Source organism: Fibrobacter sp. UWH9 (genome assembly GCF_900129715.1).
Classification (GTDB): Bacteria; Fibrobacterota; Fibrobacteria; order Fibrobacterales; family Fibrobacteraceae; genus Fibrobacter.
Window position 1 is genome coordinate 1 of record NZ_FQWP01000009.1, and the last position, 57671, is coordinate 57671.

The 57671-nt window shown below is 49.7% G+C and carries 49 protein-coding genes, 1 tRNA gene and 2 pseudogenes (1 of these 52 running past the window's edge); 20 read left to right on the forward strand and 32 right to left on the reverse strand.

The annotated features are described in order from the left end of the window. The 7 genes and pseudogenes from BUB94_RS16770 to BUB94_RS08975 form a co-directional block, all read left to right on the forward strand. Nucleotides 1–504, forward strand: a pseudogene (locus BUB94_RS16770) (hypothetical protein); the annotation flags it as partial. A gap of 294 nt (nt 505–798) precedes the next feature. After that, complete coding sequence (locus BUB94_RS08950; RefSeq protein ID WP_073161328.1) at nt 799–2262, forward strand: amidophosphoribosyltransferase; 1464 nt, start codon at nt 799–801, stop codon at nt 2260–2262. 111 nt (nt 2263–2373) lie between these two features. After that, a complete protein-coding gene (locus BUB94_RS08955; protein WP_139260177.1) occupies nt 2374–2778 on the forward strand; it encodes a hypothetical protein in 405 nt (134 codons plus the stop codon). Nucleotides 2779–2800: 22 nt separating this feature from the next. Then, entirely contained in the window at nt 2801–3457 is a 657-nt protein-coding gene (locus BUB94_RS08960) for a hypothetical protein (protein ID WP_073236150.1), read from the forward strand. A gap of 52 nt (nt 3458–3509) precedes the next feature. Next, a complete protein-coding gene (locus tag BUB94_RS08965; RefSeq protein WP_073236153.1) occupies nt 3510–5198 on the forward strand; it encodes a M3 family oligoendopeptidase in 1689 nt (562 codons plus the stop codon). Nucleotides 5199–5344: 146 nt separating this feature from the next. Beyond that, nucleotides 5345–5429, forward strand: a tRNA-Ser gene (locus tag BUB94_RS08970). An 84-nt stretch (nt 5430–5513) separates the two neighbouring features. Then, nucleotides 5514–5828 carry a hypothetical protein gene (locus BUB94_RS08975; RefSeq protein ID WP_073161324.1) on the forward strand — a complete coding sequence of 105 codons (315 nt, stop codon included), beginning with the start codon at nt 5514–5516 and terminating at the stop codon, nt 5826–5828. 240 nt (nt 5829–6068) lie between these two features. Here the strand turns inward: BUB94_RS08975 and BUB94_RS08980 are convergent, their stop codons facing one another. The 6 genes from BUB94_RS08980 to BUB94_RS09010 all read right to left on the reverse strand — a co-directional run bounded on the left by BUB94_RS08980 (nt 6069) and on the right by BUB94_RS09010 (nt 13100). Continuing rightward, entirely contained in the window at nt 6069–6572 is a 504-nt protein-coding gene (locus tag BUB94_RS08980) for a PAS domain-containing protein (RefSeq protein WP_073161323.1), read from the reverse strand. Further along, complete coding sequence (locus BUB94_RS08985; RefSeq protein WP_073236157.1) at nt 6569–7942, reverse strand: LamG-like jellyroll fold domain-containing protein; 1374 nt, start codon at nt 7940–7942, stop codon at nt 6569–6571. The genes BUB94_RS08980 and BUB94_RS08985 overlap by 4 nt, the downstream gene beginning before the upstream one ends. Nucleotides 7943–7961: 19 nt before the next feature. Continuing rightward, nucleotides 7962–8783 (reverse strand): TIGR02147 family protein, encoded by an 822-nt coding sequence (locus BUB94_RS08990; protein WP_073161321.1) that lies wholly within the window; start codon nt 8781–8783, stop codon nt 7962–7964. Nucleotides 8784–9141: 358 nt separating this feature from the next. Next, the gene (locus BUB94_RS09000; protein ID WP_073161319.1) at nt 9142–10767 is read right to left on the reverse strand and encodes a cellulase family glycosylhydrolase; all 1626 of its coding nucleotides are present in this window, start codon (nt 10765–10767) and stop codon (nt 9142–9144) included. Nucleotides 10768–10877: 110 nt separating this feature from the next. Then, on the reverse strand, nt 10878–11720 hold the full coding sequence (locus BUB94_RS09005) for a TIGR03915 family putative DNA repair protein (protein ID WP_073161318.1): 843 nt from the start codon (nt 11718–11720) through the stop codon (nt 10878–10880). 108 nt (nt 11721–11828) lie between these two features. Further along, on the reverse strand, nt 11829–13100 hold the full coding sequence (locus BUB94_RS09010; RefSeq protein WP_073161317.1) for a putative DNA modification/repair radical SAM protein: 1272 nt from the start codon (nt 13098–13100) through the stop codon (nt 11829–11831). Between the two features lie 258 nt (nt 13101–13358). On the opposite strand from BUB94_RS09010, the gene BUB94_RS09015 reads away from it, so the two are divergent. The 4 genes from BUB94_RS09015 to BUB94_RS09030 all read left to right on the forward strand — a co-directional run bounded on the left by BUB94_RS09015 (nt 13359) and on the right by BUB94_RS09030 (nt 19234). Further along, nucleotides 13359–14918 carry a LamG-like jellyroll fold domain-containing protein gene (locus BUB94_RS09015; protein ID WP_073236163.1) on the forward strand — a complete coding sequence of 520 codons (1560 nt, stop codon included), beginning with the start codon at nt 13359–13361 and terminating at the stop codon, nt 14916–14918. 157 nt (nt 14919–15075) lie between these two features. Continuing rightward, nucleotides 15076–16413, forward strand: coding sequence for a LuxR C-terminal-related transcriptional regulator (locus tag BUB94_RS09020; RefSeq protein WP_073236166.1), 1338 nt, complete (start codon nt 15076–15078; stop codon nt 16411–16413). A 314-nt stretch (nt 16414–16727) separates the two neighbouring features. Further along, on the forward strand, nt 16728–17771 hold the full coding sequence (locus BUB94_RS09025) for a family 16 glycosylhydrolase (RefSeq protein ID WP_073236169.1): 1044 nt from the start codon (nt 16728–16730) through the stop codon (nt 17769–17771). A gap of 74 nt (nt 17772–17845) precedes the next feature. Next, complete coding sequence (locus tag BUB94_RS09030) at nt 17846–19234, forward strand: GntR family transcriptional regulator (protein ID WP_073161313.1); 1389 nt, start codon at nt 17846–17848, stop codon at nt 19232–19234. A gap of 180 nt (nt 19235–19414) precedes the next feature. Here the strand turns inward: BUB94_RS09030 and BUB94_RS09035 are convergent, their stop codons facing one another. From BUB94_RS09035 to BUB94_RS09060, 6 genes are all read right to left on the reverse strand, one after another. Then, the gene (locus BUB94_RS09035) at nt 19415–20149 is read right to left on the reverse strand and encodes an IMP cyclohydrolase (RefSeq protein WP_073236172.1); all 735 of its coding nucleotides are present in this window, start codon (nt 20147–20149) and stop codon (nt 19415–19417) included. A 156-nt stretch (nt 20150–20305) separates the two neighbouring features. Further along, the gene (locus BUB94_RS09040) at nt 20306–20638 is read right to left on the reverse strand and encodes a hypothetical protein (protein ID WP_254793713.1); all 333 of its coding nucleotides are present in this window, start codon (nt 20636–20638) and stop codon (nt 20306–20308) included. Between the two features lie 57 nt (nt 20639–20695). Next, entirely contained in the window at nt 20696–22150 is a 1455-nt protein-coding gene (gatB, locus tag BUB94_RS09045) for an Asp-tRNA(Asn)/Glu-tRNA(Gln) amidotransferase subunit GatB (protein ID WP_073161310.1), read from the reverse strand. 72 nt (nt 22151–22222) lie between these two features. Further along, entirely contained in the window at nt 22223–22780 is a 558-nt protein-coding gene (locus BUB94_RS09050) for a hypothetical protein (RefSeq protein WP_073236176.1), read from the reverse strand. A 33-nt stretch (nt 22781–22813) separates the two neighbouring features. Then, nucleotides 22814–23266 carry a type II toxin-antitoxin system VapC family toxin gene (locus BUB94_RS09055; protein WP_073236179.1) on the reverse strand — a complete coding sequence of 151 codons (453 nt, stop codon included), beginning with the start codon at nt 23264–23266 and terminating at the stop codon, nt 22814–22816. 27 nt (nt 23267–23293) lie between these two features. Further along, nucleotides 23294–24370 (reverse strand): hypothetical protein, encoded by a 1077-nt coding sequence (locus BUB94_RS09060; RefSeq protein ID WP_073161307.1) that lies wholly within the window; start codon nt 24368–24370, stop codon nt 23294–23296. 141 nt (nt 24371–24511) lie between these two features. Between BUB94_RS09060 and BUB94_RS16775 the strand changes: the two genes are divergently transcribed. Next, nucleotides 24512–26080: a hypothetical protein gene (locus BUB94_RS16775; protein ID WP_175549703.1), complete on the forward strand. Its 1569-nt coding sequence runs from the start codon at nt 24512–24514 to the stop codon at nt 26078–26080. 55 nt (nt 26081–26135) lie between these two features. Here BUB94_RS16775 and BUB94_RS09070 read toward each other — a convergent pair whose 3' ends face one another. Then, nucleotides 26136–27212 carry a hypothetical protein gene (locus BUB94_RS09070; protein ID WP_139260178.1) on the reverse strand — a complete coding sequence of 359 codons (1077 nt, stop codon included), beginning with the start codon at nt 27210–27212 and terminating at the stop codon, nt 26136–26138. A gap of 26 nt (nt 27213–27238) precedes the next feature. After that, a complete protein-coding gene (locus tag BUB94_RS09075) occupies nt 27239–27436 on the reverse strand; it encodes a hypothetical protein (protein WP_073236190.1) in 198 nt (65 codons plus the stop codon). A gap of 137 nt (nt 27437–27573) precedes the next feature. On the opposite strand from BUB94_RS09075, the gene BUB94_RS09080 reads away from it, so the two are divergent. Beyond that, on the forward strand, nt 27574–28395 hold the full coding sequence (locus BUB94_RS09080) for a TatD family hydrolase (RefSeq protein ID WP_073236193.1): 822 nt from the start codon (nt 27574–27576) through the stop codon (nt 28393–28395). 233 nt (nt 28396–28628) lie between these two features. Here BUB94_RS09080 and mfd read toward each other — a convergent pair whose 3' ends face one another. Next, the gene (gene mfd, locus BUB94_RS09085; RefSeq protein WP_083538202.1) at nt 28629–31976 is read right to left on the reverse strand and encodes a transcription-repair coupling factor; all 3348 of its coding nucleotides are present in this window, start codon (nt 31974–31976) and stop codon (nt 28629–28631) included. A 29-nt stretch (nt 31977–32005) separates the two neighbouring features. Beyond that, nucleotides 32006–33340, reverse strand: a complete 1335-nt coding sequence (locus BUB94_RS09090) for an MATE family efflux transporter (protein WP_073236196.1) — start codon at nt 33338–33340, stop codon at nt 32006–32008. Nucleotides 33341–33506: 166 nt separating this feature from the next. On the opposite strand from BUB94_RS09090, the gene lexA reads away from it, so the two are divergent. After that, nucleotides 33507–34181, forward strand: coding sequence for a transcriptional repressor LexA (gene lexA, locus BUB94_RS09095; protein ID WP_199173986.1), 675 nt, complete (start codon nt 33507–33509; stop codon nt 34179–34181). A 126-nt stretch (nt 34182–34307) separates the two neighbouring features. Here the strand turns inward: lexA and BUB94_RS16780 are convergent, their stop codons facing one another. After that, nucleotides 34308–35324 (reverse strand): hypothetical protein, encoded by a 1017-nt coding sequence (locus BUB94_RS16780; RefSeq protein WP_073236199.1) that lies wholly within the window; start codon nt 35322–35324, stop codon nt 34308–34310. Between the two features lie 3 nt (nt 35325–35327). Further along, on the reverse strand, nt 35328–35816 hold the full coding sequence (locus BUB94_RS09105; RefSeq protein ID WP_263859330.1) for a peptidylprolyl isomerase: 489 nt from the start codon (nt 35814–35816) through the stop codon (nt 35328–35330). 231 nt (nt 35817–36047) lie between these two features. Here BUB94_RS09105 and lepA point away from each other — a divergent pair, with 231 nt between their 5' ends. Further along, nucleotides 36048–37871: a translation elongation factor 4 gene (gene lepA / locus BUB94_RS09110; RefSeq protein ID WP_073161302.1), complete on the forward strand. Its 1824-nt coding sequence runs from the start codon at nt 36048–36050 to the stop codon at nt 37869–37871. Between the two features lie 48 nt (nt 37872–37919). Further along, nucleotides 37920–39143 (forward strand): signal peptidase I, encoded by a 1224-nt coding sequence (gene lepB, locus BUB94_RS09115; RefSeq protein WP_175549704.1) that lies wholly within the window; start codon nt 37920–37922, stop codon nt 39141–39143. A 143-nt stretch (nt 39144–39286) separates the two neighbouring features. Here the strand turns inward: lepB and BUB94_RS09120 are convergent, their stop codons facing one another. Continuing rightward, nucleotides 39287–41140, reverse strand: a complete 1854-nt coding sequence (locus BUB94_RS09120; RefSeq protein WP_073236205.1) for a DUF1015 family protein — start codon at nt 41138–41140, stop codon at nt 39287–39289. A gap of 39 nt (nt 41141–41179) precedes the next feature. On the opposite strand from BUB94_RS09120, the gene greA reads away from it, so the two are divergent. Together greA and BUB94_RS09130 are read left to right on the forward strand one after the other, a co-directional pair. Continuing rightward, nucleotides 41180–41647 carry a transcription elongation factor GreA gene (gene greA, locus BUB94_RS09125; protein ID WP_073161331.1) on the forward strand — a complete coding sequence of 156 codons (468 nt, stop codon included), beginning with the start codon at nt 41180–41182 and terminating at the stop codon, nt 41645–41647. A 121-nt stretch (nt 41648–41768) separates the two neighbouring features. Next, nucleotides 41769–42659, forward strand: a complete 891-nt coding sequence (locus tag BUB94_RS09130) for a TatD family hydrolase (protein WP_073161299.1) — start codon at nt 41769–41771, stop codon at nt 42657–42659. Between the two features lie 9 nt (nt 42660–42668). Here the strand turns inward: BUB94_RS09130 and BUB94_RS09135 are convergent, their stop codons facing one another. After that, nucleotides 42669–44636 carry a putative bifunctional diguanylate cyclase/phosphodiesterase gene (locus tag BUB94_RS09135; RefSeq protein WP_073236208.1) on the reverse strand — a complete coding sequence of 656 codons (1968 nt, stop codon included), beginning with the start codon at nt 44634–44636 and terminating at the stop codon, nt 42669–42671. 361 nt (nt 44637–44997) lie between these two features. Between BUB94_RS09135 and BUB94_RS17500 the strand changes: the two are divergent. Together BUB94_RS17500 and BUB94_RS09140 are read left to right on the forward strand one after the other, a co-directional pair. Further along, nucleotides 44998–45228: pseudogene (locus tag BUB94_RS17500) on the forward strand (Arm DNA-binding domain-containing protein); the annotation flags it as partial. A 63-nt stretch (nt 45229–45291) separates the two neighbouring features. After that, nucleotides 45292–46074 carry a tyrosine-type recombinase/integrase gene (locus tag BUB94_RS09140; RefSeq protein ID WP_254793714.1) on the forward strand — a complete coding sequence of 261 codons (783 nt, stop codon included), beginning with the start codon at nt 45292–45294 and terminating at the stop codon, nt 46072–46074. Between the two features lie 133 nt (nt 46075–46207). Here BUB94_RS09140 and BUB94_RS09145 read toward each other — a convergent pair whose 3' ends face one another. From BUB94_RS09145 to BUB94_RS09200, 12 genes are all read right to left on the reverse strand, one after another. Next, nucleotides 46208–46630 (reverse strand): D-Ala-D-Ala carboxypeptidase family metallohydrolase, encoded by a 423-nt coding sequence (locus BUB94_RS09145; protein WP_073236212.1) that lies wholly within the window; start codon nt 46628–46630, stop codon nt 46208–46210. After that, nucleotides 46627–47115 (reverse strand): hypothetical protein, encoded by a 489-nt coding sequence (locus BUB94_RS09150; protein WP_088658822.1) that lies wholly within the window; start codon nt 47113–47115, stop codon nt 46627–46629. The genes BUB94_RS09145 and BUB94_RS09150 overlap by 4 nt, the downstream gene beginning before the upstream one ends. A gap of 78 nt (nt 47116–47193) precedes the next feature. Next, nucleotides 47194–47478 carry a hypothetical protein gene (locus BUB94_RS09155; protein ID WP_073236218.1) on the reverse strand — a complete coding sequence of 95 codons (285 nt, stop codon included), beginning with the start codon at nt 47476–47478 and terminating at the stop codon, nt 47194–47196. A gap of 32 nt (nt 47479–47510) precedes the next feature. Beyond that, nucleotides 47511–48317: a hypothetical protein gene (locus tag BUB94_RS09160; RefSeq protein WP_073236221.1), complete on the reverse strand. Its 807-nt coding sequence runs from the start codon at nt 48315–48317 to the stop codon at nt 47511–47513. Between the two features lie 9 nt (nt 48318–48326). After that, a complete protein-coding gene (locus BUB94_RS17380) occupies nt 48327–52013 on the reverse strand; it encodes a collagen-like triple helix repeat-containing protein (RefSeq protein ID WP_175549705.1) in 3687 nt (1228 codons plus the stop codon). Beyond that, a complete protein-coding gene (locus tag BUB94_RS09170) occupies nt 52013–52966 on the reverse strand; it encodes a hypothetical protein (RefSeq protein WP_073236224.1) in 954 nt (317 codons plus the stop codon). Before BUB94_RS09170 ends, BUB94_RS17380 begins: the two co-directional genes overlap by 1 nt. A 3-nt stretch (nt 52967–52969) precedes the next feature. Then, entirely contained in the window at nt 52970–53851 is an 882-nt protein-coding gene (locus BUB94_RS09175; protein ID WP_073236227.1) for a putative phage tail protein, read from the reverse strand. Further along, nucleotides 53838–54986 carry a baseplate J/gp47 family protein gene (locus tag BUB94_RS09180; RefSeq protein ID WP_073236230.1) on the reverse strand — a complete coding sequence of 383 codons (1149 nt, stop codon included), beginning with the start codon at nt 54984–54986 and terminating at the stop codon, nt 53838–53840. Before BUB94_RS09180 ends, BUB94_RS09175 begins: the two co-directional genes overlap by 14 nt. Continuing rightward, nucleotides 54986–55417, reverse strand: a complete 432-nt coding sequence (locus BUB94_RS09185; protein ID WP_073236233.1) for a phage GP46 family protein — start codon at nt 55415–55417, stop codon at nt 54986–54988. Before BUB94_RS09185 ends, BUB94_RS09180 begins: the two co-directional genes overlap by 1 nt. Nucleotides 55418–55472: 55 nt before the next feature. Then, the gene (locus BUB94_RS09190) at nt 55473–55964 is read right to left on the reverse strand and encodes a phage baseplate assembly protein domain-containing protein (RefSeq protein WP_175549706.1); all 492 of its coding nucleotides are present in this window, start codon (nt 55962–55964) and stop codon (nt 55473–55475) included. 41 nt (nt 55965–56005) lie between these two features. Next, complete coding sequence (locus tag BUB94_RS09195) at nt 56006–57064, reverse strand: phage baseplate assembly protein (protein ID WP_139260179.1); 1059 nt, start codon at nt 57062–57064, stop codon at nt 56006–56008. Beyond that, nucleotides 57057–57671: the 3' portion of a DNA circularization N-terminal domain-containing protein gene (locus tag BUB94_RS09200; RefSeq protein WP_073236241.1), read on the reverse strand. It continues 579 nt past the right edge of the window; only the last 615 of its 1194 coding nucleotides appear in the window; its start codon lies beyond the right edge, outside the window — the gene reads right to left on this strand; it ends in the stop codon at nt 57057–57059. Before BUB94_RS09200 ends, BUB94_RS09195 begins: the two co-directional genes overlap by 8 nt.

Genomic DNA, 57671 nt, shown 5'->3' on the forward strand with positions numbered 1-57671 from the left:
TGCATTTTCCCGCATACCTCCTGGCTCCTGAATTTGGATATTTCCGCACAGGAAAATCGCATGTTCAAATTCGACACCATGCACTGGTGCATTATCCAGCTAAATTACCTGGAGCAGGCAATCCGCGAGGATGCGGGGCACGGTAACAAGTACTTGCAAAACCTTCTGGAATTGTGTAAATTTATCGCGGAACCCACCCGGGTTGAACCTTTTGAAGACGTGTACGAGGATCTTATGGCATTCAGCGCAGAGCAAATCGAAGCCTACCGCAAGGAAATGGAAGAACGTCGTAGACTGGACGCGATTTCTACCCGCAAGTACACCGAAGAGCTGATCAAACAGCAGGAAGAGGAAATCGCAGAGCAAAAGCAGGCCATCGAAGCCAACAGGCAAGAACTTGCTGCGAACAAACAGGAGCTTGCAGCAAATAAGCAAGAGCTAGAAGCCGAAAAAGCCCGCGCCGACAAATATGCCGCAATCCTTAGACAACACGGCCTGCTGTAAAAGTCAATAAAGCACCCCGCTCATCACTTGAACGGGGTTTTTCTTTTCGTAACGAAAAACACGAAAGCAAATTTTTTTTGAACGGCTTTCATCGTCTTGTAGATACTGCTTAAAATTTCTGGCGAGCATTTTCCCCAATTGTGAAAATTGCTTGATTTTTTGGGGAAGCGGTCTTGATTATTCATTTTTTGTAAAGGCCCAAACATATTTTTTCATATTCTTGCAGTACAAATAATGAAAAGTTTTATAAGATTTCTATCTTTTCGGCGTAAAATCCCCGACTAAGGAGTCTTTATGGGCGGCTTTTGTGGCGTTATTTCCAAGAACGATTGCGTAACCGATCTGTTCTTTGGTACAGACTATCACTCACATCTCGGTACTCATCGCGGCGGTCTGGCTGTTCTGAAGGCCGATGGTAATTTCCATCGTTCCATTCACAACATCCAGAACACTCCGTTCCGCAGCAAGTTCGAAAACGACTTGGCCAAGTTCGCCGGCAACGTGGGCCTGGGCGTTATTTCCGATACCGACCCCCAGCCCCTGGTCATGACCTGCAAGCATGGCACTTTCGCCCTGGTCACTGTAGGTCTCATTTCCAACATCGAAGATCTTAAGAACGAGCTGTTCCAGAACAACTGCATGCAGCTCCAGTATTCTACCACCAGCGGTATGGTTGGCCCTACCGAAGTGGTTTCCGCATTGATCGCCACCCAGGATTCCATTGTTGCAGGTCTCAACTACGTACAGCAGAAGATCAAGGGTAGCTGCTCCGTTCTCGTCATGGACAGCAACGGCAAGTTCTACGCCTCCCGCGACAAGTGGGGCCGTACTCCCATCATCGTGGGCAAGAAGGATGGTTCCGTCATCGCCGTGCAGGAAAGCTGCGCCCTGCCCAACTTGGGCTACGACCACCTCCGCGACCTGGGTCCGGGCGAAATCGCCGAACTCACCCCCGATGGAATCAATACCCTGGTTGAACCGGGCAAGAAGATGGCCATCTGCTCCTTCCTGTGGGTTTACTACGGCTATCCGGCATCCGCCTACGAAGGCCGCAATGTGGAAATGACCCGCTACCGTTGCGGTTCCGCACTTGCAAAGCGCACCCCCACCGAAGCCGACGCCGCCTGCGGTATTCCCGACTCCGGCACTTCCCACGCCCTGGGTTACGCTCACGAGGCTGGCATCAAGTTCGCCCGCCCGTTTGTAAAGTACACCCCGACCTGGGCACGTTCCTTCATGCCCCAGGACCAGCGCCAGCGCGAACATGTGGCTTCCATGAAGCTGATTCCTATTCCGGGCCTTATCGACAACAAGCGCCTGGTGTTCTGCGACGACTCCATCGTCCGCGGTACCCAGCTGGGCAAGCAGGCCGAAAAGCTTTACTCCATGGGCTGTAAGGAAACCCACATGCGTATTGCATGCCCTCCCCTGGTTTACCCCTGTAAGTTCATCAACTTCTCCCGTTCCAAGAGCGTGTACGACCTGATTACCCGCCGCTACATCCGCGAAAAGGAAGGCGAGAACGCCGATCTGGACAAGTACACCAACCCGGATTCCCCGGAATACAAGGAAATGGTGGACTACATCCGTCGCAACTTGAACCTGACCACCTTGGCCTTCCAGCGCATCGACGATCTGATCCAGGCTATCGGCCTGCCGGAAGATCAGCTCTGCACCTTCTGCTGGACCGGCAAGGACTACGCAGAAACGGGCGACTGCTACCACTGCCCCTGCCACGCTGAAGAAGAAAAGAAGTAATTCAGAATCCTTCGGCGAGCTTAGGCTGCCTAAAGAAATTGTCCGGACCTTTTTGCGGTTCGGACTTTTTTATATTGACAACAAGTTCATTTGATACGATATAGGGATGGTATGGTTTCACGTTTTATTAAAAAATATGCGGTACCCGTTACGATAACCCTTATGGGCCTCTCCTTTTTGTGGGGTTGCTCCGGCAATGGTTCCACCGATTCGGGCGAACAGGCGGAATATCCCTTCACCATCACCCTTGAAAATCAGACCAAGGGTACGGCCTTTATTGTCTACATGGTAGATGAGGATTCCGATACCACGTATACTTATTCCAACCCGGCCAAGGATGGCAAGGTGGATTACAACATCCAGAAAAACACTTTCGAAAAGGATGTGAAGCTGGTGGTGTTCACATCGGGCATCCAGTTCACGGTGTACGCCAAATACGACAAACTGATCAACCACTCCACCACCCTGATTATCCAGAACGACGACGGCGATGGATACGTTGTCACCAAGAAGTAGGGTTTTGTATATTTGGGGCCGTATGAAATTCAGATTTTCCTTAACCATTTCGTTGGCCGCCCTGGTGGTTCTGTCATTGTTCGGCTGCGCCGTGACCCGCAAGATCAGCGCCGCCGACATTCTTTCCAAGACCAAGCTGGAATTTAACGCCCTGACCCTGGATTCCGTAAGCATCAACAAGGATCTGTTCCCCAAGCAGGGGCTGTTTAACGGCTTTTTGCCCAACCCCCAGGTGGTGGCGCTCGTTCAGGATTTCGCCAAGGGCAAGCTGGAAAAGGAACTGGGAACTCTGGGACTTTCCGCCGAAGTGATTGCCAAGAATCAAGGTACCGATACTTTGTGGATTCGGGATTTACAAGCTACCCTGAAACTGGATACGCTAATGGAACTGCCTATTTCGCTGAAGGATTCCATCAAGATGGTTCCCGGCAGCAATAATTTGACGGTGACCACCACCATGCCCATCGACCGACGGATTTTCTGGCTGAAGGATGTTTCCCTGATCAACATGAAGGGCGTTCTGACAGTGGCCCTGGATGTAGACGGGGAATCGGTCCCCCTGGAATTTGATATTGACCGCCCGGTCTCCCAGGAAGAAAAGACCGCCCTTATGGATAACGTCAGGAACACCATATTGAACAACGTGGTGAACAACTGGATGGGGGCCATCCAGAAATGATCGCACACAACGAGATGCTAATTTTTATAGAAAATAAGGATTGATGTAGAATATGAAACGCGAATTTGTACCCGAGAATTTTAATGTAGACAACTCCAAGGAAGTGGAAGCTTTGTTCCAGCAGCTGCTGGACGAGAACATCGCCAGCTCCGCCGATGCCCTGCGCGCCTGGATCATGAAGTGGAGCGAGCTGGGTTCCGTCCTTCAGGAAGTGAGCTGCCGCCGCTATGTGGCCATGACCGTAAACACCAAGGACGAAGAGGCCGCCAAGGCTTACGAAAGCTTCGTAGAGAACGTGGACCCCATCGCCAACGAGTTTGACGACAAGCTGAACAAGAAGCTGATGGCCCATCCGGCCAAGGACCAGCTGAAGGGCGAATTCGGCGTTTGGTTCAAGAGCGTGCAGCTTTCCCTGGATTTGTTCAGCCCCGAGAATATTCCCCTGGAAACGGAAGAAGTCAAGGCCGTGCAGGCATACCAGAAGATTACCGGCGGTATGAGCGTGGAATTCGATGGCAAGGTCCAGACCATGCAGCAGTTGGGAACCTATCTGGAACGTACCGACCGCGATATCCGCGAAAAGGCCTGGCGCACCACCTGGGAACGCCGCATGCAGGACAAGGAGGCCCTGGACAAGTCCTTCGACGAACTGTTCTCCATCCGCAACAAGATTGCGAAGAACGCCCACTGCAAGGACTACATTGACTTTATCTACATGGCCAAGCGCCGCGATTACACCCCCAAGCATTGCAAGGACTTCCACGAAAGCGTAGAGAAGCTGGTGCTCCCCCTGCTGAAGGAAATCTACAAGAAGCGCGCCGCCAAGATGGGCCTGGCAAGGCTCCGCCCCTGGGACCTGGCCGTAGACCCGCTGAATCGCGAACCTCTGAAGCCTTATAAGACCGGCGATGAGCTGATCGAGAAGGTTGACCAGATTTTTGAAAGCATCCACCCCCAGGCCGGCAAGTGGGCCCGCCAAATGCAGGCTCAGAAGCTGATCGACCCGGATTCCCGTCTGGGCAAGGCTCCGGGCGGCTACCAGATCGGTTTTGACGAATCCCGTCTGCCCTTCATTTTCATGAATTCCGCAGGTACGGACCGCGACATCTATACGCTGCTCCATGAATCGGGCCATTCCTTCCACCAGTTTGGCCTGGCAGGCCAGCCTATCCTCGCCTACCGCGACGTTCCTTCGGAATTTGCGGAAGTGGCCAGCATGAGCATGGAGCTGATCGGCATGTCCAACCTGAAGCCCTTCTATGGCGACGACACCGAATCCATGGCACGCAGTATCGAGGGCGAATTGGAAGACGTTATCTGGCTGTTCCCCTGGGTGGCCAGCATCGATAGCTTCCAGCATGAACTGTACAGCAGGCCCAATCATACGGCCGCCGACCGCGAGGAAATCTGGTCCAAGATCATGGACCGCTACGACGCCGGCGTCGACTATACCGGCCTGGAAAAGTTCCGCAACAACATGTGGCAGAAGCAGCTGCACCTGTTCGAATGCCCCTTCTACTACATCGAATATGGTATCGCCCAGCTGGGCGCCCTGCAGGTGTGGGCCAACTTCAAGAAGGACCCGCAAAAGGCCATCGACGACCTGTTCAAGGCGGAAAGCCTGGGCTACAGCGTAACCGTGCCCGAAATGTTCAAGGCTGCAAACATCAATTTCGACTTTACAGCCAAGACAATCGAGCCTTTGATGAAGGTGGTCTGGGACGAACTGAGCAAGTTCTAGACGGGATTAGAACGATTTTTTGTCGAAAAAGTGTGATTTGGAGAGTTTATCTAAAAAAAATTCAACTTTTTTCAAAAAAATCAAAAAAAATGCGACAACACCCTTGACAAGTGTCAAAAATAAATGTATAATTGGCGCACATCCTTGGAGGGATGGCCGAGTGGTTGAAGGCGCACGCTTGGAAAGCGTGTTTACCTCGCGGTAACGAGGGTTCGAATCCCTCTCCCTCTTCTAAAAACAAAACTTCTCAAATGTTTTGGAAAAAGCATTTGAGAATTTTTTGTAGGAACACAAACCTTAACTTGAGGTACTAAGATGGCTGACGATCAGAGAGTTTATCTTGACGATATTTACGCAAGTGAAGAATGTCAGGGTTCTGTCTTCCGCGCTGTTGTGATGATGGCTCAGGAAGCACGCTTCATCAACAAGCAGGCTGGCCAGGGTTACATTCAGTTGACCAAGAAGCCGACCACCATCGCCATGTACAAGTTCAAGGAAGGCAAGCTCACCATTTCTGAAAAGAAGGCTGCACAGGCCGAAGCTGAAGTGGAAGCCGCAGAAGAAATCGAAATGACCGCAGAAAACACCGCACAGGTGAGCGCTGCAGCAGACGACGCCTTCGGCGAATAATTTGAGCCAACAGCTTAAGTTCCTAGAAAAATTAAAAAGAACGATTCGAAAGGATCGTTCTTTTTTTTGCTCTTTTTATTGCCCCTTATCCGTTTAACGGACCCGCCCGACGAACCCCCATAAAAAGTTCACAAAAAAAGCGACCGATCGGACACCCCCAAATGGATCCGACCGGTCACCCCTACGCAAAACCTCCTATCCCCTTTCCTTCCTAACCAGTCCTCCTAACCGGTCCTCCTATCACACCTGGGCACAGCGGATTGCGTAAGCTTCTGGATATTCGCGAGCAGCGCACTGGTCGCATACTCGACGGAAACGAACCTCGTTAGCAGACTCCACGCGGATCTGACTACCGCAGTGAGCACATCTAGCAAGGAACACACGACTTTCAACAAAGGCGGCAGGGGCAGCAACCACGGGCGAAGTCGCAGAAACACGATGGACAGAAACATCGTATCGCAGTTCGCCGTCACCATCCTGGCGCAGATGAGTAAAGAGTTTGCAGCAGAAGCTGCGCCCCTTACGGTTTTTCATGCGCAAGACAGTGCTGGGCTGCATCTGGGAATTGACATAGTTTTCCCAGTCTTTGGCATTGCGGCACAGATCCGTTACGTAATGCCATTCGATTTCGCCCTCTTCAAAGCCAAACATGCGGCAAAAGCGCTTGTTGGCCTTGATGAGCCTGCCATGACGATTGGCCTCGAAATAGGCCTGCTCCACCGAACCTTTTCTTTCGTCAATCATAATTGTCCTCCTAACCTTTTATAATACCTGTAAAGTACTTCTGCAGATGATATTTCCTTAAACCCAAAACGTACATCATCCATTTCGAAGTCCAGCCCGTCACCGCCAATATAGAGCGGCTTGGAAATGTTTTCCATCCAACGGAGGCCCGTGTCAATACGACCCGTCAACACCCCATTCTGATAAATCTTCGCAATGCCTCGCCTCCAGGTGAGCACCACATAAATCCATTCGCCAGCCGGCACAGCACGCTGAGAGACCGCCATGTACCCGCAGGTGGGATTATTGACATTCACCGAGTAGAACGCCAGCCTAGGCTCAACTGCACCGCATTTTCCGCTAATTAGGGAAACACCGATCATTTCTTCAATGTAATCGTCGCCCCGCTTGCTCAAGACATTCTTCTGGAACTCACCTACCGCAAAAGCCTCAGGATTGTTGAACTTGAAGAAGCCTTCAATAGACAGTTCCGTCAGGGAATCCACATCCAGGAAACCGCTGGTATCTACAGCAGCATAATCAGAAGCCACGAAGCGGATTGCCTTGCCATCGACACCTTCGGTAAATTCAGGCTCATACAGGAAGACCGTCTCGGTCTCGTGCCCCATATCATCCAGAAGGTAGTAGCCGGTTCCGGAATCAGAAGGCAACGCAAGCACAGAATCCATAGTCCACACATACTGAATCTTATAGTCCACATCGATCATGGGGAGCGTAATTTCAGAAACGCCATTATAAGACACGCCTTTAGAATTTACGGACACATCAACCGGCTCGGAGTGAACGATACCCCTGGGGAGCGGACCGTTCAGCCAGTAGGAATCAGCTTCCAGCACAAGGGTGTATTCCGCATCATCAAAGCGTTCACGATCCGGCGAAGAAACGGTCAAATTATAGGTTCCCAACGGCAGATTGCTCAAGACAAAGTACCCGGTAGGCTTCACAGAAGAAACCCAATCCGTGCCCGGAATTCCGACCTTGGCGTCCTCCGGACTGGAAACACCATCCAAAACCAGATTGCCCTGAATCGTCTTGACCGTGGTCATCTTGGAACTCATTTTCAGATCCGAACCGGTGTACACAAAAGTCTCGTATATAGCCTGTCCAGCCTTATGAGAAGACAGGACGTACTCTCCATATTCCTTGATGCTAAAGCCAAAAGCGCCATTTTCATCAGTCGTATCAACAAACAGCTGGTCAGACTTAGCACTGTGACGGGCGTGAATAACGACATTTCTTGCAAAATTTCCATCAGCGGCGACGAGGACTCCAGAAACGGAATTGGTTTCTTCACTGACACCGCCGGCTGTTTCAACCGGGCTGCATCCGCAAAGGAGCATCACAAGCGAAAATAAGAAAATCAAAAACATCTTCACAAAGCTACCCCTCCTATTTAGCAGGCTTCGTAAGCGGAAACAACTGCAAGTTAAGGCGGTAGATTCGATCATCATCGTCATCTTCCATGACAATGGCGGCGATGCGTCTACGGAAATCGGCAATTTCATTCTTGATACGGAAAAAGCCTTCCTTGGATATACCGATTGTCATGCCAGACACATCTCGTTCGTCCATCGAAACCTGATCCAGGGACTTTACAGCAAGATCGCCCATTTGACGATGCATTTCTCGGATCGCCATGCTTTCCCCGTCACGGATTCCCGTGGTAACGGACTTCGACGACTTCTGATACTCACCTTTTTCATCTTTCTGGAGCAAACCGGTCTTCACAAGAAGATCCAGGGACTGCTTCACACTCTGGGCATCCGCAGGAAACACGCACTGTCCCGCCATCTTGGTGGGGGAAGCGCCGTGCATCCTGGGAGCCATCTCACGAAGGACCGGATTCAGCCAGTCTTCGTAGTAAACGTAAGCCTCCTCCCCCATAACTTCCATGGAGTTGTCCTTTGCGAGGGCACGCATGGAGTTATAAAGACTACGTTTGATCAGAGAATCCTTGGTCTGGTCAAAATTGACCATCAGACGGAAGTACTGCAGTTCGACACCGGCAAGGCCGATAGCGGCAGCAACTCGTTCCGTCCCCACATCACTAAGGTTAGCTTTACCGTCGCACACCAACTTAAGGAACACGGGCGACGAATATCCGGCAGCCTTAGCAAAGTCACGCCAGGTAAAACCAGAACGCGCCTTGCGTTCCTGGTAATAATCGCGCAGATAATCGCGATAGCTGACGTATTCCAAGACCTGTTTCATGTTATGATGAATATAGTTTTGTATCAAAAGGATTCAAATATTTATGATACAAAATTAGCTTATTTTTTTCGTATTACAAGAACCAATCTAAGGTTTTCATACATTTCAAGTATTTTTATGATACAAATGTTGCAAAAATACGTGATACACAACACAATGTTAAAACTTCAGAACCAATTAGGCAAAATCGCGATAGAAAAACCTATGATACAAAAGCGAAGATACAATGCTAACGGTACAATGCAAACCATACAATGCAGACAATACAACGCAAACAATACAACGCTAACGCAACAAGAAATCCCGCCAGCACACGCCGACGGGATCCGCATTCAAAATTTCCTAGTATCAGGAATCGCTATCCGAGCTTAACTTCCTTGACCACAAGGATGCCACCTCGTTCGGTCTTAGGATACTGACGCATACCTTCGCCACCCTTGCCACGGTCCAGAACTTCAAGAAGTTCACCCTTGGTAGAGTACAGGTGCAGTTCCCAAGGAACGTTGGGAGAATTGAAATAGCCGGAATTTTTCTGCACATTGCGCTGGAATGATCGATTTAGACGATCCGCCACGCTACGAGCCTGAACTAGGCTGATATCAGCAAGGCTCCAGGAAGTGGGAACGCCACCCATATCGAAAATCAGCAGTGCTTCGGGGTCAGACTCTTCCTTCATGGTAAACTTCCAGCTAAAGTTCTGCCAGCTGGTACTCAAGTCCAGGATACGTCCATTTGCATAGGGCGTATATTCGTCAGAGTCCTTCTTGATATTCACATGGAGAGTACGGGGCTTGTCGGCCTTGGCTCGCATGCTAAAAACATAGGTAACGCCATGACGCATAGACAGGCGCTGCTTGAACTGCAGATTCCAGGATTCCTTGCCAGCCTTCTTGATTACGAAGTTTGCGGCACCATCCTTTACAGAAACCTCGGCCTTACCGCCCCAGAAGTCCGTCACCCAGCCAGACAAAGCCTCTTCAGAAGAAAACTCACCATTCTGGATCAAGTTCGTCCCCACAGAAAGGGAGCCAGTCACATAATCCTTGTTCTGGATAAAATTGGGAATAATGCTGGTATTCTGGATACCGTTGGGGCTATCCAGACAGATTTCCTTACCCCAGCCAACCAGGGTATTTACAGAACCATGGATCGTCATATCCATTTCGGGGCTATCGAAGTTACCGGGGCCCCAGCTCCATGCCAACCAGCCAATGTCCAGGCGTTCCGCTTCCGACATAATCAGCTTATAGGGAATCTCCTTGGCGCCACCTACGGCAACAGGAGCAAATTCACCCACAACCAAGGGCAACTTCTTGTCGACAGAAGCCTTAAGGACTCCACGGACGCGGTCTTCGACGGTTGCATACCCTGTAGTTTCTGGATTATGAAGTTCCGAAGGCCACCACATATGGATCGAGAAAAGCAAATTATGTTCAGGATCAGCCTGTAAAAGCCTCGGCCCCACTTCCAGCAAGTTCTTTTCGCTCTGGCCCCACATATCAGCATCAATCATGATGGGAATGCGGATACCGGCAGCACGCATCTTGGTAACGATGGTGTTGTACGCCAGGAAGAAGTCTTCGGCAGGCACAACCTCATCACCAGGTTCATTACCGACATTGATAATCAGGTACTGCTGGTGGTTGGCGATCACCTGCATCATTTCTTCGCTGAGCCAGTAATCCAAAGCTTCGGGGAGTTTTTCCCAGTTACCGGTGGTATCATGAATTTCGGGAATGGGAATCATACCGTTGGCAATGCAGAGACCAATGATATTATCCAAATCACTCACTCGGCCACGGGTGTTCCAGACAATGCGCACACAATTGGCACCGGTCTTCGCGATTTCAGGAATGGTCTTTCCTTCGCGATCAGTCCAGATGAACATGTGGTTTACGCCACGTAAGATAGTCTTTTCGTTGTCTTTGCTGTAAAGGTAGCGATCCTGTACAAAAAATCCCGGTTTTGCAGACGCCATAGTCATTACGCATTTTCTCCATTAATTCTTATCCAAAAGAAAGATACAATTATTTGACTGAAATAGGCTTCTGTGTTAAAAATTATACCATTATCCGGCGAGATTCGCTCAACAAATCAAAAACTAGCCAGACGCGCCAGGGAATTCGCCTTGGCCACGTTCGACGGCAACGAAACCTGCGGTGGAGAATGAGCCGAAAGTTGATTGGCAAAATCCCTTTCGGGCATATGCTTCCAATAATGCACCGGTAGGCACCGCCGCAACAACCGCGGATTCTCGCGTTCCTTGATAGATATGGCGTTATAATAGTCCTTCCACAATTGGGTTATGGCATCAGGCGGCAAGCCCGCCTTCAGGGCCTTCAAATTGGGAATGGTAACCTCCTGAGGAGAACGCCCATCGTAATAGACACCATAATTTCGCCTTGAATCGTAAATTGCCCAGCGCTCGTTCACAAAACGCCGCAGAAAATGGTCCGTCAACAACGTCACGATATCGTACTTCGGCTCAATTTCCGCAAAGTAACAGCCGTCGTCCGTTTTAGAAAAACGGACCATGCCGCGCATGTCGCCGATTTCTCGGCGGACGGCCTGGGCAATCTTGTACAGCGGGAGCATTTCAGCCGACGCAATATTCTTACCATAATTCGGATCAAGGCCCGCAAACAGCTTACGCAGGTAGGAGAGCATCTGCATTTCAACGCCCTCCACCTCGGAACGGAACACCACATCCAACATCCACAGCACATCTTCGCTGGCGGCATTCACAATGGCCCGTTTCAGACGTCGGGCAGAATCTTCGGACGTTTCCACCCAGAAAGGCTGCATAAACAAGTCCGCATCCTCCCCCGCCCTACGGTCAGGCGTAATGTTCCCCACCACCAGGCGCTGGCGGTAGATTTCGAACACAACACTAAGGAATCCATCAAAAGTCGAATCGTAAGAAATATTAAGAGACATTATATCTAGCCACTAAAAGTTAAAGGTTCATAAAACAGATTTTCCAAGACAGTCCCATTGAAACTTGCTTACTGGGGCAGGCTTACAGAGACAAACTCAGAGATAAGCTTACGCATGAGCTGGCAGCATCGCTGGCCTAGAGTCCAGGGCGTCGAACATATTCAATTGCAGAGGCTGCGACGGCCCCACCAACAACGGGCGCACCATCTCAGGGTAAAGCCGGCGTAAACTGGCAGGCGTATCCGGATGGTAGATGAAGTACTTGGCCCGCTTCATGACCACCCCCATCTTCTTCAGCTGTTCCAGACGGATTTTACAGAACCTCCGGCCATTGGCAATAAGGTTTGCGGATTTAACTCCGATACCCGGCACCCGCAAAAGCATTTCGTAGTCCGCAGTCTGAATGTCGATAGGGAACATTTCCGGATGTCGCAAGGCCCAGGCCACCTTCGGATCAAGGTCCAGATCAAGATTGGGATGGGCCTCATCGAGAATCTCGTTATACTGAAACTTGTAGAAACGCATAAGCCAGTCAGCCTGGTACAGACGATGTTCACGGACCAGAGGCGGCTTGGTGGTTATAACGGGCAACCTCTTATCGGCATTGATAGGAACGTAGCCCGAAAAATAAACGCGTTTCATCTGCTGTTGCATATAGAAACCGTTAGACAAAGTCAGTATCTGAAAATCCGTTTCGCCAGACGCCCCCACAATCATCTGGGTCGTCTGCCCCGCAGGCAGGAACTTCGGGCTATAACGGGACACGCCCTTCCCTGGATTGTATTCCAGTTTGCGCTCTGCCAGATAGTTCATGGGGCGATACACCGACGCATGATTCTTTTCGGGCGCCAGGTACTGCAGGGCCTTATCCGACGGAATCTCAATATTCACGCTACTTCGGTCAGCATAGAGTCCCGCTTCGTGCAGTAACGCTTCGGAAGCCCCCGGGATGGATTTTAGATGGATGTAACCGCCAAAACGATGGACAGTCCTCAGTTCCTTTGCCACCTTGATGAGCATTTCCATGGTAGCGTCAGGACTCCCCACCACGGCGGAACTGAGGAACAAGCCCTCGATATAGTTACGTTTGTAGAATTCCAGCGTCAGGTCGATCAATTCCTTAGGCGTAAAAGTCGCCCTGGGAATATCATTGGAACGACGGTTGACGCAATAGGCGCAATCATACTTGCAGGCATTACTCATTAACACCTTCAAAAGGGAAATGCAACGGCCGTCCGCCGCCCATGTATGGCAAATACCCGCCTGGCAGGCATTCCCCATCCCGCCCTTGGGAGTGTTCCTATTGGAACCGCTAGACGAACACGAAACATCGTATTTCGCCGCATCCGCCAAAATGTTCAACTTTTCCCTTACGTCCATTATAATTGCCCGCAAAAAACAAATGCACTTTTGTGCACCATTTAATATAATAACTAGTGCTCAAAAAAGCAAGTCATAGTTTTCAATTCAATTCATAAAAAATCAAATATTTCCGTGATTAATGTCATCATATTTCAGCACGTAGCCCTTTTAACACTTTCCACCCTTTTTTTAGAGTGTAAGTTTTATGTATATTTTACGGCGGATGACATGAATTTCCCAACAGGACAACAGAATTCATTTAGATTGGAGTAAAGAATGAAGAAGTTCCTAGTACCGGTCGCCGCAGCATTGAGCCTTATGGCCTGCTCCGACGTAAACGATTCTATCGCCAACAATAGTCACCCCAGCCAAACATCCGTCGCAACCCCCAGCGCCCTCTGGAAGCAGTTGGAAACGGATGGTGTCAGCGAATATTTCGAAAGCAATGGTGTACTCCATACCGGTGAAACATCCATCCAGACTAATTTAAATTGCAAGAACAGCCTCCACATCGACGAATACACTCTGCTTCTCGATGAAATGGAAGGCATTTATAGAGAAGGAACCCTTGTAGACGGCGTCTGCGGCAAGGGCGTCGCCCTCGCATCCGGTGAAGTCGCTCCCCTCACCATTAACATGGTCGACGAAATGTCCAAGGGCACCATCGAATTCTGGTTCAAGCCAGCAGAAGATTTCTTCAACCTGGACAGAACCCTCCTGGGTAACGACGAAGCACGCATCCACTTCTTCGTCATGAACAACCTGCTCGTATTCCAGAAAAATCACGCCGACAAGCATTATTACGTCATGGGTCCCGCCAAATTCAAGAAAGGCTGGAACAAGATCGCCGGCCAGTGGGGTGACGGCTACCTGAGCGTCTGGATGAACGACGAGCTGGTGGCAAAGATTGCCCATACAGAAGGCTACAAGCCCTCTAACCGCGGTAAGCCTTTCGGCAACTTGCTAGTCGCCGGTTACAAGAGTTCCTGCTGCATGGAAGGACCCGGTATGTATAGCCCCCTGACAACCAGTGGCGCATACGACCAGATTCGCATTTCCATCATCCCCCGCTACAAGAACGAAGGTTCCATAGAAGACAAGGATGAAGAAATTTCCTCCAGCAGCGAAGAAGTGATTATCGAAGAATCTTCCAGCAGCGAAGAAGTGATCGTCGAGGATTCCTCTAGCAGTGAAGAAGTGATCATCGAGGAATCCTCCAGCAGTGAAGATGTAATCGTCGAAGAATCCTCCAGCAGCGAAAATTCCGATGACGACATCATCTTCTTTGAAGACTTCGACAGCGGAAAGAACTACGGAGTCACACTCATTGAAGGCGAAAGCGGTATGGCAGCAAGCCTGGAATACGGGCAAAAAATCGTATTGGCGGCCTTAGACGAAAAAATTCCCCGGGGTACTTTTGAATTTTCATTCAAGCCCGGCGAACAGTTCGAATCCATGTACAAGGCAGCCCTGGTCGGAACCGACGAAAGCCGAATGACCATCCTGAAAGTCAACGATCAGTTGGTATTCTACAAGAATTTGCCTGACAGCTATATCAAGGTTAGCGGTAAGTACACCTTCAAGGAAGGCTGGAACAAGATAGCCGCCCAGTGGGACGGCACCTCCATTTCCCTGTATGTCAATGGGGAACTGATTGGCGAAACCGCCACCACCACGGTCTACACACCCTCTACAAGAGGAACATACTATGCCGCCTATGGCAATTCAATCCTGGTGGGCTATAAGAGTTACTGCTGTACTTCTGACGGAGAAGGCAGTGCCTACACTTCTGGAAGTTTCGACAACATCCTCGTAACCTCCAAGTTGCTCTACTAACCGCACAAAAAAAATTTTAACGCCTGCGCAATATTCAACGCAGGCGTTTTTCGTTTTTAGGGAGCATCCCTCCCAAATTTCAAAATATTTATGTTTTTTTTGTAACATTCCCGAAAAAATTCAATTTTTATGTCAACGATAGACTAAATTTGGCACGATGTCCGAGAGGTGTAAAGTACAGGGATTGACTAACCGGCAGCTCGAAGTTCTCGACCTGCTGCGCAAGGGGTTGACAAACGCCGAGATTTGTCGTGCCTTGAATATTTCAGAAAACACCGTCAAAATCCACCTGGCCAACATCTACAAGACGCTAGAAGTTTCAAACCGTACGGAAGCAGTAGCCGCAGTCGCAGAAACGGCCAAAAACTGGGTTAATTCCGATGAAGTCCGCATTCGCGTCATCCACGACAGCGACATAAAGGACCATCCCCTTGTCTATGAACTGTTCCACGGCATCGTAGAAAACTTCCAGGAATACCGCCTGTTCCTAATCAATACCGGATTGTCAGACGAAATTGTACAGGATTCAACCTATCAAATTAAAATTTCGGCTTCCCAAGACGGCAACCAGGCATTTATTTCACTGCTCCAGGGCAACAACAAGGCTATTATCTGGTCACAGAACCTTAAACTGGATGACACAAGCGCAATTGATCTTTACGCAGACCAGTATTCAATCGTGCTGTTCCGCAACATGATCATTTCTGCAGCCAAGGTTCTCGAACAAAACTCCAAAGCCTCCCCCGCCTGGTGGTACGCCACGTCATACTCCATCATAAAGAGTGAAAACCGCAGCAGGGACTGTTTCGAAAAGTGCATGTCGATGCTTCAGTCCCTCACGGTGGAAGGAGACATCAGAAACTACGTCCTGTGCAGTCAGGCATCAATCTACTACCTGGGAATTTCCGAAAACTGGGTAAACGGAGAGGAATACGTCAAGAAAATTGGGGAACTGGCTTGCGATACCATGCGCAACAACCCCTCATCGGCCTATTCCATGTTCACCATGGCCCTTTACAATATCCTGTTGGGCAAGAAGAACGAAGCTATCGTCTACTTCGAGGGCATCCTGCTGTCCAACCCGCTGAACGTCATGTGCCGCCGCCTGCTGGTCCAGCTGTATATGCTCATGGGCCGCGAAGAAGACGCCTTAAAGCAGCTTGATGAAATTGCCCGCCTTGTCCCCAACGGTATGGACCAGCCATTCCAATTCGTAGCCAAGGCCATGATCTATTTCCTCCAGGGGAATTACGATTTCTGCGAAAAAGTTTCTAGGCAAGTACTGATGTTCCACCCCGAAATCCCCTTTGCAAGGCTTTTTGTAATTGCCTGCAACAACAAGAATGGGAATTTGGACGAAGTAAAGAAACAGGTGAAGATATTCTACGAATACCATCCAAACTTTACAAGAAATGACTTGGAGCGTTTTATCGGAGGAGTATCTCCCAACCTCAAGCAGATTCTCCTAGAGTCGATCCAAAACATTTTTGACTAAAATCACGAAAAAACGGCAGTTTACCCTGCCTTTTTTCATTTATATAGCCCATATGGGCTATGGCTTTAATCATACCAACTTATTATTTTATGAATACCTGAGAAGGAGAAACGCTCTCTGTCCGACACCTCTTATAGGAGAGCATTATCACTTGGGGGACAAAGAGAGGTAGCCTTCCAATTGGGAGAAGGCTACCTTTTTTTGTTGCCAGACAACCCATCAATCGATACAGTGCTGAGAAATTAACACTCGTTAAACTTGTTATAAAGTTAGACAGTTTATATGTTTGATTCCGGTGTAGAAAAGGAGTCAAAATGAACCTGAAAAAATCTCTCTCTCTCTTGGCAATGGCTGCAGCAGCAGTTTCCGCACAAACCAACGACAGGGACTACTCTGGCGCCGAACTTTACACTAGGGACACCTACGAATACGGTCGTTTCGAAGCCCGTATGCAGATGGCAGCCGGTTCCGGCACCGTCAGTTCCATGTTCCTCTACCACAACGATTCTTACATTGGCTGCGACGAACCCTGGGTCGAAGTGGATATCGAAATTCTGGGCAAGAACCCCAATGAATTCCAGTCCAACATCATTACCGGTTACGGTCCTGCCGATGGCTGCGCCGACAGAAAGCAGTACAGCGAAAAGCTTCATCCCATGAGCCCCGCCGTGAACACCGCCTTCCATACCTACGTCATGGAATGGACTCCGGACTACGTGGCCTGGATTATTGATGGTGTTGAAGTCCGCAGAACCAAGGCTGGCGAACTGAACAGCAAGGGTGCAGATCAGGTCGTAGACCTGAAGAAGAAGCCCCAGGGTCTCCGTTTCAACCTCTGGTCCCATACCGATGCAGGTTGGGTTGGCCCGTGGGACGATTCCATCCTCCCCGTTTACCAGTTCATCAACTGGGTCAAGGTTTACAAGTACACTCCGGGTCAGGGCGAAAACGGTTCCGACTTCACTCTGGACTGGGTTGATAACTTCGATTCTTTCGACTCTTCCCGCTGGCTCAAGGGTAACTGGACCTTTGACGGCAACCGAGTCTACATCAGCTCCAAGAACATTTACGCACAGGACGGCATGATGATCCTCGCCCTCACCAAGAAGGGTCAGGAAAGCTTCAACGGCGTGGTTCCCCAGGATACAGAACCCAGCCCCGTTACAAGCTCTGCAAGCCAGGATCCTTCCTCTAGCGCTTCCGCCGATCCGGCTTCTAGCGCTTCTGAAGATCCGGCTTCCATCAAGAAGCTCACTCCTGCAGCAAAGCTCCAGAATTCTCGCGGCACCTTCAACGCCAAGGGCGAAATGGTGAACAAGGCTAACGCAGCCCGCTACCGCGTAGACTTCAAGCTCTAAAAAAGACTCCAACCCCAAACAACAAAGCCTGTACAGTAGCAATATTGTACAGGCTTTTTTTTATTTTGTAGTCCGTGAAGAACCGGATTAAGCAAATTTTATTGGATACTCCCCATAAAGATGGAGACCGCCTCCCTTCTATCAGAGATGTGATGAAGCATTATAACACGTCTTCGGGTACGGTACAGTCCGCCCTGAAAGAACTGACGGAAGAAGGAAAAATCTGCAAAATTCAAGGAAAGGGGTGCTTCTGGGGAAAGGAACTGATCAGCCAGAATATACCCATGGTTCACGAAACTGTGGCCGAACGTCTGGCAAAAGCTTTTGACCGCGATTTCGAGCGCGGACTCCTCAAGCCGTCTAAGTCCCTCCCCCAGTCCAAGGAACTGGCCCTGCGTTACAACGTAGCCCAGAACACCTTGCGCAAATTCCTGGATGGAAAGGTTTCCCAGGGAGTCCTGAACAAGTCCGGCAGACAATATTTCTTTGCCCAAAACAGGGTTGTAAACGAAACTTCCCCCCTCAGCGAAGTGATTTTTGTAACTCGATGCAACAGTTGGGGCGGTTTTACGCCAGAAAGTGAACGCGAACTGGATTTTTTGCGTCTAGTATATAGAAAGGCCGGCGCAGAACGGTACAAGCTATCTTTATTAGGCATTAATGATGAAACAGGCAAGATCGTAGACCGTAGCGGAAAGGAACGCAGACTTTCAGACTATCCCAACGCTGTGGGAGCCGTCCTGTCCACTCTGCTGGTGCAGCGATTCCAGCCCCTGTTAAACTTTTTTGCCGACGCCAAGTATCCCGTGGCCGTCTGGTGGGAGCATCCCGAAGAAGCAGTCCCCAAAACATTCTTGCGAAAGTTGAACTGGACCTTCTTCAACTCCACCTTCGGAGAAAATCCCGGTCAGGAAACAGGCCGCTACCTGATGAGCCAGGGCGTCAAGGAAATCAACTACTTTTCGCCCTACCATAATAGTTCCTGGTCCAAGGATCGCCTTATGGGGCTGTTGACTTCGGGCCTGCAGGTACACCCCTACGCAGACGATGAATTTGCAAGTCCCTGGGACTATAAGGAAATTGCCAGAAAGAATGTGGAAAAGCATTCTGTCGAAACATACGCCCGCAACCTGGAAAAGGATAAACTGAAGTCTATGGCCCAGCGCGCAATCGCTGACCGCCAAGGCAAGCCGAACATTCCCTGGGTTTGCGTCAACGACGAAGTGGCCGGCATCTTTATCGAAATGAATGACGATGGCGACATCAAATTGGAACAGCCGGAATACGGTCCCGTTTTGGTGGGGTTCGACAATTCCATCGAAAGCTACCTATTGCGACTCCCCTCTTATGACTTCAATACCGAAGCGTTGGTAGAGCAGATTTTCTACAGCATCAGCAATCCGTCGGAATATTACGACAAAAAGAAAATCCACCACATTTTAGGAAATGTTGTTGAAAAATAGCGAAACAATTCCACAAAAACAAAGGCCCCCAAAAGGGGCCTTCATTTTTCAACAACATTTCCAATTACGAATTATTAAGTACGAATTACGAGAATAATAGTCGCGGAGAAGCCGCCTAACTAAGTCTCATAATTCATACATCGTAATTCATAATTGACTTTGATCTAGACAAAAACAAGTTTACTTGTTTTTGTTGACGATCAAAGTCTTAGCCTTGAAGGTCTTGCGGTCGATGACCTTGACCATCAGGGAAACCTTGTTGTCCTTGTCCAGGGCGTTCCAGTACTTCTTCAGGTTTTCTTCGGCGGTGTCGAAGATGGGCATCAGCTTCGGGGAACCTTCGAAGGAAGGAATGGGCTTGCCGTCGGTGACGTAGGTGCTGATGAAGTGGCCGAGACCCGGGAGAGCCTTTTCGAATTCGAAAGTAGCGCGTTCGCAGCCAGCGTCTTCGCTGTTGTTGCGAGACTTCAGGATGGAAAGCTTGTAGAGAGCCGGCTGGGCATTCTTGTAATGAATACCGGAGATACGCGGAGTGAAGTTGGGAGCGTCGTCTTCGTACTGACGGGTAGCCAGAGCGCTTTCGAAAGTGCCGCCCAGCTTGATGGCATCATAGATAGTATCAGTCTGGTCACCGTTGGTAATGATCTGCACGTCGGCAGTGTGGCGAGCCGGATAGTAGATGATGAGGTGCGGGTCGGTGAGCTTGGATTCGTCGAAGGCCTTGGTCTTCATGAAGCCAGTCTTTGCTTCCATTTCGAACACGCGGTTGCGGCTGTTGACGCTGCGGCCCATGATCCAGTAGACCTGCACGAAGGACTTGCCATCGGGGCTGGTGCCGAGAACGATGCCACGGCCAGGATACGGGTTCTTGGCGAGAGCCTTGAAGTTTTCTTTTGCTTCATCTGTATAAGACATATTGTACCTCTTGTTAAAAAGTTTTCAGGTCGCTTCGCTTTGAGGTCGGTCACTACCGTTCCCTTTCAGGTATGAGACAATTACACAACATAACTACGCTCATAAATAACCAGACCTCACACCTCAAAGCACCGCAAGGTGCGACCTCATACCTCACTACCTTTTCGGATTATAATTGTTCATCAGCACCATGGCTATAGCTACGCACAACATAACGACACTACCAACTATGACCTGCTGTTTATGGTCGTACTCGCGTTTGACATAGCTAGGGTTCTCTTCGTTCAGTTCCTGCAAGGTCGGACCTTCCGCCAGCTTTGTACTATCAATACCATAGAGTTCGGCAATTTCAGCATCCGTCATATTTAGGGTATTGACATAGGCGGAATCATACTGGTCCAGCTTGTCGGCGGCAGACGAAACCGCCGGCGTCAGTGCGACGCAGGCGATTGCAAATGCGAATATTGCAAACACACGATTCAATGCCATAGCAACTTGCGAAGCAGAGCCTGCCCTGAGCATAGCGAAGGGTGGCGATTAGGCCGATTATTCCTGAGCCAACTTGTCGAGAATTTCGTTCACCATGCCCGGGTTGGCCTTACCGCCAGACTTGCGCATGGTCATACCCACGAGGAAGCCCTTCAGTGCAACCTTACCGGCCTTGAATTCGGCGAACTGGGCGGCGTTGGCGGCACAGACTTCGCGAACGATAGCTTCGATTGCGCCAGTGTCAGCCACCTGGACCAAGCCCTTTTCCTTAACGATGTCTGCAGGATCCTTGCCGGTTTCGAACATGTCGGCGAATACTGTCTTTGCAATCTTACCGTTGATGGTCTTGTCTTCGATCAGGTTCACCAGGGCGCAGAGCTGTTCCGGCTTGATCTTCAGGTCAGCGAGGCCACCTTCCAGATCCTTCATCTTGGCCAGGAGTTCGGTAATGACCCAGTTAGCGAGAACCTTGCCGTTCTTGCAGTTCTTGGAAGCGGTATCGAACCAGTCGCTGATGTCGCGGTCGTCGGTCAGAACCTGTGCATCGTATTCAGACACGCCAAGGTCATTCATGAAGCGGGCGCGACGTGCATCCGGCAGTTCCGGAAGGGTGCGACGGATTTCTTCCACGAAGGCAGGATCGGTAACGAGGCGTACCATGTCCGGTTCCGGGAAGTACTTATAGTCATGAGCGTCTTCCTTGGAGCGGATGACGATAGTCTTGTCAGCATTGGGGTCGTAACGCTTGGTGCACTGTTCCACTTCCTTGCCGGCGTCGAGCGTTGCGGACTGCAAGTAGTATTCGGCGTTCAGAGCCTTTTCAAGGTTGGTGAAGCTGTTCAGGTTCTTGATTTCTGCACGGGTGCCGAAAGGAGCGTCTTCGGAAGCGCGGAGGGAGATGTTACCATCGCAGCGCATGTTGCCGTTTTCCATGTTAGCATTGGAAACGCGGGTGTATTCCAAAGTCTGCTTGATCTTCTTGAGGACCAGCACAGCTTCTTCCGGGCTACGGATGTCAGGTTCAGTCACGATTTCGCAAAGCGGAGTACCGCAGCGGTTTGCATCAAAATGAGAGTCGGTGGGGCTCATGTCGTGGATCAGCTTACCGGCGTCTTCTTCCATGTGGATACGGGTAATGCCCACGCGCTTCTTGGTGCCGTCAGCCTTGATGATTTCCAGCCAGCCGTTCTTGCAGATGGGATGGTCGTACACCGGAAGACCGCCAGTCTGGGTAATCTGATAGCCCTTAGGAAGGTCCGGATAGAAGTAGTTCTTACGAGTCCACATAGCGTTCAGGTCGATTTCGCAGTTGAGAGCGAGACCCAGGCGGATAGCGTATTCCACAGCCTGCTTGTTGGGAACCGGCATGGCACCGGGCATACCCAGGCAAACCGGGCAAACGTGCTTATTAGGAGTAGTGTTCACTTCAATTTCGCAACCGCAGAACATCTTCGTCTTGGTAGCGAGCTGGCAATGGATTTCGAGACCGATAACGGTAGAGTAGTTAGGCATATTAACTCCAGTAAATTTACAAGAGAAAATGTAGAAAAAAGCCACACTAACAAAGTGCGGCTCAATTCAAAATTACTCAATGGTGAAGTATGTATCGTAGTAGATAAAGGGGCGCTTCTTCTTTTTCTTGAACTTGCCCTTTCCACCGCCTTCCAATTCAGAGACCAGATCCTGGAGGCCGCCCATTTCAACCTTGTTGGGATCTTCTTCTTCTTCGGCTTCCTTGACCTTGAAGTAAGGGATTACCAGGTCGAAGTCATCCTTGTCTGCATCCTTTTCGAAGTTGAAGGAATATTCCGTTTCGGTGTTGCCATCCTTAACGCGCTTGGTAGAGATGTTGATGCTCATCAGGCGGGCATTGAGAGTCACTGCATCAAACTGAACAGTCATGTCCAGGGCGTATTCTTCCAGAGGCAAGGTGGTCTTAGAAAAGCAGAAGTCACCAACGCTGTTGAATGCACCATCAATTTCGACACCGTACTTGATCAGGTCGCGGAGCATGCCGTGGGTTGCGCCGTATTCCATAGCCTTGAGGGTGAACTTGGACTTCACCATGAGCTGCTGCAGCTTCAGGGAATACTTGTCCAGACGAGACGTCAGGTTCATTTGCATCTTATATTCATTTGCCATATCGAGTCCTTCTTTTGTCGGGCGCAAATATAATTATAAAACTTCTTCCAGCGTTACCACGGGTATATCCGTAGAGTTCGCAAAGTTCACATTCTCGGTAAGGATGCAATCCGCTCCGTTCACGAATGCCGTGGCCAGTCGCAGGGAATCTTCTTCGGAAAGCTTGTGGTTTGTACGATTGGCAGATGCAAAAAGTTCTGCAGCCTTCACCGCGATTTCGCCATTCACGTCACAGAGTTTAACGTTCTGGGAATGTTCAAAGAACTCACGGTACTGGCGGGCAAGAACGCCCTCCCCTGCCACACAGGCCTTGCGGGAAAGTTCGAACAGGGTGACGCTAGAAGTCAGAATCGTGACGTTCTTTTCGTAAGCATAGTCCAGCACCGACGAAACGACAGGATAGAAGTCCGGATGCATCTGGAGCAGGCGGACAACTGCGCTTGTATCCAGAAATAGAATGCGGGACTGTTCTATAACCTTGTTCATAAAGTTAGAGTGTCTGACCTGCTGTAATTACTCGTAGATTTCCATCTGGGCGATGTCTTCACGCATGCCGGCACGAACCATCCTGAATCGTTCAGCCTTGGGGTAGAAGTACCAGATCCACCATTCACCGCTAATATCGGTGCGCTTGGTCTTGATGGCCACGGGCTTTTCACCCTTGAAGTAGTCGCGCTTGTGGGGAATCACGTGTTCGAAGGGACGATAGGTATGGACTTCTTCGCCAGCCTTACGTTCGATAAAGCCGTTGCCGCCCTTACTCCAGGTGATGGTCACCTTTCCGTTTTCATCCTTTTCTTCCTTGCAGGAATCAAAGCCGCTGTCGCACCACTTGAAATACTTGTAGGTGAAAGCCTGTTCGGGCATGTTGAAGGTTTCGACCACGCGACGGATGCCCCTGAAGTCGTTGTATTCGCCTTCGAGAGTGTAGTTGCCCACGTTGTATTCGGAGCAGCCACGCTGAGCCACCTTCACTCGACGGTTGGCGATTGCCAGGTCAACGGTGCAGCCTTCTTCGCTATAGGTCATGCGACCCTGGCCGCCGGCTTCGCGCATTTCCACATTGCTGGCTTCCAGTTCGGCACGACCAGATTCGGGGCCATTCTGGATGATAAAGGTAAACTGTCTGGGGTTCGTAGGAGACTTCTTGAGGACAACGCGACCGGTTGCGGAGGCGTACTCGCCACTCAGGTCCTGGGCTGCCTGCTGGAAACGGGCCAGGTCGGCGCGCTTGACCCAGAGGGCACCATACTTACAATCGATGGGAACGAAACGGGGCGGTTCAGAGGGAGTTACCTTTTCATAATAGACCACCTTCTTCTTGACGGTCTTCATCTTGGGGCGTCCCTTCTTGTCTTTCTTGACATTGCCCTTCTTGTCCTTGACTTCCACCTTTTCCTTGACAATCTTGGTCTTTTTTACGGAATCCTGGGGAATGGGCAGTTCCTTGATCCAGTCATTAAGCTGGAGGGTTGCTGCGGGGGTACTTTCGTCTACGGTACCGCCAACCTTTTTATAAACGGACAGAGTTTCTTGTGAAAAACCGAATGCAACGGCAAAAAACAATGCAAAAATGATAGATCTCTTCAAAATTCACCTCTTTTGAAGCGTAAAGTTAGCCATTTTAAATGATAAATGAAAGTAAAAACCCCTAAGGAAAGTTTTTTTTACCATACTGCCAAAATTTTTTACTAAAATTTGAACGTGGAATTAGTGAAAGGAGTTCCCTCTATGAAGAAAATGTTTTTAGCCTCTTGCATCATGGCTGCAGCTGTTTTTGCTGCACCTGAAGCATCTGCACCCGCTGCAGCACCTGCTGCCGCTCCCGCCGCCGCAGCTCCCGCTGCCCAGCCTGCTGCCCCCGCTGCCGAAAAGGCCGCTCCTGCTGCTACCGAAGCAGCCGCTCCTGCCGCTGCTCCCGCTGCAGCTGAAGTAGCAGCCCCGGCCGCCGCTCCCGCTGCTCCCGCCGCCGAAAAGGCAGCACCTGCAGCCGAAGTCGCCGCCCCTGCCGAAGCAGCTCCTGCTGAAGCCGCTGCTGCCCCCGCTGAAGAAGTGAAGGCTGCCGAAGCTCCCGCCGAAGCCGCTGCCGAACAGGCACCCGCCGCCGAAGCCGCTGCCGCTGAAGCACCCGCAGCAGAAGCTGTTGCCGCAGAAGAAGCCAAGGCCGAAGAAGTAAAGGCCGCCGAAGCTCCTGCCGCAGAACCTGCCGTCGAAGCAGCACCTGCAGCCGAAGTTGCAGCCGCTCCCGCTGCTGAACAGGCTCAGCCCAAGAAGAAGAAGCGCAAAAAGAAAAAGATGATCGAAAACGCAGTGATGTCTGTTAACCAGATCAACTTCGACATCAACGCTGACTTCGAATTGGAAGCAGGCAAGGTATTCTGGTCTTCCGAAAACGACAAGTATAGCGACAACCTGGAAACCTGGAACGGAGAAGCTAACTTTGCAGTCCTCGCTGAAACCGAAGACTTCAAGGGCAAGATCGGCCTCGCATTCTACCCCGGCGACCTGAAGTCCTCCGACGACAACATCGACAAGAAGGTCAAGAAGGAACAGATCCGTAACAGCTCCGCAGAAACTGCAGCAGCCGACTACTTCTCCCTGGACGAAGCATGGGCAATGCAGGGCACCGACTACTTCACCTTCAAGGTGGGTCGTTGGGACAACACTGACAAGAGCGGTGACTACTTCGGTGGCTACATCGATGGTTACGTAAACGGCTTCCTCTCCACTCAGGCTTCCGAAAACCAGTTGCAGTTCGGCTTCACCCCGAGCGACAACATGGACCTGTACCTGTCTCTCATCAGCAAGTCTGAAAATCTGGACAGAGGCGACATCCGTGCTGCATTCAACTTCCACGGCCTCGAAGGTCTTGAAAAGCTGAAGGTTCAGCTGGCTTACCGCAGCAACCTCTTCGACGCCATCTACGACGCCGATGCAGACATCAAGCACAACGTTTCCGCCAAGTTCAACCTGCCGGTTGTCTCCAACACCATGGACATCTTCGCTGAAGGCGCCCTCATGGACGTTTCCGACGACCTGGTTATCCCGGTTACCGGCGGTGTTACCTTCTACACCAAGGTTGTAGACCGCATCATCGTCGAAGCCGAATACGTTGCTGACCGTAACGAACACAAGGAATTCGGTGTTAGCGACAAGCAGAAGCATGTGAAGGACGTTCTCGGTGCAATCTACCTGGAAAAGGCATTCACCGACCGCTTCAGCCTCTCTGCTGGTTTCCACAGCTACGGTTCTACCAAGGACTACATGCTGTCTGGCAACCTGGTCGGCAGAATTAACTAATTCGAGAGTCGAGCGACTCTACTAAAAAAGCTTCCGGTTTATCCGGAGGCTTTTTTTATTCACTCAATTTTGATTCCAGCCATTCACGCATCATTTGCTCTAAGCGAGAAATATTCGTGCTGTCGTTCAAGTTGGAAAAGATCAGACGTTTCATTGATGAATCACTAAAGAATATTGTCCGAAGCCTTTTATCGTAACTTGACTCAAACATTTCCGTTGAGTATTCATCCAACAACCGTTTAAATTTCTTGAAATTCGAAGTGTCTCCATCGGTCATTTGCTTTTTGAAAAACTCACCCGATGAATTTTTCAAATTGAAATTATACAGAACCGAATCACCACGCATTTCAAGTTGACAATACCTTACAGAATCTGCCACAAACCCCTCCCCCACAACGATACCGTCCCAAGGAAAGAAAATGGAATTTTTCTTTGTCAGCACCGTATCAAGCACAAACACTTTTGCAGGATCAGCACTTTCATTAGACAAGTAATATTCAAACTTTGGAAGCAGAGAACTAACAACAGGCTTATCCAGGAAGTAGTTACAAGCCCTCGTTTCTATATACAAAGAATCCTTAGATTGTTCGCTAATAGAGCAATGATTATCCTGGATTTCAGAGACTTGGCCGTTTTCATCAATAAAAGTAATCCGCCGTCCATATATATTATAGCTCTTCGCTACAGACAAGGCCTTGCATCCCTTTCGAGGAACTTCTTTTAGATTTTGAATCAAGGCAAGCAAGGAATCCTGACCAGAAATTGTTACAGATTCACGAGTCTGTTTACAGGTTGTAATTTGTCCTTCGAAGCAAGATTCAACGTAGATTTCAATCGCAGTAGAATCCTGGCCTACAGGCGTTGCAGAAGCTCTTACTCTAGATATCGTTCCATCAAGGACAAATTTTTTATGATAAAGAAAGGAATATGCAAGAGTATTCTCTTTCAAGGGAATTTCATCTATATAGACAATGTTTCCTACCATCGGGGGGCTCGGGACAGCCTCTTCTTGATTGGCGACATCCTGCTGAAACGCACAGGAAGCCAAGAAACACAACATCAGTAAAATCGCAATCATAATCTTATCATACAAAAAAGCCGAGCTCTGCGCCCGACTTTTTTCATAATTCATAATTAGAATCAAGCCAAGGCTTGATTCTAGATGCCCTTGCGATCCAGATCCATCATGAGAGACTGGAGGGAATCTTCGACGCTGGTGCGGAAGTCAGCAACACCCAGGCTGCAGCTAGCAACAACTTCGCTACCCTTGGCAATGCGAATGATAGTGAAACCACCTTCATTAGAAAAAGAAACAGACAGACCCTTATTCAGTGCCTTTTCCAGCAAATCACGCATTAGAAACTCCTTTTTTGAGGATTGATAAAACTTATAGCCCTAAATTAGGCTTTTTCGTTTGGAAAAACAACCCTTTTTTACAGAATTTGAGCAAAAAAAAGGCATTTTTTAGACCAAGCAAGTCTATATTTTGACACATGTTCGATTTTCACCTCCATTTGTCACGACTCCCCCACTCCGCCGATGTGGCCAAAGCCCTCTTACAAGCCGATTGCGGATTCAACAACGTGGCTTGCGAGCCCTGGGAATGGGAAAAATCGATGGAACTGATGAAAATCACTGACGTTCAGCACGCCCAGTCCGCAACGAAATGGACACAAGCCTTCGGTGTACACCCCATGGCCGCCGCCCAAGTGAGCGAATCAGAAATGAACCGCCTAGAACAGATTCTCCGTAGCGGCGATTATGCCGTTGGCGAATGCGGGCTAGACAAGCGTTTTGAAGGATATGAGTCCGCAGGAGTTCAAGAGCTAATTTTTAAAAGACAGGTAAAGTGGGCGCAGGAATTAAACCGCCCCATTCAGGTTCACTGCGTCGGAGATTACAGCAGGATATTGAAAATGATCGCAGACGTGGAATGCTGCCAACGGGAAACCGCCCCGGTCCCTCAGGTCATTTTCCACCGCTTCGGCGGGGACGCTGGCATTATCAAGGCGACACTGCAACAGCTGGGTACACGGGCCCTCTTTTCGCTGCACGCCGACTCCTTCCGCAAAAAATCAACGGCAGCCGCAATGGGTCTAATCCCTCGGGAACAAGTCCGCTTTGAAACCGACGCCGACGAAAGTTTCTCACCGAACGACGCAAACACTCCAAACGGCGCAGACGTGCCACCCCGAAATGGCACAGACACCCCCAAAGGCGAATCAGCGTCGGATTGTTCCACCTCAGCCGCCGTTGCCTCCCGAATTCAGGAGTGCTTGGAGCGAATTCATGGGCTGTTTTCGCAGGTTTACTAACCAAACGGGTGCCAAATGGCCAATTAGGCAGTATAATTTTAATTTGTACGTATCTTTTTTATGGGTAGCGAGTCTTGATTACGGACCAAACTCCTTTAAAATAGAGATTTAGTTAGTAAAATAAAACACAAATTATCCCGGAACGGATTTTTTTTATGAAAAACTACTAACCAATTACACCAAAAAACGGAGTTTGGTTAGTAAAAATCGCAATTTCGGGGGCTCTCACGCCGTTAAACCGAAATTTTATCAAAAGCCTTGAACTGCTTCAAGGCGTTTTCCGCCAGCTCCGACGCCTTGCCGCGGCCAAGTTCAATCACCACCTGCAAGGGTGAACCGCCCATAATGCGCATGGGGAACAACGCGTTGGCGTACATCTCGCTCAACACGCGGGGGCCAACCGGGGGCGATTCCACGAAGGTGGCCGCAAGCAGCCCCTTCTTCTGTTGCAAGCCCTGGATCTTCAGGCGGCCCGCATGCAGGCCAATTTCAGACACAAGCAAAAGCATCTTGGCCGCTTCGGGAACAGGGCCAAAACGGTCGTTCAGTTCCTGGCCAATGGCTTCCAGATCGCTGGGCTTTGCCGCACGGGAAATCCTCTGGTACAGCGAAATTCGGGTAAGGCCATCCTGAATGTAGTCTTCGGGCAGGTAGGCGTCCACACCCAATTCCACGCGAGTCTGGATGGGCTTTTCCAGCGGACCGCCGCGGAGCATTTCTACCGCTTCCTTCACCAGGCGCACATAAGTTTCAAAGCCAACTTCGGCAATAAAGCCGTGCTGTTCCTGGCCTAGCAAGTTGCCCGCACCGCGGATTTCAAGGTCGCGCATAGCCAGCTGGTAGCCGCTGCCCAAGTCCGTAAACTGTTCCAGAGCCTTCAGGCGGCGCATGGATTCCGGAGAAATTTCATGTTTGGCGGGAATCACCAGCAAGGCCTTTGCAAGAACGCTACTGCGGCCCACTCGCCCACGCATCTGGTACAGCTGACTGATGCCAAAATGATGGGCGTTCATAATGATAATCGTATTGGCGTTAGGAACGTCCAGGCCCGACTCGATAATGCTTGTGCTTACGAGAACGTCAAACTTTCGAGACAGGAACGCGTCCATGGAATTTTCCAGATCGCGATCGTCCATCTGACCGTGAGCCACACCGATTACCGCATTAGGAACCAGTTCCTGAATTTCGTCGGCCAAATCGTAAATGTTCTGCACGCGGTCATTCACGATAAACACCTGACCGCCACGGGCTAGTTCGTCTACAATGGCGTTCTTGATGACTTCATCGTCACGTTTCAGCAACTTGGTTTCAACAGGCAGGCGATTTACCGGCGGCGTATTGATCAAGGAAATATCGCGGACGCCGGTCATGCTCAAATGCAGGGAACGGGGAATGGGCGTGGCACTCATGCTCAAGGTGTCCACCGCCAGACGCATCTCGCGGAGTTTTTCCTTCTGCTTTACGCCAAACTTCTGTTCTTCGTCAATAATCAAAAGTCCCAAGTCGTGGAACTGATTCTTTTCAGAAAGCAAGGCGTGTGTTCCGATCAGAATATCCACCTTCCCTTCGGCCACCTGCTTGAAAATTTCCTTCTTTTCCTTGGTGGTCTTGTAGCGGTTCACCAAGGCGATGTTGGCGCCGAAACCCGCAAAACGATCCATGAAATTTTCATAATGCTGGGCCGCCAAAATGGTGGTGGGAACAAGAACGGCAACCTGCTTCTTGCTGGCGATACTCTTGCAGGCGGCGCGCATGGCCACCTCAGTTTTTCCAAAGCCAACGTCACCGCAAATCAGGCGGTCCATAGGCTTATGGCTTTCCATATCCCTCTTGATATCGGCGGTTGCCTTCACCTGGTCGGGTGTGGGATCGTATTCAAAGGCGTCTTCAAATTCACGCTGCAGACTATCATCAGGCGGGAACTCAAAACCATCGATCAGTTCGCGCTTGGCGTAAAGTTCCACCAGTTCGCGGGCAATCTGGATGACCTTCTGCTTGACACGCTTCTTGACATTTTCCCAGCTCTTGCCGCCCAGCTTATCTAGCTTCGGTTCGTTTTCGCCGTTATCGAGACGTTCAATTTTTTGAAGGTCCGCCACAGGGAATTTCAGCTTGTCGCCGCCGGCATATTCCAGCAAGGCGCAGTCCACCATGCCGCCGTTCACTTCTACACGGACAAGGCCCAAATAACGGCCAACCCCATGATCTTCGTGGGCTACGAAATCCCCGCGGTTCAGGGATTCCACCATTAACGCACCCGAAACAGAGCCAGCGATTTTCCTTTTGCGGACCTTATTGGAATGACGATTGAAAATTCGAGTTTCCGTCAAGAAGGCGACCTTGTCTTCTTCAAGCCAGAAACCTTCGGTCATATTGCCCAGGATATATTCTTCGATGGGGTAATTGCCAAAAACAAGACGCAAACGGTTTAGGCCCCCCTGGGTGGGGGCCACAACATAAACAGTGCCGCCCGCCGCAGTGAATTCCTCAATTTCACGTTCCACCTGTTCGGTTCCGTGAGATGAAAAATCCTGAGGCTTACAATGAAGATCGAACCAGTTGCCGTCATCCACCTTGACGCGGGTCATGTCCATGGAGGCGCGCCCCACAAAGCCGCGGGAAAGTTCGCCGATCTTGTAAATCAAATCGCTGGGAGCGCAGGCTTCTTCATCCACCAGACGCACTTCATGGTAGGCAGCCTCGTAAGCATAATAGGTCTTGGATGCCTGTTCCGAAAGCAGGGAAAGTTCCTCGAAAACCAGGGAGGCTCCCGGCAAGTAATCCAGCAGACTTCTTTCCAGACGTTCATAGCGACCGCGGTGCCACCAGAGCCCTTCCTGTTCGCCATTATAGCGAGACAGTTCCTTTTCGGGAATGGTAAATTCTCCCATGGGGTACAGCTGAACCTGCTTCATCTGCTCCACGGAACGCTGGCTGAAAATGTCGAAACTTCGTATGGATTCAATCTCGTCGCCAAAGAATTCAATTCGGATCGGGTGCGGGTAAAGCAGGCAGTTTACGTCAACGATACAACCGCGAACCGAGAACTCCCCAACCCCGCTAACCACAGGCTGTTCCACAAAACCGTGGTCCATGAACCAGGGGCGAAGCGTAGACGGTTCAAGAACGTCACCCACCTTCAAATTCAGGCAGTTCTTCATCACGGCACCCGGACTGGGCAGGCGCATGATAAAGGAATCCAGGGGGCAAACCGTAATAAAGGGCGCCTCCCCATGATTGGAATTGTACTTATCTACGTCTCGAAAAAACTTTAGACGTTCTTCTAGGACACCCTCAAAAGGAACCTTCTTTTCGTAAGGCTTCAGGCCCACCGAAGGGAAGAATCGCACGAACTGCTCCCCCACCAGGCTTTCCAGATTTTCAACCCATGCCTCGGCACTTCGGTAATCCCTAGCCACCACAATAATGGGCTCCGGATTCTTCAAGTAACGAGTCGCCACCATCATGGCCGCAAGTGGAATCGTCGCTCCGTTTACGTGGATGGCCTCTCCCTTGACCTTGTGAAAAACGTTAAGGGTTTGCGAGTGGGCGAAGGTTAAAAATTCTGATAAGGATTCCATAATTCGGTGTAAAGATAGCTTTTTTAGCTTTACACCACAGCCTTGGATTTCCAGCGGCCGCTGCGCCAACGCCAAATGTTTGCAATGGAACGGTAGAATTCATCGCAGGCAATGCCGAGCCATAAACCCACCAGCCCAAGGTCCAGAACAAAAGCCAGGAACAGTGCAGTCGGAGCCGCCAGGACCCACATCATGCCGCTTCCCACAATGGCCGGGAACTTGGAATCGCCCGAAGCCCGCAAGGACGTGGTCACAATAAAGTTCACCGCCTTGAAAGGCTGCACCGCCACATCGCACCAAAGGCAAAGGCATCCAAGCTTAATGACGTCGGGATTATCCGTAAAGAATCCGATGAGATGCTCCCCCATCAGGGCCATGCAAATGGACAGCACCAGACCGCTGACCACGCCAATGGCAAGAGTCTGATAGACCCTCTTGTTGGCCTTTTCAAAATCGTGGGCCCCCACCAGATGGGCTACGAGAATCTGGTTTCCATGACCAAGGCCAATTCCAAGAATCACAGAAAGTGCGGCAAAGTTACCTGCGAAAACGCGGGCGGTCATGGCCGTCGTTCCCACATACACAACCATGGCGGTAATAAAAACCTGGAACAGCTGAAAGCTGATGGGTTCCGCAGCGGCAGGCAATCCAATTCGGATCCAGTCCGGCAAAATGGCGCGGGAACGTTTCAGGTCGCGACGGTGAGTCTGATGTTCCACCTTATACCGCAAAACGCACCACAAGATTCCAGAAGAAATCAACCAGGAAAGCGCGGTGGCCAGGGCGACGCCATACACGCCCATCTTGGGCAAGCCAAAACAACCTTCCAGGAAAATGTAGTTCATGACCGCATTGGAAATAATGGTCACCAAATTGCCTAGCAAATTCCAAATTGTCAACCCGTGGGTAGCAATAAGGGCCGTCAACGTCGACTGCGCAGACCTGAAAGCAAAACCGGCAGCCACCACAGAAAGGAACTGCTTGGCAAACTGGGCGGGAGCCTCTTCCAACCCCATCCACTTGGGAATGTACCCCGAAATGGGCCAAATGATCAAGCTGAGGGCAAATCCAAGAATCAGACTGCCCACCAACACCATGGACTGCGTCGAACGGGCGTGACTTTTCTGATTGGCCCCGATAAACTGCGATGCGATACTGGCACCGGATTGGGCCAGGGCATTGAGGGCCGTAAAAAGGGCGGCAAGAACAGGCATCATGGCGCCGACCCCAGCCGCAGCCGTTTCCGACGTTCGGGAAAGGAACCAGCTATCCATCAGGGGCTGGAGCATCCCAATGGCAAAAGTCAAAATGAGAGGCCACGAGAGGCTAATTAAGGAACGATCCTTGACTTCAACCTTTTTCATGACGCGGATTTTAGAAATAAAGACGGCCAAAAACTAGATGGACCTCAAAATAAATTGGTTCTACCAGTATACAGGAAAAAAACTCACTTTTGTGCAGTGTTCATATTGACAATTATCCATTTGAACACTATATTTATAAATGTAAAGTTCAAAAGCGAGGTTTATAATGGAAATGAACGATTCTATGCAGGGTAACGAAAGTTCCCGCAAGGAACTGACTTCCCGTCAGGAAGAAATCCTGGAATACATCAAGAAGTACTCCAAGGAAAACAAGATGCCGCCCACCGTGCGCGAAATCGGCAACCATTTTGAGATTTCTTCTACCAATGGCGTGCGTTCCATTCTCGCAGCCCTCATCAAGAAGGGTTACATCAGCCGTTCTCCCCGCCTGAGCCGCGGTATCGAAATCATCGGTTCCAACGATGACGAAAATAAGGAACTGGCACCCAGCAACACCATCGAAATTCCTATCGTGGGTCGAGTTGCAGCAGGTACCCCCATTCTCGCAGTGCAGAACCTGGAAGGTACTGTTACCATCGACCGCGATTTTCTGGCTTGCCGTACCGACGTCTTTGCACTCCGCGTCAAGGGCGATTCCATGATCAACGCAGGAATCTTTGATGGCGATTTGATCTTTGCACGTCAGCAGAAAACCGCAGACCGCGGCGAAATCATCGTAGCCCAGGTCGATAACGAAGCTACCGTCAAATATTACCACCCCAACGCAGACCACGTCGAGCTGCGCCCTGCAAACCCCAGCTATCGTCCCATCATCGTAAAGAAAGACAAGGACTTTGCCATTGCAGGCCGCGTCATCGGCGTTATGCGCAAGATTAGCTAACCTGCGATTTTTCAAACTCGCTTGCATTTATACAAAAAAAGGCGGACAAAAGTCCGTCTTTTTTTATACCCACACTTTTATAGCCATAAAGAAAGAACCACCGACGAAAGCCGGTGGATTCATTCATTAATCATCAAGATCGGCGAGATCGTCTTCGGCAGCCTTCAGATCGTCTGCGTCCGGTCCCATGATATCTTCATCTTCTTCATCAAGGGAGTCGCCCATGCCGCCCAGCTGGTATTCCACCTTGCGGGCTTCCTTGGACTGACCAAGCTTGAGGATGAATGCACATTCTTCGCAGTAACCGAGATGCTTATCGACCCAGAATTCCGGAGACACCAGGTTGCGGTTGCAACGGGTACACATCTGGGATGCAGCTTCGCGTTCGAAAGCCAGGTTCTGTTCTTCCAGTTCCTTAAGGATACGTTCAGTCAGTTCTTCCTGAGTTTCTTCAGCAAGAGAAGCCTTGTGACGGATAGCTGCAGTGGGCTTCATTTCGAGACTCTTCATTTCAGAAGACATCTTCTTCTTGTTGGAACGGTCTTCCTGTTCATCAATTTCGACGAACATGACAGACTTAGACAACTTCTTGACGCCTTCCAGCAAAACTGCATAGTCGTACTTGGAGTCAACCTTGGATTCAGCCTTGGGCTCAACCTTCACTTCCACTTTTTCTTCCTTGACTTCAACCTTTGCAGTCTTTGCATGAGCCTTTTCTTCGGCCTTGGGAGCTTCCTTCACGGCGGCCTTTGCAGTCTTTGCAGGAGCCTTTTCAGCAACCTTTTCTTCGGCCTTCGGAGTTTCCTTCGCTGCAGCCTTAGAAGCCTTGGTTTCCTTGGCACTTGCCTTGGAAGCCTTTGCAGGAGCGGATTCAGCAGCCTTGGCTGCGGCCTTTGCCTTGGCGGGAGCAGCCTTTTCGACCTTTTCAACCTTTTCGGCAGCCTTGGCAGCCGGTTTGGCAGCAGACTTAGAAGCAGTCTTGGAGGCAGTTTCCTTGGCAGCAGACTTTGCGGCCTTGGTAACTTCCTTTTCTACAGGCTTAGTTGCCGGTTTCTTGGCTGCACTGGCAGTGGCAGTCTTTTTTGCAGCCGGTTTCTTTTCGGCGGCCTTGGTTTCCTTCGTTGCAACTTTCTTAGAACTCATAGATTACTTCTTTTCTTCGATTTTAATGTTTAAAATTGGGTCGTTCGGTTCAATGCGGCAAACAATATCTTGCCCCTGAAGAACGCGGCCAAACACAGTATGCTTGCCATCCAGGTGGTGCTGCGGTGTCTGAGTAATAAAGAACTGAGATCCGTTGGTGTTGGGGCCACGGTTCGCCATAGAAATCACACCGGCATCATGAACCAGGCTGCTGATTTCATCGTCAATGGTATATCCAGGACCGCCGGTGCCATTTCCCTTAGGATCGCCACCCTGAATCATAAAACCGTTAATCACACGATGGAACAGAAGTCCATTGTAAAAACCGCTATTGGAAAGTTCAACAAAGTTTGCCACCGTATTCGGAGCAGCCTTAAAATCCAGTTCCACGACAATAGGACCTTCATGAGTAGAAATGGTCGCTACAATGGACTTGATTCCAGTATAATCCTTATTGAAGACCTTCCCTTTTTCGCCATCAGCAAATGTCAAGGAAAAAAGCCCACACAGACCAACACAAAAAACACATGCAAGTGCTAATTTCTTGAACAGTTTCATAGATTCCATCATGTAATCGTATACGAACGAGTTTTTGTCAATAAAAACTAATTGCCTGTAGAATATAGAATATATCGGTTCGGGGGAGGCTGAGCATTTTCTATATTTGGGCGAAATTAAGACGCTTTTAACGAAGTTCTCAACAACTGGAACCAATAGCTCACTATGGCTCATAACGACAATATCAGAAACTTCAGTATTATCGCCCACATCGACCACGGTAAATCCACCCTGGCCGACCGAATGATCGAACTGACCAAGACCGTTTCCAAGAACGAAATGATGAACCAGCTCCTGGACGACATGGACCTGGAACGCGAACGCGGTATCACCATCAAGGCCCACGCCATCCGCATGGTCTACGAACGTGACGGCAAGGAATACATTCTGAACATGATCGACACCCCGGGTCACGTGGACTTCACCTATGAAGTGAGCCGTTCCCTAGCCGCTTGCGAAGGAGCCATCCTGGTGGTGGACGCAAGCCAGGGCATCGAAGCCCAGACCCTCTCCAACCTGTACCTGGCCATCGAGAACAACCTGGAAGTGATTCCCGTCTTGAACAAGGTTGACTTGCCGGGTGCCCAGCCCGACCACTTCGCCCAGATGATCGGCGACCTGCTTGGCTACGATCCGGATAAGATTCCCCGCATTTCTGCAAAGACCGGCCTGAACGTAGAACAGGTCCTGGACAAGATCGTCGATGAAATTCCCGCCCCCACTGGCGAAAGCGATAAGCCCCTGAAGGCATTGATCTTTGACTCCGTGTACGATTCCTACCGCGGCGTCATCAACTACATCCGTATTGTAGAAGGCACCCTGAAGCCCGGCATGAAGATCCGCATGATGAAGACCGGCGGCGAATACATGGTGACCGAAGTAGGTACCTTCAGCATGCGTCGCGACCCCAAGCCGGAACTGACTGCAGGCATGGTAGGCTATGTGCTTGCCAACGTGAAGACCATTAGCGACGTGAAGATCGGCGACACCTTGACCGACGCAGCAAATCCTGCAACGGAGCCCCTGCCCGGCTACAAGGATATCCTCCCCATGATCTACTCCGGTATCTACCCCATCAATCCGGAAGATTACAAGGACCTGCGCGAAGCTCTTGAAAAGTTGCGCTTGAACGACTCCGCCCTCACCTGGGAACCGGAAACTTCCGAAGCCTTGGGCTTTGGTTTCCGCACTGGCTTCCTGGGACTCTTGCACATGGAAATCGTGCAGGAACGCTTGGACCGCGAATTCAACGTGGACATCATCACCACCGTCCCCAACGTGGAGTACCACGTTTACATGAGCGATGGCGAAATGATCAAGATCGAAAGCCCCAGCAAGCTCCCCGATGCCAGCCGTTATGACCACATCGAAGAACCTTACGTAAAGGCCCAGATCTTTACCCCCAAGGAATTCGTGGGCGCCCTCATGACCCTCTGCGACGAAAAGCGCGGCGAGTTCGAGACCATGGAATACCTGGACGAAACCAAGTGTATCTTGAAGTACAACCTGCCCCTGGCAGAAATCATGTTCGACTTCTATGACCGTCTGAAGTCCGTGAGCCGCGGTTACGCCGGCCTGGATTACGCCCCCATGGGTTACCGCCAGAACAACCTGGTGAAGCTGGACATCCTCCTGAACGGTGATCCGGTGGACGCCTTCTCCGTGATTATCCATCGCGACAAGGCCCACACTTACGCCAACGCAATCTGCGTCAAGCTGAAGGACCTTATTCCCCGTCAGCAGTTCGACGTGGCTATCCAGGGTGCCATCGGCGGAAAGATCATCAGCCGCAGCACCGTGAAGGCAGTACGTAAGGACGTGCTTGCCAAGTGCTATGGCGGTGACATCACCCGTAAGCGTAAGCTCCTTGAAAAGCAGAAGGAAGGTAAGAAGCGCATGAAGAGCATCGGCTCTGTGGAAGTGCCTCAGAAGGCATTCCTCGCAGTTCTTTCCCTCTCCGACAATTCCTCCGGCGGCAGCGAAGACTAATCGAGGCGGGGTTAAGAGTTGTCTAGACTAGACCGAAAAGTTAGGCGTTTGCAGAGGCGTAACAGCCAAAGCCACGCCTTCTTTTTGTTTTTCGTCCTGATAGCCATATTCGCGGCATCCATTTTTGCCCGATACTATGTAATCGATCCGGTGCAGATTCCCGACTCTTCCATGTTCCCTAAGTTCAAGGAACGCTCGATTGTCTGGGTATGCAAGCTCCCCCAATGCGCATCATCTGCCAAGGAGCAGGATTACGTCCTGGCAAAGTTCTATAGCAACGAGTATATGATCCGCAGGATTATCGCCATGCCGGGCGATACAATCAGCATCTCGGACAAGGGTAAAGTCATTACGCCCCACCGCCACTTCAAATGGAAAGGCGAAGACGCATTCATCCAGACCCAATCCATCTACATTCCCAAAATCGGCGACACCCTCAGATTCGAACAACTGAGCGAAGTCGAACAGGATTACCTGATTTCATACCTCCATAGCCTAGGCGAAAAAGTATTCGTCAAGACCACCTTGTGGCAAGGCGAAAGAGAAATCAATATTGACCGTGTCGGTGCAACCAAGATCGCAAACAGACAGGTCAGCCTAAAGGAAATTGACTTTCTGCCCTGGCAAGACCGTTACCTGATTGAACTCCAGATTAGACGGAGTGAACCCGGTAATTCACCAATCAAGTTAAAACGCAAACTATATAGAATAAGGCAAAAGGAACTGCCTCCTACAAATATCGCGGAACAAGACTCCCTGCAAGACTCTGTAGACATCTCCTTGACCCCACCAGGCGAAGTTGCAGTCCCAGAAATTGCCAAGGTCGATACGGCAAGCGACGAACCGCAGCCACCTCCCCCACCCGAAGAGACTGCGGAACCACTAGACGAAGTAATCATTACAAAGGACTGTTACTTCCTAGCCTGCGAAAAAGGATCCAACTGCCCCGACTCCCGTGAACTAGGTTACTTCTCTGCCGACCACATTGTGGGGCTCCACCTAAAGACCCCCGACAAGATAAAGGCGAAGTTCGTAGACCCGGCCCTCACCTACGTCAAAGCAGCAGAAGTCGTAGCCAGGGACATCTGGAGGATCGTAAAGGACTCCGCAGAAAAAGCCTACAACTTCGTGGTTGAGATCTTCAAGAGCGACGAGGCTGACGAAAGCGAAAAGGATGATGAAAGCGAGGACGCTCCCAGCAAGAAGGTCAAGAAACCTCAGCCGACTAAGCCCCGAAAGTCAGCCATCAGACGCGAAGACATGGAGCCCTAACACGAAATCCTAATCGTAGGTTCCAATCGCAAAACCAAACGCTAAATTTCAAACACTAAATTTCAAACGGAATCATTCCGATAAAAAAGAAAGGCGGCCGGTAAAACCAGCCGTCTTTCTTTATAGTCCATTCGCTTTCGGAATTAGTCCAGAGTGTGAACCAGCAGACCGTCGCGGAGCTTAGGTTCGAACCAGGTGCTCTTGGGCGGCATGATTTCGCCAGCGTCGGCGATGTTCATGAGCTGATCCAGAGTGGTCGGATACATGGCAAATGCGCAAGCGCATTCACCGCTATCGACACGCTTCACCAGTTCGCCGAGACCACGGATACCACCGACGAAGTCGATGTTCTTGGAGGTACGAGGATCATCAACGTCGAAGAGGGGCTTCAGGATGAGCTTCTGGAGGAGAGCCACGTCAAGGCTATCTACGGGGCCAAGGTTCTGGAGGTATTCAGCCTTGAAGGTGCAAGCATACCACTTGCCGCCCATGTAGAAGTTGACCTGGTTCTGCTTTGCGGGGCTCTGCATTTCAGCCAGCGGAGCAATGTCAAAGACCTTTTCCATTTCAGCCATGAGCTGTTCCGGAGTACGGCCGTTCAGAGACTTGAGAACGCGGTTGTAGTCCAAAATCTTCAGCTGGGTGCTGGGGAACAGGATAGCGAGATAACGGTTGAATTCTTCTTCACCAGTGTAGGTGCCGGCCTTCTTGGCTTCTTCGGCACGGTAGCTAGCGGCACGAGCGCCTGCAGCACTACGATGGTGACCGTCGGCGATGTAGCTCACGGGAACGGCTTCGAAAGCCTTGCGGATAGCGGCGATCTTGGCGTCGTCTTCGATAACCCACACAGTGTGGCCAAAGCCATCAGCTTCGGTAACGAAGTCATAGGTGGGAGCAGTCTTGATAACGTCTGCCAGCAGTTCAAACTGACCTTCGTCACGGTAGGTCAGGAACACCGGACCAGTGTTGGCGTTGGTGCCGAGAACGTGGCGGAGACGGTCTTCTTCCTTGTCTGCGCGGGTCAGTTCGTGCTTCTTGATGGTACCATTGAAATAGTCTTCTGCAGGAACGCAGCAAACCAGACCGTACTGTTCGCGGCCGTTCATGGTCTGGCGATAAATGTAAAGGCAGTCCTTCTTGTCGTGAGCGATAACGCCATCGGCAATCATCTTGTCCAGGTTTTCGCGAGCGTGGGCATAGACCTTAGGATCGTATGCATCCAGGCTGTCGTCCAGTTCCAGTTCGGAACGGGTAACGCGGAGGTAGGAGTGAGGAAGGCCCTGAGCCATTTCCTTGGCTTCAGCGCGGTTCATCACGTCGTACGGGAGAGCGGAGATGTTCTTGGCTTCGGCCGGATCAACGGGGCGCAGAGCCTTGAACGGGTAGATGTGCATCATAGGTTTCTTTCCTTTGTTGCGTGTTTCTTTGATTAAAACTTCATCTTCGGCAATCAGATTGTGAATATAGCCCGTCTTGGCGGCAAGCCACTTCTTTTTGCGGTAGCCCACCACGAAGTAGGCGATAAAGAAGAAAATAAAGCCAGTAATGGTGGCAATAATTTCGATACCCACCAGGAAGGCGAAAAGGTGACCGGAAGCGTTGTGCCACAGGTTACCCATGATCGTACCGAAATTGCTCCAGGAGACCTGTTCGAATTCCTTGAGGAAGTCAAAACTGATGGCTTCGGGCTGCACAATGGCACAGCCAAGAGCATAACCTGCCGGATAGAAAAAGCCGAACTGAGTGACCGGGTTAGCCACAAAATCTGCGATGACACCGGGAACCTTGGGCAACTTGAACAAGGCGCAAGTAGCCACAGTCATAATGATGGCAACGCCAAAGGTGGGACTCACACCAATAAACACACCCACAAATACAGACCAGGCCACTTCCAGAGCATCGTGACGCCTCGGGAACATTCTATTGTAATAAATGCGGCTAAGGCGCTTATACTTGGATTCCTGACGTCTTTTGGGGATTCTATCTAAAACACTCATATGGTTTGCAAAGATAGCAATTTTTCTACATTTTTAATCATGAAACATCTGATATCGCAAGAAGGTTTTGACAAGTTCAAGGCGGAATGGGAACATTTGAAGTTCGTGGAACGCCCCGCCATGATCAACCAGGTCCAGGCAGCCGCTGCCGAAGGTGACCGTAGCGAAAATGCAGCCTACACTTATGGCCGTATGCGAGTCCGCGAAATCGACCGCCGCCTCCGCGAACTGGATCGAATCCTGGACGGTGCCCAGGTGGTTGCCGCCCCCGCCTCTGACGACGGCTCCATCAGATTCGGCGCTACCGTCAAGATGAAAGATATCAAGACCAAGCGCGAACGCATCTACAGCATCGTAGGCGAAAAGGAAATCAACCCGCTGGAAGGCAAGATCAGTATGAAGTCTCCCGTCGGCGAAGCCCTCATGGGAAAGAAGCAAGGCGAACAAGTGCAAGTACAGGCCCCCAAAGGCCTAATCACCTACGAAATCGTGGAAGTAAGTTATTAAGTATTGAGGCCGGTCGCTTCGCGCCCTCTGAGGCTCGATGCGGAAACCCCTCAAACCTCAAAGCATCCGAAGGATGCGCCCTCTCACCTCAAAGCGGCAACGCCGCGACCTCGTACCTGTTATGTTTATCGATTCTCATTGTCATTTGGATGCTTACGAGGAATATTCTGGCGAAACGCTGGATGCACTTTTTGCCCGCCTGCAGGCCGCAACGGATGCCGCACGCTTAAATTCAACCAGCACAGCCGCCTTCCCCATTCCCGACCTCAGTAGCCAAAAAAGCTGGAGCAGCTCCAAGTCCAACACGCCCGACCCTAACATACGCATGCCCGAAGCATTCATCCACGTGGCCTGCGACCCCAAGGATCTAGACAAAGGCGTCGAGCTTATCGAAAAATACAGTTTCGTATACGGCGCATTCGGAATCCACCCGGAATACGTCAGCGTCACCACTCCCGACGACGAAGCCCGCATTGCAGGCCTCCTGAAGCACCCCAAGTGCGTCGCCTGTGGCGAAATCGGCCTCGACTACCATTACGGCGCCGACAAAAAAATCGACCAGTGCAAACTCTTTGAACGTCAGCTGTCTATCGGCATAGACTCCGGCAAGCCCCTGGTATTCCACCTCCGCGAAGCCGACGAAGACGCCCTGGCCATTCTCCGTAACGCAAACCTGCACGACCGCAACATCCACGTACATTGCTTTACGGGTTCTCCCGAATTCGTCGAAGAACTTCTGTCCCTAGACGCAAACGTGTTCATCGGATTTACCGGGATCGTCACCTTCAAGAGTGCACAGAACGTCCGTGACGCCGCCATGCTGGTCCCCTACAACCAGATCCTGCTAGAAACAGATTCCCCCTACATGGCCCCCGTGCCCCACCGCGGAAAAACCTGCCATTCCGGATTCATTCCCTACACCGCCCAGATGCTTTCGGACATCAAAAAAATACCTGTAGACGAACTCTACAGGCAATGTCGCGAAAATACTCGCCAGTGTTACGGAATCTAGGCTGAAAGTCTACGGCTTGTAGTGCTGTTCCAGATAAGCCAGGGCCTCACCCGTAGTCAAAGGTTTGCTGAAATAGAAACCCTGAATCAGGCGGCATCCCTCTTCCTTCAAGAAGTTCAGCTGTTCTTCGGTTTCGACACCTTCGGCCACCAGGTCCAAACCCAGCGACTTAGAAATACCGATTACCATTCGGGCGAACGTGGCGTCTTCCTCGTTTTCGGTCATATGATCGATAAAGGACTTATCCATCTTCAGCGTATGAATCGGATAGCGCTTTAAGTAAGAGAGGGAGCTGTAACCCGTACCAAAATCGTCAATGGAAATCTGCAACCCCATATTCGACAGGGCGCGCATGATCTCGATGGTCTTTTCGGCCTCGCACATGGCGGTATATTCGGTAATTTCCAGCTTCAGGTTACGGGGATGGAGCTGAGTCTCGATAAGCACTCGCTTGATGTCATCCACCATGTTATCAAGGGCAAACTGTTTAGCCGAGAAGTTAACAGCAACCTGAATGTCCTTGTAGCCCATGTCCACCCACTGCTTAGCCTGCTTGCAGGCCATGCGCAAAATCTGGGCGCCCATAGGAATAATCAAGCCCGTTTCTTCGGCAATGGGAATAAACTCGGCCGGCGAGACAATCCCCTTTTCTTCTTGCTGCCAGCGAACCAGAGCTTCAAAGGCCACCACCTTGTCCTTCGCACCGGTATCTACAATGGGCTGGTACATCAAGATAAATTCGCTATCCTGAATGGCACGGCGGATTTCAAATTCCAGCTTATAGAGCCTCATGGCCTTTTCGCGGATGCGGCCACTAAAGAACTGGATATCGCCGTGGTTAACGCCCTTCTTCATTTCGCGGAGGCTGGCCGTCGCATTGGCAAGAATATCTTCGACGCAATCCACGTCGCGGTTCAGGGCTACCGCCATAGACACGCTGATATAAAGTTCGCGGCCATCGATCTGAATAGGCATCTTTACCGCATTATGAATGCGGCGTACAATTGGCAGAACATCATCATCGCTATCGGTACTGCGGATGCCGTGCAAAATAATTGCAAACACGTCGGGGCCAATGCGGGCGATGGAATCGTTGCTGCGGCACTGGGCCTTAAGACGTTCCGACATGACACGCAAGACGTTGTCGCCTACGTTAATAGAGAACGACGTATTGATCGCACCAAAACTATCGATATCCAGGAGGGCCACCGCAAAAATATAATTGGGATTCTGGTGGGCCATGTCCACGTCTACCTTGAGCTTTTCCAAGAAGAACTTGCGGTTGTAGACACCCGTCAGAGCGTCCTGGTAGACATAATAATAGTTCTGCTTTTCTGCGGCAAAACGATCCAGTTCCTCGGTCAGGGAACCGATCACACGAATGGGCCTCCCCTCTTCGTTCTTCTGCACATGTCCAGAAATCTGCAGACGGTGCCCCTTGGAAACCGCATTCTGGAGTGAAATCTTGATATTGAAGTTTTCGCAGCGTTCCAGGGCGCCATTCAAGGCTTCGCGGAAATTTTCCCAGTCGATTTCGACAATACGGGTTCGCATCACGTCGAAGGTATCGTCCACATTGACCATTTCGGCCATGAGCAGCTTAAGAGCCTTCTGGGACCAGTAAACCTTTCCGCTAACCACGTCGAACGTCCAAAAACCGTTGGCAGAAACGTCTACCATCATCTGGAACAGTTCGTCGCGTTCCAGCAAATCTCGCTGAAGATCTCGGGTCGGGTAAGAAGTTATGGTTGGCGGCGGCACGATATTCACATCGTTGCGCATCTTCTTGCGGTTACCCACAATGGGGAACTTATAAGTGAATGCCACCAGGAACAGGAAAAAGACCGACAGCACGTAAGGTACCACCATAAACACGTTATGGATACTGCGTACCAGCTCCGGTATAAACACAGCAAAGAAAATTCCTGCAAAAATCAGCAGGAAACGAACGATCTTCTTTTCATCGAAAAGCCGCATTTAAACCAAATCCCGTTTATCCAAATTCCAAAACCATATAACTGAACAAAAAATATAACTTTTCTTTTACAAAAATACATCTGACTTACAAAAAACATTCAACAAAGCCAGAATAAGGCCTCAAACAGGCCCATTATACGCAAAAAATCCGTAGCATTCCCGCTACGGATCTTTTTTTATAGTGCCAGAGGGACTCTTTCCGCTACATTATCACAAAAAATTTACTAACTGAATCAAACCTAGTATTTAACAGCATTTACAAAACTTTTTTAAATTCAGTTAAACGCAGTTAATAACGTCTATCTATCTTTTCGGTCACGATTTCGTCACGATTACTTTTAGGTCACGGAGATAGTGCAATATGTCAAGGTCACGTTCAACAAGTTCAAGGGTCACCGTTTTCCAGAAACCGGACGCAAAGTCCGAGCGCATCCCGCTTTGGATTAATTACACGGTCGACGGCAAACGGCATCGCGAAAGCCTAAACCTGTTCCTGGTCAAGAACCCTAAAACCAGCGCCCAAAAGATAGCAAACCAGAACACCCTAAAGCTCGCCGAAGCAGTCGCCCGGAAGAAATCCGAGGAACTGGACATGGCGGACAAGGGTATACAAATCAGGACCGAGAACGAGCACATCTCTCTGATAGACTACACCATGGGGACAACACAACATTCCACCAACCAGGAATGGGTTCAAAGTCGAAAGAATTTCTGTGCCATGGTCCGTGAATTCCGTCCAGATACCCGCGTCGTCGACGTCAATAGATCATGGTTTGCCGGATTCGTCAAGTTTCTATTCGGCAAGGGTCACAAAACGAACACCGTCTGTGGACGAGTCAACATTCTTAAGGCTGTATTGCATCGAGCCGAACTGGACAACATCATTAGTCACCGACCGGACTTTTCCGGACTGACTCCAAAGCCGGAACCTGGCCACAGACGTTTTCTCACTATCGAAGAACTGAGGGCTATGGCGGCAGTAGAATTTCCGGACAGGCTTAAGAACCCATTCATGTTCGCGTGCTTTACTGGATTGAGGCTTAATGACGTACGGACACTCAAATGGTCCGACATAGACAACGGATGGATAGTCCTCCGTCAGCACAAGACAAGCGAGTTCGTCAGGATTCCCATCAGTCCAAATGCGGCACGATTTATGCCCGAAAAGACCGGTGATAGAGTATTTATAGACTTCCCCACTTGTGAGACATGGTACGGCAAGAAGATAAAGCAATGGGCTAAACTTGCCGGCATCGAGAAGAACGTGTCATTTCACGTCAGTAGACATACTTTTGCGACAATCAGCCTGGATAACGGAGCGGACTTGTTCACCATCAGCAAGCTGCTGGGACATACCAAGATCACGACAACGCAGATTTACACCAAGGCCCTCGACAAAGGACGTCAAAGGGCTGTAAACGCGATCCCGAAACTCTAGCGTTTATTCCACGGAGTAGGTCCTTGATATCGAGAACCAAAGACGCAGCTTATGCATATCCGGCAATAAGAATGGATACAACGATGGCAAAGTTTATCTGCTGCATCATGTTTCGCCGAGATTTCTTCACGAGTCATTTGATTAGCACCTGGTTCCTCGGTTTTGACGAAAGGCCAACGTGGATAAAACGTATCGGAGAATTAAAGTCTCCAGCGGTCTTGTGATAGCTTATAAGTTGATCAATAACTCCAATTTTTTTGACAAGCACGGAATAAAGCGCCCTGTTGGTCAATTCCTTCCCATTCCAGGCGCATATATCAGCTGCAAGGCCACGAAGGTGAGCCGAAGTAGCTACACCGCCTACAGCCTTGTTTACGGACTCTGAACGAAATGCGCAATTCACCCTAATGGCGACTCCGCCAAGTGCAGAACGAACCTTCTCAAGGAACAAACCCAGGTCACGGAGATTTTCAACAGCGTCCCAATCCGGGACATTAGCCAAGCCAGTAGACGTAGCGGTCAACTCTTTGAAAGAAAAATGTTCAGGGAAATTCATTTTTCGCCTCCAGGAATCCACACTATTTTGCTGAACAGGTGCATCTGATCATTGTCGTTTCTCTTGCCCCAATGCAGAAGGTACACAAGAGGTATGCGAACCGCGCGGTCAACAATCCCGGCCTCATAACGTTTGAATCCAGCCTCCCTCATTGCACCGCGGATATAGTCATTGGCCTCGCTGAAGGTAATCTTGCGCTTCAGCCCTTCAACATAGCCACCGTGTGCAAAAAAAAGGTCGTGCCCAAGGCCACAACAGTCCTTCTTGTCGTTGCCGTAAAATCTCTTAATCGGCCAGCCAAGCTTGTTTGACGCTCCGTTGTAACGGCATCCGGAATACACAAAGAACCATAAACATCCATCTTCGCCGTCAATGGCACACCGAGCACAGAAAGAAAAATTATCGAAGGCAGTTCTTACTTCTTTCTTGTCTGGATCCGAAAATCGGAACTTTTCGATAATCTCAGTTGATTTAACCTTCATCATCTTCGTCATCTCCTTTTAGTGCTGTCGCCACGATTGCCACGGCACCGGCTATCGCTAGCATTATGATGTAGTCTCCATTCATTTCGTCACCACCAGCTTACCGTCAATCAGCAGTTTGATTTGAGTTGTTTGTTCAATCAATGCTTTTTCAATCCGATCCAGCCTATCGCTAAGTTTTTCGGTATTGGCATCAAGCCGAGCTTCCAGCCTTGCAATGTCGACAGCCTGCGACTGGATAGCCTTAGCGTTTATCTGGGCGGTATAAAAGCCGTATCCACCGAGCAGAAGAGCTACGATGGACACGGCAGGGAAGAGGCCGTATTTGGATGCTGCTGTTCCTATTAATTCAAGTAGCTTTGTCATAAGTCACCATTGCAGTAATATTTGTTTACAAGCTATGTACCCTTGGCGGACATATATACGGCCATTATCTCAATCGCAAGCGAGGAGTTTGTCTTAGTATAACTCACGGCAAAACCGTTGCCCACGGGCGTGTTGTAACCGCTGCTCACGTAGTTATGCCCGCCCTTGATTAAATAGTAGACGTGTGACGTGTCCCCCTCAACAGTGAAGCTGTTCAAATTCGTACCCGTACCCTGCGTCTGACCATAGGTCATAATCTCCATCCCGTCAGTGCCCTCGTAATACTCCGAGTAGTATCTGAACGAATAGCTCGAGGCAGCACTGGATACCCGCACCAGCATCGCATTGCTATAGGCGACACCGTTCGGGAATGCCGTGTTGCTGCTGGATATGTTGCTTATGTGTGCCGTATTGCCGGATGCGAGTCTGCCTCCCATCGTGTTATCGGAGTATGTGCTTGAGGGATACGTCATGCCTATGAATACGAGCGGGCTACCTTGTATACCAGTCATTGAATATGGCATCGTCCAACTCTGCTTCGTCCCGCCCTTGTACACGGTTGCGGTGGTGTCCTTTGCTGAGGAGGACTTTGACACGGCAAAAATGTTGTCCATCTCACTCCCCGATACAGACACACCCATGCGACCTGCGGAATCTGCATTTCGTGTGGATATGGTGACTGTCGGTGGCGTGGGGTCACTTGTCTCCCAGGCGAACATGTTCCTTCCGACCAACGGGTAGAAATAGTAATGGTCCTTGTCGGCTACCTTATAGCACCTAGGGTAACCCAGGCTCGTAAGGTACATGAATGCACCATTGGTGAATACGTTGTTAGCCATCAATGCCTCCTACTGAATGAAGTAGATTGTGTTGGCAGCAGTGCCCAGGGTGCTACCGACAACGATGTGCTTGCCGTCTACAGTGTCTGCATCCTTGGCGTAGCTGACAGCCACACCCCTATAGGTACCCCCGGTCGTCTGGATGTTACTCGTAATGTCAACATAGGTACCCGTCAAGCTGGCCGTAAGGACGGCATTGGCCGTGGAGCCAGCAACAGCAAACTGGTTGGCCGTGGATGCGATGGTCGCAACGGATGCCGTATCAGCCGTGGATGCGTTACCCAAAAACTGGTTGTTGCCCGCACGGGACTTGATCACCCATCCATACCCCCAGGCGTATATCCCGTTATAAGTATTATCACCACTTGCCTCGCCCAAGAACCCGTAGCTGCCCAGGGCACCTGTGATATACATACGGGCTTTGCCATCGCTACTGGCAGTCGCCTCAACGGTGCCACCCACTGTCAACGCTCCAGTCATCGTGTCGCCAGACTTTGCAACAAAGTTGGCTGTGCTCGGAATGTCGCTAGTCAATGCGAGTGTACCGCTCTTATTAGGTAAGGTGAACTCACGTTCAGCTGTATATCTATCTTGAGGGCCTAAGTATGCATGATAGCTAGTACCCCTGGACTGCATACGCACTCTAGCTCTTCGGACATCGGTAGACTTGATTGCAAGAATATTTCCGTTGCTGTCGTCACCGACTGTATTGAAAAAATCGTAGGCATATCTGAGGTCCCCATCGCTATCTCTTGACACGATGGCACCTGTACCGATACTCTGCGATACCTTGCTTGCGGTTCCGTTCAACGTAACTTGATTGCTACTGTCAATAAGTAAGGCAAAACCACCTATCTTGTTGTCCCATATACCTCTTTTATAATCAGTAGTATAAGTCAATGAGCAACGTTCCTGTGTGGTAGTCCCTGGCTTGTATGCCTGAATATCTGTATTGCCACTTGACGCATTGAAGATAGGGTTAGATGTAAAAGTCTTTCTACCAGCGATTGTTTCATTACCAGTATTATGTACTACAGACGAATCATTAGCCTTAGCATTCCATGTATCTGCAGAAGCGATACGTGCATCGGCGAAAGTACCGGATGTAATCTTGTCTGCTGCAAGAGACGGAATATCAGATGCGGCCAAGTTAGCACCGGCTGTTACTAATCCTTTACTATCATAAGTAATCTTACATTTGGTTGCACCGGTTATGGCTGTATTTGCGTTAACTTTCTCATCAAGAGCAGCATTCACCACCTTGTTCTGCACAGGGTTGGTGCTAGTGTCGGACATGGCTGTGTCCACGATACCTTCCCAAGTACCTTTATCACCCTTTGGACCCTGAGGACCAGTCTCACCTTGGATACCTTGAGGGCCGGTTGCACCAGTATCTCCTTTATCGCCTTTAGGGCCTTGAGGACCAGTTGCACCCTTGTCGCCTTGGATTCCCTGGACGCCCTGGGGTCCCTTGATGTTGACAGTGGCAGGTGCGGTACTCGTGCTGCTCTGTGTCCAGCTGATGTCACCATTGGCTGCCACGGTGGGTAGCCATGTCTTGCCATCGTCACCCTTGCTGCCCTTGGTGCCGTTCTTGACATTGAAGGTAGCAGTGGTCCCATCCGCCCTGGTGAAGGTGAAGGTATTGGTGCCACCGTCTGCCGTAGATGTTGCGGTCTGGCTGCCACCCGTCAGGTAGTCGGTCGGCATGTCAGTGATGTCGGACTTGGTATGGCTGTGGCTGGACGGGGTGTAGGTCGTGGGCTTGTCAGTCACATCCGACCATGCCACGTCATCCTTGGTCGCAAGAGAACCGAGGTGTGTCGCAATCCAATTCCACAGAGTCTGTAGGCTGTACCATCGGAATACTCCGTTTGCCGCAGATTTATTCTGGTTGAGGATTGCAAAACGTCTAGTGTCGCTTAAAATGTTATCAAGATTTTGAACGTGGTTCAGTAGGTTGTATTCAGCTTCTACGCTCGTGCTTGCTCCAGTGCCGCCATGCGAAATAGGGAGGGTGCCCTTTACGGGGATTTCAAGTTGGTTTGCAGAGCCGTCAAATGTGGAGGCTGCGGTGCGTGCAAGGTTCACTCCGAGCGAACGGGGTTTGAACAGGCGTTGTGCCGCTACAAGGCTCTCCCAAGACTGTTCCTTTTTCCACAGCGACTCATAAGCTGGATATGTCACCCATGGAGTATAATCGCCAAAGAAAATCTTATGAGAGAATGTATCCCTGCTGGCGTAAGACGAGAAGAATCCGACAAGGGAAGCACCTTGATCCGAATACAAGGTGTTATCATAGTAGATACCTAGATAATACTTCTTTACCCCATCCTCCATTCTGCTACAAACGCAAGGACCGTAGGTATTACTAGACGAGAACAGATAAGTTGTGCTTTGGTCATACGCAACCTTACATGCGATTTCCACGACAGTAGGTGCACCAAATCCTTGATTTTTGCCCGCAATGAAGAATCCCTTAAAGCCTACATGGTCATTGTCAAGATTGACTATCGAACCATCTCGAAATGAGGTAACATCCCACAGCCGAACAAAGGAACCAGTTACACCAGTCTTGTATGTGGCTGGAATCTCAAAAGAAGTGAACCCTTTAATCGTTCCAGTAATTTTTGTCGCATCCGTAATATGGTTTAATTTACCATTCAGCGCAGCGTTGACCACCTTGTTCTGGACTGGGTTTTCGCTTGTGCTAGACAGTGCGGAATCGACTGGAAGTGTTGCCCATGCCGCCTTGCCGTCACTGCCAACCTGCAGTACCTTGCCTTTATCCGAGGTGGTAGCCGTAATGTCGGTAGTTGCATGCGAGTGAGACTTGTCCGCCTTGTCGCTCCACCCGTTCACGCTCATGGTGCCGTCCGTGCCGACACTGACCTTGCCCGTGGCCGTGCTAGACTTGACCACGCCAGTCATGTTCGCAGTTGCGATATCATCGAACTCCACGAAGTTGCTCAGATCAAGCTCTGCAGCCATACGGTCCCAGTAGGACTTGTGCTGCACAGGGTCATCCACCCAGGCGACATTATCACCCACAGATACGGACATGGGCTTGCCGTCTTCGCCATTGGTAATCTCGCCCGCCTCGTTGATGTTGTACACATCTCCATTGGACGGGCTGGTTAGGCCGTTAACATACGATGCGGCCACACTGCCACGATACTTGTAGGTGCCCGTCACGGCACTGTCCACATAGTCCTTGATACCGTTGGAGGTGACAGGGTTGCTACTGTGCTCGGTCGGGGTTGTATCAAAAGTCAAACAATCCTGTTTCCCTGACAGCATGACATCAACGTTATTCGACAAATTTCTAATAGCGCTATTAAGTTCGTCATCCGTAGCATAACCCGATAGATCCAGATGCAGGAACTGCGTCCACTGAGAACCATCATATCGCACAAGATCGCCGGCCTGCACATTAAGCACGGAACCATCTGGATTTCGGATGGAACCAGAATCCTTTACAGTCCAAATATCACCATCTGACATATCCTCAAGGAGGCTGATTTCACGGCAAGTAGCAGAGCCGAGTACACGAATCGAAGACCCACGCTTGATAGCCTTTGCGATTGGATCCGCGAAATTTTCGATAGCCTTATTACGAGAAGATTCGTCTTTAAGAGACAAATTGTCATTGCTGGCCTTAATTAGACCATCTACCAATTCTTTTTCCCAATCCATTAAAGCACCCTACGCCAAGTTCCTTTGAAGCGAATAAAATGAAGTACATCACCAGCAAACACAGTCAATCCCCACGCATCGTTAGTCTGGTCTTCACCAGTCCCATTACGGACGAAGATTTGCTGGCCATCATTCCGTAAGCCGGAGCAGTAAGTATCAATAACACCTACAGACGGATAAAAAAGATCCGTGTACGTTCTTGCTTCGATCAATCTGGATAAAAGAACATCCGCGCGAAGCTCGCCACAGGCGATCATTTGGCCCGTTGCATCAATACCACCATAATAACCCTCAGCATAATCCTTGAAAATCATTAGTCCTCTAACGGTAATCCCATTCAAAGAACTTTCCATCATACATGATGTACCAGACTTCAGCCTGAAATCGTCACAAGTCAATTTACCGCCAACAAAAACGGGTCCTTGGACTTGACAAGGACCAGACGCATACACAGAACTCAGTTTAAGTACGCCTTCGGTTCCGTCAGGATTAACGATAGATATGGTTCCATCAGAATTAACAATGATTTTATGAGTCCCAAAATCAACACAAGCTGTCTTTACACTACCATATCCAACCTTAGTCGAGCCATCTCTACCTTTTATTTCAACGCCGTCAGAAGACACATTGACGGTCAAACCCCCACGAGGACTTTTGAAATCAAGACCCTCAGAACTTAAAACAGATTCAAACCCGTCATCGGACCGCAACCAAACAGCCCCCTGATTTTGATTCTGAAATACAGAAGCAATAATAATCTTAAGAAACGATTTATACACCTGGTCATCATCATCATTGGACAGAGCAATGCCTGCAGACTCGACAACTTTGACGAGTTCACGCTGGATGGTGTTGAACCAGGAGGCGTTCAGGCGGGTAGCTGGCTGGCCCGATTCCGGGACACCATCAGTAAATTCAGAATTAACAGCAGTATCTGTATCAATTTTATGCATAAGTTACCCCTTTTCTCCATAGGCATACAAACATCTTGTATGAGACGGAATCGACGCATTGATTAACTTTTCAAAAGCAGCCTTTTCCCACCAGTGAAGTGGCTTATTACACTCCGTTTGACAGTCGAAAAATTTCACATCACTCAACGGGATATTCTGCTTAATCATCCAATAAAAGTTAAGGCGTTCCGGAGCATCTTGAACGCCATCAAAACGTTCTGGATTTTTCCAATACTCATAGATTTCAACATCTATACCGAATAGCGCAGCGACAGACTTAAAATACAGAATAGTACAACCACCCTTTTTACAGGCTTTTCTATAAACTTCAAGTAGCCTCTTCTTCGATTGTTCGCTGTCGCTCCCTTCGTATTCAACGCCTTCTTCCGGCAAGCGAAACTCCGATTCAAAATCAGTCACCGAATCTGTATGAGTAGGCGAAACATTTGTCCTATAAGCAGCGATCAAGCGATAAAGTTCTACAACGGCCCCTGCAATTCCAAGCATCAGACGACTAAATAAACCATCCGAACCTTTATACCAGGCAAAGCCACGAGGCAAAAGTCCCAACAAAGACTGGCAGACATTCTGTTCAAAATCACTTTCCGGATGGTCAGCTACATTATCCAGAGCCAATCTTTTCGTATCATCCGTCACATCGACTTTTCCAACAAACTTGCGATTTGCACCGGAGTCGCCCACATAAAGTTTCAAAATTCCCACTGTTTTGGGGGCCATCACCTGAATAAAACCATCGTCATAGTCATAGACAACAGCTTCGGAATCTCCGAACCACGCCTTCGTACTGCCCGAGAAACCAGCTCCGTACACATACACAGAACCGCCCTGCACAACAACTTTACCAGCGTAATTACGAATCAGCATAAGAACTCCAAGTCACTTCGCCATCTACAACAGGCTGTTCATAACCGGACTCTTCAGATTTCGCAAGAGAAAAACCTTGCGTCGAACCGTTAACTTTATACACGGCCACTTTTTCCGCACTGGAGGAAGATTTTAGCTCCGCCGTCAAGGACGAATTTGCGACAAATTCTCCAGGTTTATAATTTCTTAACGCAATTCGCAGAGAATCCATGACAGACTTCTGTACATCGGAATTATTCGGCTTGATCTTGATTTCAAAATTCAAACTTTTTTCCGTACAGGAAACGACTCGAACATCGGCGGTAACAGGCCTTCGAACATCATCGGTAACATAATCACGAACTTCTGAAACAACAGCCTCATTGACCGCAATATGATCATCATCACCGTAATGAACCAAAACGCACGTTACAGCACCAACATGAGGGCAATTCCGCAGAGGAATACAACGGGACACCCCTCCAAATCTTTCAGCCCAGCTTTTATAATCGTTATCAGAACCACCGCAAGGCTGGTTTCTCTTGAAATTCAAAATCCGTTCTCGATACTGCTCAACAGTTTCGCCCCAATACTCAACATTTCCGTTAACAAGGACTTCAATCCGAATACCTCCGACAAGTCCCTGGGAGTCGACAAAGGCAATTTTTTTAACGCCTTCAGGCTCAACATCCCTAAAATTCAATTCGGTTCCGGCTGAAAGATTTCCTTTTTCGCCAGGCTCAATGGCAATAATACCAACAGGCGTTCCGTTTATTCCACCGGAAAGAACAACATCGGCAACAACTTCAAATTCTTCGCCAGACGGAGTCGAGAAAATAGTTCCTTGCAAAACTCGTGCATATACATTTTCCGACCCAACAATTATGCGGCCGCGAGCGTAACCTTCAGGCTTATTGGGCAAATCAAAATCCACACCATTACTCAAGAGCGTTTCCACATCACAACTCGTCACAAAAGAATTTCGCCACATTTTCTGCAACATAAGCACAACGAGGTATGCCACCGCCGCAAATACACGGGCAATTACCTTCGTTACGCTTTTACGAAGAACAGAACTTTCGCCACCAAAAGCAGACGACATCTTATTTTCGGAAATACGAACAAATTCGTTAAGAGTCGGAACTGAAAAAGCCATCACAAAACCTCATTCCACAACATATTGAACCTGTAGTCTTCAACCTTTTCACCCTTAAGCACGGAAACATCTATATCGAGAGATTCGGCATCACAACGAACATCAACATTGACATCAGAAGCCACACCGTCATCAATCAGCCACTGTAGCGAATTTTTGACATACTGACGGGCAAGCAAGACCGTATTCGAGTCACCACGATTTTGAAAAAGAGTATGAACTAGAGAACCCCATTTATCACCCTCAAAAGTCGGTTCACCCCACCATCCATCATCCTGAAGCTTTCCGGAGAAACCTGAGACTTTGCGGGCCATGGAACCGATAGACAGAAGCACGGCATTCTTGAGAGACTCGCCCATCAGCAAGTCACCATTTTCAAAGCACAGGTCAAAAAAGCCGTCTTTTCTTCGTTCCAGCAGCAAGTCGCTCATAGGAACGAATATAGACAGCAACCATTATGAATTAAATATTTTCGTCACATTAAAATTAAGGGCCTTTCGATGGCGACGTCGGGCCAACAGCCGACGGATGAACATGAAGCAGAAGATGCACTGCGCCAGCATCAACCACAGTTCCTTCAACATCGGTGCAACCTGCAGCAACATCCTTGCAAGCCAAGACGCCTCCGGTCACATTCAAATTCCCTTCAACACGCACTTTGCCGGAACCGTCTTTCGACCGAAGTAATATAGACCCATCCTTTTTCAAGATAATTTCCGAACCGAACGGAGAATGCACGGCAACTTCACCTTCTTCAAGGTCAACATCCATATCAGAATCTTCACCACGGCAAGCAACAACAGCACCGTTATCTCGAGAACCACCAACGAACAACGCAATGGCTTTAACATTGCCCTTGGGCTTACTCGTAAAACCGTACTGCTGATAAAAGTCAACATCTTCCCTGGATTCACCCGCAAGAAGGTCAATGTCAACGGAGGACCCTTTACAGGCACTTATGACAGCACGGGCTATCATAAGCCTAATCCTTGACTTGATTGGATTAAGAAGTCGATCCATCATTTCTTGGCCTCATACAATGCAGTCTTTTTACGAATGTCAGCCCACGGGTCTGCTTTTCTCTTGACTTTCTTTTTCGGAGGTTGCGAGTAATAATCCTTGCGGACTAATTCCAAATCAACTACGGAACCCGACGAATCGTAGGAGAGTTCAACAGAATTCACCAGAAGAGTCTGCACATTCTTTCCAAAGAAGGCGGGAATCAATACGTCCACAAGGACACCTGGGCGCCACAATTTACCGTTAGAGCGTTTCCACCCAACCATACTGACATTCAGCGTGGTCGAACGGGCAGAACGACTAAGTGCCTCAAACGAAGCTTTCTGATTTGCGGAATCAACAGTGCCGTAACTTTCGTCAACCACTACCAGACAACGATTGCGAGTAATCTCGCCATCAAAGCCTTCACCACGTCTCTTTGTTTTAGGGTCGCTTGAACAAAGAACAACATAATCGGAATAACGTTCCGAATTGTCAAATGTCACATTCGCAGAAACAACATTCACTCCCTGACGAATAAAATCTTCGGCATAGTCAAAATCATCGTTTACAAGTTTGACAATTCCGTCGCCGGCAGAAGTACAAACGACACATTTCTGCCTGCACACGTCGGAAATAATATCAGCTCCAGTACATCCAGGATCCGGACAAAACTTGGCGATGGTCCCATCCGTCTTAACGCCATTAGATTGAAACAATAGACCAAAGCAATCACACACGGATTTGATGATTTGCTCTGCAGTCTTGTTTTTCCAAGACAGCCCAAATTCCTTCAGAGAACAGTCAACAAGGTCACAAGTCTTTTCACGGCCGCTGATAGAAATGTCATGACTTCCAGAAGAAAACGACGATTCCATCTTGTCTACGAAACCTTCAATAAGCAGCTCCCTGTCAACTTCAATACGGACCTCATCGCCAGGAAACAACACTGGAGAATCAAAGTTATCCGCAACAAACTGACTCAGGTTGAATCCGTTGCACAGCGTCGAAAGCGACAAGCCGACACTTACGGATTTCCACCCTTGAATAGCCACACCATTTCTGATAATTTTAATCATTGCAAAGAACCAAACATCCGTCAGAAGGTTTAATCATCAAAGGGTCTCGATAACCATTTCGTTCAAAGACTGATTCAACAAGATCCAGGCTCCCGTAGACCCCATAAACAATGGACAGAAGATTGTTCGATGCAGGAATATCAACACCAACTTCATAGGGAATATTGCTCAATCCATCACGAAGATACTTGAGAGCAGAAGCTTCAAGTTCCTGGGCGACCACATAAAGTTCAGGATCATCCGTTTCGGATAGCATCTTTTCAAACGCATCATACACATCATCCTGAATTCGTTCAGCCTCATCAACACTAGAGAATTCGCATTCAACAAGATTTTCAGCCACAGAAGAAGCTGCAGTCATACGAACAAGAGAGACCATCGCCATTTTATTCGCAGCAATTTGCGGATGAAATTCGTCCACGAACGGAAGCGAAAAAGACATAAGATCAAGAGCGTTCTTTAGAGATTCTTTTTTATCGACGTCAACACCTAGAATTTCAGCCGACATCGTCACCAAATTCTGAAAGCGAGCTACAAAATCACCAGGAGCAAGAATTACAGCCTGGATGTTAGACTTTATACGGCCAACCATACGAACATATTCAGC

Coding starts and splice junctions, on each gene's coding strand:
- BUB94_RS08950 (WP_073161328.1), top strand. CDS start 799: ATGGGCGGCTTTTGTGGCGTTATTTCCAAGAACGATTGCGTAACCGAT.
- mfd (WP_083538202.1), bottom strand. CDS start 31,976: ATGGAATCCTTATCAGAATTTTTAACCTTCGCCCACTCGCAAACCCTT.
- lexA (WP_199173986.1), top strand. CDS start 33,507: ATGGAAATGAACGATTCTATGCAGGGTAACGAAAGTTCCCGCAAGGAA.
- BUB94_RS16780 (WP_073236199.1), bottom strand. CDS start 35,324: ATGAGTTCTAAGAAAGTTGCAACGAAGGAAACCAAGGCCGCCGAAAAG.
- BUB94_RS09120 (WP_073236205.1), bottom strand. CDS start 41,140: ATGAGTGTTTTAGATAGAATCCCCAAAAGACGTCAGGAATCCAAGTAT.
- BUB94_RS08965 (WP_073236153.1), top strand. CDS start 3,510: ATGAAACGCGAATTTGTACCCGAGAATTTTAATGTAGACAACTCCAAG.
- BUB94_RS09170 (WP_073236224.1), bottom strand. CDS start 52,966: ATGCATAAAATTGATACAGATACTGCTGTTAATTCTGAATTTACTGAT.
- BUB94_RS09090 (WP_073236196.1), bottom strand. CDS start 33,340: ATGAAAAAGGTTGAAGTCAAGGATCGTTCCTTAATTAGCCTCTCGTGG.
- BUB94_RS08955 (WP_139260177.1), top strand. CDS start 2,374: ATGGTTTCACGTTTTATTAAAAAATATGCGGTACCCGTTACGATAACC.
- BUB94_RS09175 (WP_073236227.1), bottom strand. CDS start 53,851: ATGCTGATTCGTAATTACGCTGGTAAAGTTGTTGTGCAGGGCGGTTCT.
- BUB94_RS09075 (WP_073236190.1), bottom strand. CDS start 27,436: ATGCGTGATTTGCTGGAAAAGGCACTGAATAAGGGTCTGTCTGTTTCT.
- BUB94_RS09025 (WP_073236169.1), top strand. CDS start 16,728: ATGAACCTGAAAAAATCTCTCTCTCTCTTGGCAATGGCTGCAGCAGCA.
- BUB94_RS16775 (WP_175549703.1), top strand. CDS start 24,512: ATGAAGAAAATGTTTTTAGCCTCTTGCATCATGGCTGCAGCTGTTTTT.
- gatB (WP_073161310.1), bottom strand. CDS start 22,150: ATGCCTAACTACTCTACCGTTATCGGTCTCGAAATCCATTGCCAGCTC.
- BUB94_RS17380 (WP_175549705.1), bottom strand. CDS start 52,013: ATGGATTGGGAAAAAGAATTGGTAGATGGTCTAATTAAGGCCAGCAAT.
- BUB94_RS09145 (WP_073236212.1), bottom strand. CDS start 46,630: ATGAATTTCCCTGAACATTTTTCTTTCAAAGAGTTGACCGCTACGTCT.
- BUB94_RS09150 (WP_088658822.1), bottom strand. CDS start 47,115: ATGATGAAGGTTAAATCAACTGAGATTATCGAAAAGTTCCGATTTTCG.
- BUB94_RS09005 (WP_073161318.1), bottom strand. CDS start 11,720: ATGTCTCTTAATATTTCTTACGATTCGACTTTTGATGGATTCCTTAGT.
- lepA (WP_073161302.1), top strand. CDS start 36,048: ATGGCTCATAACGACAATATCAGAAACTTCAGTATTATCGCCCACATC.
- BUB94_RS09055 (WP_073236179.1), bottom strand. CDS start 23,266: ATGAACAAGGTTATAGAACAGTCCCGCATTCTATTTCTGGATACAAGC.
- BUB94_RS09070 (WP_139260178.1), bottom strand. CDS start 27,212: ATGAATTATGAAAAAAGTCGGGCGCAGAGCTCGGCTTTTTTGTATGAT.
- BUB94_RS09190 (WP_175549706.1), bottom strand. CDS start 55,964: ATGATAGCCCGTGCTGTCATAAGTGCCTGTAAAGGGTCCTCCGTTGAC.
- BUB94_RS09155 (WP_073236218.1), bottom strand. CDS start 47,478: ATGACAAAGCTACTTGAATTAATAGGAACAGCAGCATCCAAATACGGC.
- BUB94_RS09010 (WP_073161317.1), bottom strand. CDS start 13,100: ATGGACGTAAGGGAAAAGTTGAACATTTTGGCGGATGCGGCGAAATAC.
- BUB94_RS09050 (WP_073236176.1), bottom strand. CDS start 22,780: ATGGCAAATGAATATAAGATGCAAATGAACCTGACGTCTCGTCTGGAC.
- BUB94_RS09020 (WP_073236166.1), top strand. CDS start 15,076: ATGTCCGAGAGGTGTAAAGTACAGGGATTGACTAACCGGCAGCTCGAA.
- BUB94_RS09035 (WP_073236172.1), bottom strand. CDS start 20,149: ATGTCTTATACAGATGAAGCAAAAGAAAACTTCAAGGCTCTCGCCAAG.
- BUB94_RS09080 (WP_073236193.1), top strand. CDS start 27,574: ATGTTCGATTTTCACCTCCATTTGTCACGACTCCCCCACTCCGCCGAT.
- BUB94_RS09185 (WP_073236233.1), bottom strand. CDS start 55,417: ATGAGCGACTTGCTGCTGGAACGAAGAAAAGACGGCTTTTTTGACCTG.
- BUB94_RS09130 (WP_073161299.1), top strand. CDS start 41,769: ATGTTTATCGATTCTCATTGTCATTTGGATGCTTACGAGGAATATTCT.
- BUB94_RS08990 (WP_073161321.1), bottom strand. CDS start 8,783: ATGAAACAGGTCTTGGAATACGTCAGCTATCGCGATTATCTGCGCGAT.
- BUB94_RS08960 (WP_073236150.1), top strand. CDS start 2,801: ATGAAATTCAGATTTTCCTTAACCATTTCGTTGGCCGCCCTGGTGGTT.
- BUB94_RS09140 (WP_254793714.1), top strand. CDS start 45,292: ATGGGGACAACACAACATTCCACCAACCAGGAATGGGTTCAAAGTCGA.
- BUB94_RS08985 (WP_073236157.1), bottom strand. CDS start 7,942: ATGTTTTTGATTTTCTTATTTTCGCTTGTGATGCTCCTTTGCGGATGC.
- greA (WP_073161331.1), top strand. CDS start 41,180: ATGAAACATCTGATATCGCAAGAAGGTTTTGACAAGTTCAAGGCGGAA.
- BUB94_RS08975 (WP_073161324.1), top strand. CDS start 5,514: ATGGCTGACGATCAGAGAGTTTATCTTGACGATATTTACGCAAGTGAA.
- BUB94_RS09040 (WP_254793713.1), bottom strand. CDS start 20,638: ATGGCATTGAATCGTGTGTTTGCAATATTCGCATTTGCAATCGCCTGC.
- BUB94_RS09135 (WP_073236208.1), bottom strand. CDS start 44,636: ATGCGGCTTTTCGATGAAAAGAAGATCGTTCGTTTCCTGCTGATTTTT.
- BUB94_RS09180 (WP_073236230.1), bottom strand. CDS start 54,986: ATGGCTTTTTCAGTTCCGACTCTTAACGAATTTGTTCGTATTTCCGAA.
- BUB94_RS09015 (WP_073236163.1), top strand. CDS start 13,359: ATGAAGAAGTTCCTAGTACCGGTCGCCGCAGCATTGAGCCTTATGGCC.
- BUB94_RS09000 (WP_073161319.1), bottom strand. CDS start 10,767: ATGACTATGGCGTCTGCAAAACCGGGATTTTTTGTACAGGATCGCTAC.
- BUB94_RS08980 (WP_073161323.1), bottom strand. CDS start 6,572: ATGATTGACGAAAGAAAAGGTTCGGTGGAGCAGGCCTATTTCGAGGCC.
- BUB94_RS09160 (WP_073236221.1), bottom strand. CDS start 48,317: ATGGCTAACAACGTATTCACCAATGGTGCATTCATGTACCTTACGAGC.
- BUB94_RS09195 (WP_139260179.1), bottom strand. CDS start 57,064: ATGATTAAAATTATCAGAAATGGTGTGGCTATTCAAGGGTGGAAATCC.